Raw genomic sequence first — 57,671 nt, 5'->3', positions numbered from 1 at the left:
CGCAAAAGCGGGCATTTTTTAAGAATGTTACTTTACGGTAATTTTACACGTTTTTTTCAGGCTGCCGGCTTTTATCGTAATCGTCGCTTTTCCCTTTTTCTTTGCTTTTACAACACCTTTTCCATTTACGAATGCAACCTTTTTATCAGAGGATTTATATGTAAGTTTTGCCACATTCTTTGGCGTTGCCTTTGCTTTGATGCTCCATTTTTTGCCTTTTTTCAGGGTTTTCTTTTTCGGTACACCCGTAATCTTTTTTACCTGGACTTTGGCATCCCCGGTCACCCGGATTGTTCTGGACTCTTCGAAAACACCGCATTTTGCTGTAATTTTGGCTGTTCCTGCACTCACACCGGTAACTACACCTTTTTCATCTACAGCTGCCACTTTCGGATTGGAAGAACTCCACTCTACTGTGTCCTCAAAAGAGAGTTTGTGTGTGCGTGACTGATAGAACCCAGAGCCTCTGTAATTTGCATAAAATTTCGCCTGCACCGTTTTGGAAGAGGCCAGTTTCTCTTTAAAAGGCTCCATGTATGCCTTTACATCCTGGTTCTGAACCTGGATTTTCTGCACTTTATTCTTTACTGCTTTTGCCTGTCCTTCATCCAGTCCTGTTTCAAAACTGAACTCCCCGGATGTCGTATTTTTGAAATCTGCATCCGGGCAAATGAAGGTTGCAAGTCCAACATAAAGATTGTTCGGATTGATCATCGATGTATAATGGCCTGTCACTCCACCGGTCTGTTTTACCCAGTCCTGCTTTTCACCGTACCACTGATCGATTCCGGTAATCATATCATTGCTGTTATTCCATGCCAGAACTTCTCCCCAGCTCTTCACCCCATTTGGTGATGCCTGTGAAAAACACATCGTTCCATTTGGTCTTTGATGATCCATATACACAGATGCTTCTGCTGCCCGGACTCTTGCGATATATTCCAGATCAGAAGACCATTTGACCGGCACATAATCTGATATCGTAAGCTTTCGGTTCGGATCACGCGGATCCTGAACGCCCTGTTTGCACGCCTCTTTTCGGATTTCATTGATCCGCTCCAATGCCGCATCTGCACTTGCCAGATAGCTGCCTTTCAGTCCAACCAGAACACAGTTCTCCTCCACGGAATCCGTCTCTGCAAGCGTATGATCCTGAAGTGTTTCCACTGCCGGCATCTCCGAGATCTCCTGCTGCATCTCCGAAGCAAATGCAGGAACAGCTGCCGTTCCTGCCAGTACCGACACACTGAGTACTAATGCGATCCATTTCCTTTTCATCTCTTTCGTACCTCCTTGAGCTTTTTTGTTCAATATCTTTGTGAAACAGTGTACTGAAAACATTTGTTCTTTTTGCAATACCTGATATCTTTATTCGTTCCACAGAAAACAGAAAATTTTGTAAGAAGACCGGTAGGAACACTTTTCATATCCTTCCGGTCTTCTTATAATATCACATTCAACTATGTGATGATCTTATATCTTATTCTTCACCCAGATAATATTTTCCATAAGCATCTGCTGCTTTAATTGCTGCAAATACAGTTTCCGGTGTCACTTCAAAAGGCATATTGTGAAGTGTATCATTTTCCGCACAGGCGGTCTTTGCAACTTCCATCAGCTGCTCATCTGTCACATTGCCGGCACCAAGTTCTGCCAGGGTAACAGGCAGTCCGACTTCGATGCACCACAAAATGATATCTTCCAGTTCTTCTTCCGGAACGTTTTCCAGTACCAGCTGAGTAAGTGTTCCAAATGCAACTTTTTCTCCATGATACATATGGTGGCATTCTTCCAGTACTGTAAATCCATTGTGGATCGCATGTGCTCCCGCAAGTCCGGCACTTTCAAATCCGATACCGGAAAGGAGCGTGTTCGCTTCGATCACTTTTTCGACTGCCGGTGTACATACACCTGCTTCCAGTGCAATTTTGGCTTTTACGCCTTCTTCCATCAGCGTATCAAAGCAAAGTTTTGCAAGTGCCATCGCTGCTTCCGTTGTCTTTCCGCCTGCACAGGAAGTTGCACCGCTGCGTTTGCATGCTCTCGCCTCGAAGTAAGTTGCAAGTGCATCTCCCATACCGGCTACTGTAAGGCGTACCGGTGATTTTGTGATAATATCGGTGTCCATCAGAACCAGATTCGGATTGGCCGGAAGGAACAGATATTTTTCAAAGATACCTTCTTCTGTATAAACAACGGACAGTGCACTGCACGGTGCATCAGTTGATGCGATCGTCGGGCAGATAAATACCGGTGTGCCTGCATAATATGCAACTGCTTTCGCTGTATCAAAGATCTTGCCTCCGCCGATACCGATCACAAGATCACATTGATTTTCTTTTACAATATTTACCAGACGGTCTATTTCACTGTTGCAACATTCTCCGTTAAAATAATCAAAAACCACTTCACATGTACTTTCTGCAAAGCTGTCTTCGATCATTTTTCCGATTCTCTTATAACCGCCTTTGCTGATCAGAACCAGTGCTTTTTTTCCGCAGTTGGACGCATAAGTTCCGATTTTTTTCATTTCCCCTGCACCCTGTAAATATTTAGACGGGCTGATTAAAATTTTTGCCATTTTTAACACTCCTTTTCTTTTTGTCCTCAAAAGTCGTTATCCGCATCTGGCTTTTGCGTTTGGATTCTTTTGTAATGGAATCTGTCTCTATTATAATAATTGCATTGTACATTTTCAAGCCCAAACTTACTTGGACGCATCGGCCAGATTGCCGTCCATATATCTGCTGAATTTTTATGCTTTTTTCCAAAAAAACAGAAAAATATTTTGGAATTCTTGTTTTTAAGGCTGGTATACGAATTTTTTTCTGTACATATATTCGTAAAAGTGTTAGATTTATAATTATACATTATCTTAAGAAAGGATTACTATCATGCTTCAGACAATCGAATCCATCAACAATGCCGTTAATAACTTCATCTGGGGGGTCCCGGCGATGATCTGCATTATCGGTGTTGGGCTTTATCTAAGCCTGCGGACCGGATTTATCCAGATTCGCAAATTCCCTTATGCACTGAAAACCACGCTCGGAAGAATTTTCAAAAAGAAGGAAGCTTCTGACGGCTCCATGACTCCTTTCCAGGCTGTCTGTACGGCCCTCGCCGGAACGGTCGGTACCGGAAATATCGCCGGTGTCGCCGGTGCGATCGCGATCGGCGGTCCGGGTGCCGTGTTCTGGATGTGGATCTCCGCAATCCTTGGAATGTGCACGAAATTCACTGAGGTCACACTTGCCGTTCATTTCCGCGAACGAAATAAAAAGGGTGATTATGTCGGCGGTCCGATGTACTACATCAAAAACGGACTGAGCAAGAAATGGCAGATCCTTGCAATTCTTTATTCCGCCTTCGGTGTACTGACCGTTTTCGGTACCGGAAATGCCACACAGGTAAATACAATCACTACTGCGATCGACACTGCTCTGATCAATTTCAACATCATTCCAGAATCTGCATCCAAAACGCTGAATCTGGTTCTTGGTATTGTGATCATGCTTCTTGTCGGTATGGTTCTGCTTGGCGGTATCAAACGAATCGGAAGTGTCTCCGAAAAACTGGTTCCGTTCATGGCACTGTTGTACATCGTTCTTGCGATCGGTGTGGTTGTACTGAATTTTGAGAGAGTTCCTGCTGTATTCCATGATATCGTTTATGGAGCTTTTAACCCGGCTGCCGTCACCGGCGGTGTGATCGGAAGTTTCTTCCTCAGCCTGAAAAAAGGTGTATCCCGCGGTATCTTTTCCAATGAAGCAGGTCTTGGTACCGGTTCTATCGCCCATGCCTGTGCTGATACCAGCAAACCGGTAAAACAGGGTATGTTCGGTATTTTCGAAGTATTTGCCGACACGATCGTTATCTGTACTCTGACTGCCCTTGTCATTTTGGTAAGCGGTGTTCCGATCAACTACGGAGCTGCCGCAGGTGCCGAGCTGACAATCTCCGGATTCACTTCTACCTACGGAAACTGGGTATCTGTTTTTACCGCAGTTGCCATGTGCTGTTTTGCTTTCTCCACGATCATCGGCTGGGGACTTTACGGTGCACGCTGTATTGAGTTCCTGTTTTCCGAGAAAGTAGTAAAACCGTTTATGATCGCCTATTCACTGGTAGCTATCATCGGAGCAACGTTCGATCTCGGACTTCTCTGGAGCATCGCCGAGACCTTCAACGGACTTATGGCAATCCCGAACCTGATCGGTATCTTCCTTCTTTCCGGAACTGCCATCGCTCTGACAAAAGAATATTTTGCGAAAAAATAATTTCATAAAAAAAGATCTCATGCAATCCTTATTCAAAAGAATTGTATGAGGTCTTTTTATATGGTTCTTCTTACATTCGCCTACAATCCTGCAAAAAACAGCTCGTAAAGGTCATCTTCCACTTCCAGCATCGGAGAATTCTCGCCGCCCCCGTTTGTGCTTCGCCGCATGGCTGCATAAGCCTCTTCCCCTGCCGTGATCAGATCCATATCATAAATCTCATATCCAAGTTCCCTGCATTTGCTGCAAAATGCCGCAAATGGCTGTGATGCTTTCTTCGTTGCCAGAAGCTCTGCTCTCAGCTTCGGATCATGTAAAGCTTTCGTTCCTCGTTTCAGTCATTCATCATCCATCACCCAGCCTTTGATGGTGTAGTCCTTGGTATCGCGTGTAACCTGACGAGAACCTTCGGTTTGAACAATCCGGAAATTCCGGATTGTTATTTCACCCTTGTTTCTATTCGTTGGTTTTCCCTCACAAGTTTTACTGCACTTTCTACGTGCACCGTCATCGGGAACATATCGACCGTTGCCAGGCGTTCTGCTTTGTATCCGTTCGCGGTCAGATACTTCAGATCTCTTGCCAGTGTCGCGGAATCGCAGCTGACGTAGACGACTCTTTCCGGCTGCATTTTGACGATGGTCTCAAGCAGGGCTTCATCGCAGCCTTTTCTTGGCGGATCGACTACGATCACATCGGCTTTGACGTTTTCGGTTTCGTATTTGTGAGGCAGGATTTCTTCTGCTTTGCCGACATAAAACTCTGCATTTTGGATGCCGTTTCTTCTGGCATTGTCTTTCGCATCTGCGATGGCAGGCGGCACGATTTCTACGCCGTAAACCTGTTTTGCTTTCTGTGCAAGGAACAGAGAGATGGTTCCAATGCCGCAGTAGAGATCCCATACGGTTTCTTTACCGGTCAGATCGGCGTATTCCAGTGCTTTTCCGTAAAGCTTTTCAGTCTGTACCGGGTTGACCTGATAGAAAGACAGCGGGGAAATGCGGTATTTGACATTTCCGATATAATCTTCGATATAATCCTGACCCCAGATCGGCTGGATTTCTTTTCCGAGGATCACATTTGTCTGCTCAGTGTTGACATTTGCCATGATTGCGGTCATGCCCTCGATCTTCTGAAGCCTGTCCACCAGTTTTTCAACCTGGGGAATCTTTCTGCCATTGATCACGAGGCAGACCATCAGTTCTTTTGTGGTAAATCCCTTGCGGATCAGTACGTGACGCACCAGCCCTTTTCCGGTCTTTTCATCATATGGCTCTACTTTACAGACTTCCATCCACGAAATGACTTCGTTTAAGATTGCTTCATTTTCTTCTGCTCCGAGCAGACAGTCGGTGTTTGCTATGATGCTGTGCGTGCGGCCTGCATAAAATCCGGCAATGATTTTTCCGTTTTTATCACGGCCGATCGGAAACTGTGCTTTGTTGCGGTAGTGAAATGGCTCTTCCATGCCGCAGATCGGCTCTACTTCCATCGCAGAAAGATCCAGACCGCCGAGGCGTCTTAAATTGTTGCAGACTTTGTTTTCTTTAAAGGTAAGCTGACGTTCATAATACATCTGCTGGATCTGACATCCGCCGCACTGTCTGGCAACCGGACACGGTGCCTGGATGCGGTCCGGTGACGGCACAAGAATTTCCATCAGCCTTGCATAGCCATAACGTTTTTTCATTTTCATGATTTTGACTTTCACCTGATCGCCCGGGATCGTGTCTTTGACAAAAAGTGCAAATCCATCTGCTTTTCCCACGCCGGAACCGTCTGAGCTGATATCCTCTATGGTAATTTCCAGCATATCGTCTTTTTTCATAAATTTAATTCCTCCATGAACAGAAACTTTTCCGGCTTCTTTAAGTGTTTCACATTGTCTGATCAGATACTTGTCTTGCGGATATTTGACTCAAACAGGCGGTTATAACCAAGCCAGTCATTGTTATCGTTATTGCTCTTTAATGCTTCTTTAAATGTCTCGAGTTTTGCATCGGTATTGTCTGCAAAATTCAGTGCCAGTGCTTCTGCCAGTGCCGGCTTTTTCGGGGAACCGTATTCCAGTTCTCCGTGATGTGCCAGAATGCAGTGTTTCAGTTCACTTGCCAGTTTTTTCGGAAAACCCGGAATGCGGCGGATACTTGCTCCGACCAGTTCCACGCCCATCACGATATGGCCGAGAAGCTGTCCGTCATCCGTGTAATCGTTTTCCGGGAATCTGGAGATTTCTTTCATTTTTCCCACATCGTGGAACAGTGCCGCACACAACAGAAGGTCTTTATTTAAAAACGGATACTGTTTTACATAGTAATAGCAGAGTTTTGTCACATTTAAGGTATGCTCCAGAAGTCCGCCCACAAATCCGTGATGCACGCTCTTTGCCGCAGAATGTCCTTTGAACGCTTTGATAAAAGCTTCATTTTCCACAAAATAGCTGTCTGTAAGCTGCTTCAGATACGGATTCTCGATTTTATGCACATACGTGAGCAGCTCTTCGTACATCTCATCAATGTTTCGCTCGCTGACCGGCAGATAATCTTCTTCGATATATTCGCCTTCTCTTGCTTTTCGTACTCTTTTGATGGAAACCTGTAATGCTCCCTGAAAACTTGTGACATCTCCAACCACATCGATATAGTCCAGCATATCGAAATCCTCAATTCCCTGAGAGTTCGGATCCCAGATTTTGGCATCGATCACTCCTGTTTTGTCCTGAAGGATCACATTCTCATATGATTTGCCGTTTTTTGTCATCGCAGACTGTCTGTATTTGCAAAGATAAATTCCTGAAAGTCTCTCGCCTTCGTGCAATGTTTCAATATATTTCATTGTTTTGACCTTTCTCTTATTAAATAAACATGAATGGTTCCGTGCAGGACAGATCACTTGCTGCCGGTACCATGATCTTATCTGTTTCGTTATCTGGCTCCCATGACCAGTTTCATTTCTACATCGGCATAACCGCCGATACTTTTTCTGCGGACCTTGATTTTTAAGGTATCACCTTCCTGATATTTCCGCAGAATGTCTTCGTACTCGGACATCGAGCCAACGCTTTCCCCGTTGATCTCTGTGATCACATCGGCTGCCTGTATCCCGGCATACATGGCCGGTGAATCTGTGTTCACTTTCTTGACATAAATACCGTAAGGAACGCTGAAATGCTCTGCCACATCGGCACTGACGCTCTTTCCGACCACACCGGTATAAGGAAGCGACCTGCCTGCTGCCAGCATTTCCAGCAGATAACTGATATCAGAAATGCCAAGTGCAATCAACGTATCTGCCGCACCAGTCTGTTTGAATTTCTGTGCCACAATGCCGACCATATTTCCATCCAGATTCAGCAGAAATCCATAGCTCATATCGCTGGCCGCCATGTCCGTTGCGATCACCTTATACTCTCCGTCCACATCTTCACACTCCGTAATCGAAGTGATCATGCCATAATTGATCGAATCTGTATATCCCATTGGACTTCCGACTGCGATCACCGGTTCTCCTTTTTCTACGCTGGAAATTCCTTTGATCGAAATTGCGGAAATGCTCTGGATCGTGGATTCCTTTATACTTTTGAGCGGAATCTCCAGAATCGCAAGCTCTGTCACCGTATCCTGCCGTCTGACAGCTGCATCTGCGACCTCTCCGTCCGGGAAGGTTACTGTGATCTGCTGTGCACTTTTGATAAAACGACTGGAAGTCAGGATGTAAAGCCAGTTGCTGTCCACGCGGAACACCAGTCCGGAAGTCTCCGTCACATTCTCATAGCTTTCACTGAACCAGTCCATTTTTGCCACATAGCTTTTAATCTTTACCAGAGAATTTTCTGCAGAATCTACCACATTTTTCATCTGATCATAGTGCATGCGGTATTCTTCGATTGCATCTGTTTCTTTGCTGTTCTTTTTCCTGCCTTTTGCCGTCTCCTTTTCGTCATCCGCTTTCTGCTCTGTCTGTCCGGTTTCTGTCTCCTGAGTATGTGTCTCTTCCTGAACCATCACGATCTGTGTCGGCTCATCCGGCTTTCCAAACTGATTGCTCGCCCACGGCTGTACGATCGCGAACATCACGCCCGCCGCCGCCCCGAAAATAAGTGCCAGGGCAATCGCCGCTGCCCCCTGCGTAAACCACTTACGTCGGTAGAACGGCTTTTTCTTGATCTGTTCATTGATAAAATGAAACTCTTTCTTCTCGTTCTCACCCATATACCTGATCCCTTCTGCTATTATAGGCTTTTCGCTCAAAATACCTTTTGACCATACCCACATTATAGGGTACAATAGAAAAATAGTAAAGTTATAATTATATGATGCCAGGGGCAAAAGCCTGAAACTACGATGTGCTTGCACAGGAGTGGTTTTATGGCTTAATGCCCCGCCCGACGTGAGCATAAAAGTGAAGCAGAAGCTTCACGATATGCGAATGGCGGGTGCTATGTGCCAGTGGCACATGTTTAGCACCGACCGAAGCGGAGCGTAGAAGAATTGTGGGAGTACGAAGTACGGAACAATTCGTATGGCATCTTTTGTTACACATCACTACAAGAGGTATGCTATATGAACCCAAAGGCTTTAAAAACTTTAGAATATAATAAAATCATTGACAAACTCACAGAATTTGCCGGTTCGGCACTTGCAAAAGAGATGTGCCGCAATCTGCAGCCATCCACGGATCTGTACGAGATTCAGGCTCTCCAGAAGGAGACAAGCGATGCCCTTTCCCGTATTTATCAGAAAGGTGCGGTATCGTTCCGCGGCGTCCGCGACATCCGCGGCTCCATCAAGCGTCTGGAGATTGGTGCGATCATCGGTATCAATGAACTGCTTTCGATCTGCAGTCTTCTTGATGTCTGCAGCAAGGTAAAGGCTTATTCCAGAAATGACCGTGATCCTGATTTTGAGGATTCTCTGGAAGCTATGTTTCAGGCACTGCAGCCTCTGACACCGGTTTCTTCCGAGATTCGCAGATGTATCGCCTCGGAGGAGGAATTAAATGACGATGCCAGTCCTGCACTGTTCAAGATCCGCCGCTCCATGCGTCAGATCAACGACAAGGTCCACGCTCAGCTCCAGACGATGGTAAATGGCTCCGCCCGCACCTACTTGCAAGATGCGGTTGTTACCATGCGAAACGGACGCTACTGTATCCCGGTCAAAGCAGAGCACCGCGGACAGATTCCGGGCATGATCCATGATCAGTCCTCCACCGGTTCTACCCTGTTTGTGGAGCCGATGGCTGTCATCAAACTGAACAACGACCTGCGTGAACTGGAATTAAAAGAAGAAAAAGAAATCGAGATGATCCTTGCCACCTTAAGTGCCAGATGTGGTGAAGAAACCGAAGCTCTGCGTGATGACCTGGATCTTCTGACAAAACTGGATTTTATTTTTGCCAGAGCACAGCTCTCCCGCTCAATGAACGGCACACAGCCGGATTTCAACGAGGAAGGCCGTATCCTCATCAAAAAAGGAAGACATCCGCTTCTCGATAAAAAGAAAGTCGTTCCGATCGACATTCAGCTCGGTAAGGATTTTGAACTGCTGATCATCACCGGTCCGAATACCGGCGGTAAAACCGTTTCCCTGAAAACAGTCGGACTTTTTACCCTGATGGGACAGGCCGGACTGCATATCCCGGCATTTGACCACTCAGAGCTTTCCGTATTTCACGAAGTTTTTGCGGATATCGGCGATGAGCAGAGCATTGAGCAGAGTCTCAGTACTTTTTCCGCCCATATGACAAATACGGTATCGATCTTAAAAGAAGCGGATGACCGTTCGCTCGTGTTGTTCGATGAGCTTGGTGCCGGAACCGATCCGACCGAAGGTGCAGCCCTTGCGATCGCGATCCTTTCCAACCTGCATCGCCGCGGTTCCCGCGTTATGGCAACCACGCACTACAGCGAATTAAAGGTGTTTGCACTTTCCACACCGGGCGTGGAAAACGGTTGCTGCGAGTTTGATGTGGAAACTCTGCGTCCGACTTACCGGCTGCTGATCGGTGTTCCGGGTAAAAGTAATGCTTTTGCGATTTCTCAGAAACTTGGTCTGTCACAGGACATTATCGAGGAAGCAAAAACACATTTGACCAAACAGGATGAAGATTTTGAAGATTTACTTGCTGATCTGGAGCAAAAACGTGTTACAATAGAACAGGAACGTGACCAGATCAATTCCTATAAAGAAGAGATCCGCGAATTAAAGCAGCGTCTTGAATCCAAACAGGAAAAACTGGACTTAAGCCGCGACAAAATTCTCCGTGAAGCAAATGAGCAGGCACGCAATATTTTGCAGGAAGCCAAAGATTATGCCGATACTACGATCCGCAATTTCCAGAAATATGGAAAGGCTGCCGGCGTGTCTGCCAAAGACATGGAAAAGGAACGCGGCAAACTACGTGAGAAAATGTCCACAGTTGACAAAAAGCTTTCTGCGAAGAATGCGGCTCCGAAAAAATCGCATAAACAGCTTACCGCCAAAGATCTGCACATCGGCGACAGCATAAAGGTACTGAGCCTGAACCTCAAAGGTACGGTCAGCACGCTGCCGGATGCAAAAGGCAACCTGTTTGTTCAGATGGGAATCCTGCGTTCTCAGGTAAACATCCGGGATCTGGAAAAACTGGATGATACCGTGATCACCGGAGGCAATTTCAGCAAGACCGGTTCCGGCAAGATCAAAATGTCCAAATCGGCATCTGTCAGCACAGAGATCAATCTACTCGGAAAGACCGTCGACGAGGCGATCATGGAGCTGGATAAATATCTTGACGATGCTTACATTGCCCACCTTCCTTCCGTCCGTATCGTACACGGAAAAGGTACCGGTGCACTTCGAAAAGGTGTTCACAATTATCTCCGCCGCCAGAAGCATGTCAAGAGCTATCGCCTTGGCGAATTCGGCGAGGGTGATGCCGGAGTTACGATCGTGGAGTTCAAATAAAACTGTTAAAATCAATAATGCCTTAAGAATTGTTCCGTACTTCGTACTCTCACAATTCTATCCGACATTCGCATATCGTGAAGCTTACGCTCCACTTTTATGCTCATATCGGTGCAGGTCATTAAGCCATAAAACCACTCCTGTGCAAGCACATCGTGGTTTCAGGCTTTTGACCTTAGCATTATTAAATATTATTTAAAAACATGAGGAGTATATATTATGGTAAACAGACAAAAGATTATGATTGTTGATGATGATGAGAACATTGCAGAGCTGATCTCTTTGTATCTCACCAAAGAGTGTTTTAACACGCGAATTGTTCACGACGGCGAAAGTGCCATGCGTGAATTTGATACTTACGGACCGAATCTGGTCCTACTGGATCTGATGCTTCCGGGCATGGACGGCTATCAGGTATGCCGCGAACTGCGTCAGCGTTCTTCCGTGCCGATCATCATTTTATCTGCAAAGGGTGAGGTGTTTGACAAGGTACTCGGTCTGGAACTTGGTGCAGATGATTACATGATCAAACCGTTTGATTCCAAGGAGCTGGTTGCCAGAGTCAAAGCGGTTCTCCGCCGTTTCCAGCCAGAGAAATCTTCCAGTTCACAGAATTCCGGCAAGATCGTGGAATACCCGGATCTGATCGTAAATCAGACCAACTATTCTGTTATCTATAAAGGATCTACCGTTGACATGCCGCCAAAAGAACTGGAACTGCTCTATTTTCTGGCTTCTTCACCAAACCAGGTTTTCACAAGAGAACAGCTGCTGGATCACATCTGGGGCTATGAATACATCGGCGATACCCGTACGGTTGACGTACATATCAAACGTCTCCGGGAAAAGATCAAAGGAAATGATTCCTGGGCACTGACCACCGTATGGGGTATCGGCTATAAATTTGAGGTTAAAAACATATGAAACGCAGACTTTACCCAAAACTCATTCTGGCATGGATCTGTTTCGCCGTACTGAGTTTTGTATCCGTAGCGGGCATCACTTCTTCGCTTGTGGAAAAGCATCTGATCAAAAACAGGACAGAAGGCATGTACCGCGAAGCAAATGTGATCGCTGCCGGAAGGCTCGCACAGAATTATACCGAGCGGGCTTCTTTGCAGGACACCTACACGAATCTGCTGGCCGTCGCCTCTTACCAGTCCATGCGACTCTGGCTGATGGACAGTAATGGCAAGATCCTGATCGATACGGCTGTCGGCTATGATCAGTCAAAGATCACGCAGCTGGATTCTTTTGATCCGGTATCCCTGTCCGGCAATTATTATCAAACCGGTCGCTTTTTTGACTATTTTGATGAAGATATGCTCAGTGTGGTCGCACCGATCACATCCAACTACATCACGAAAGGCTACATTGCAGTCCATTATGAAAAGAACAAACTGGAAACGGAGAAAAATTCCATTCTCAACTGTTCCTACATCACACTGGCTATGATCCTGGCTCTTTCTCTGATCGTATTGATTACATTTACATTTGTAGTATATTTTCCGATCCGCCGCATCATACACGGAGCAGATGAATATGCCGCCGGCAACCTGAACTACAAGATCCCGGTCGAATCCAACGATGAAATCGGTTACCTTGCCGCTTCTATGAATTACATGGCAGGCGAGCTGAACAACTCCGGCGAAAGCCAGCGAAAATTTATTTCCAACATTTCGCATGATTTCCGTTCTCCGCTTACTTCCATCAAAGGGTACGTAGAAGCCATGCTGGACGGCACGATCCCACCGGAAATGCAGGAGCGATACCTCAATGTCGTTCTCTCAGAAACAAACCGTCTGACCAAGCTCACAAAAGGACTGCTGACTCTCAACAACTTCGATGATAAGGGAACGTACCTGGAACTTGCAGATTTCGACATCAATGCGATCATCCGCCAGACTGTGGAAACCTTCCGCAGCCTGTGCTGGGACAAACACATTTCTTTCCAGCTTACGTTCGAAGAAGAGTCACTGTACGTCAATGCCGATGTCGGAAAAATCCAGCAGGTTCTCTATAATCTGATCGACAACGCCGTAAAATTCAGTCATCCAGATTCTCTGATCTACATCTCTTCTCTGGAAAAACACGGAAAAGTCTTTGTATCCGTAAAAGACACCGGCGAAGGCATCGCAAAGGACAGCTTAAATAAAATATGGGAGCGTTTTTATAAGAGCGATCCATCCAGAGGAAAAGATAAAAAAGGCACCGGACTTGGCCTTTCGATCGTCAAAGAGATCATCCAGGCCCACGGTGAAAATATCAACGTTGTCAGCACGCAGGGCGTAGGAACCGAGTTTACATTTACACTGCCATGCAGCAAGAACAAAAAATGACGGAGATTTTGTAAATGTGCAAATGAACGTTGCAAAAATAGTTTTGTAAAAAATAGTACGCCATTGGCTGTCTTATTTTACGCACTATGTTTTTCAATGCATTTCGTTTGCACATTAAGAAAACCTCCGCAGCTTCTCATCCCTTCCAGTGCAGCCGGTGCAGGTCGCCTTCCAGCTGCATATGGTCGAAGTGGTTCTGGCGAAGTGCCTCGTAAAGCACGATCGCCACAGAATTGCCAAGATTCAGGGAGCGGATATCATTGATCATCGGGATACGGATCGCCGTCTCCTGATTCTCTACCAGAATTTCTTCCGGGATCCCGGCACTTTCTTTTCCGAACATAATGTAACAATCCGGCTCATAGGCCACTTCCGTGTAGGTTTTCTTTGCCTTGGTCGTCGCCATATAGATCTTTGCTCCCGGATTCTTCTCCAGAAAGTCCGCATAATCAATGTAAGTAGTCACATCGAGATCTTTCCAGTAATCCATCCCGGCTCTCTTTAATGCCTTTTCGTTTAAGCGGAAGCCAAGCGGCTCGATCAGATGCAGTCTTGTCCCGGTTGCCACACAGGTTCTGCCTATATTTCCGGTGTTTGCCGGAATCTCCGGCTCAAAGAGCACGATATTCAGCTTTGCCATTATCTGCTGCCCTCTTCTTTCAGTCTCTTCACGAAATCTGCCATACGGTCCAGTGCTTTCTTAAGATCTTCCAGTGAATAAGCATAGGAAATTCGCAGGTACCCTTCGCCACACTCACCAAATGCACTTCCCGGAACGACAGCGACCTTCTCCTCTTTCAGCAGTCTGGATGCAAACTCATCGGAAGTCATGCCAAACTCTTTGATGCATGGGAATGCATAGAAAGCTCCAAGCGGCTCAAAGCACGGCAGTCCCATCTCTGCAAATGCATGCAGCAGATAACGTCTTCTGCCATTGTAGGATTCACGCATTTTAATCACATCATCATCGCCGTTTCTCAGTGCTTCTACGGCTGCATACTGGCTGTTGGTCGGAGCACACATGATCGCAAACTGATGTACCTTTGTCATCTGTTTGATGATCTCCCTTGGTCCGCACGCATAGCCAAGTCTCCATCCTGTCATTGCGTAAGCCTTAGAAAATCCGTTCATGGTGATCGTGCGTTCTTTCATGCCCGGCAGACTTGCGATCGATACATGATCTCCTGCGTAGGTCAGCTCAGAATAAATCTCATCAGAAAGCACGTAAATATCGTGGCGGATGATCACTTCTGCGATCGCTTCGAGATCTTCTCTTGTCATAACCGCACCGGTCGGATTGTTCGGGAACGGCAGTACCAGAAGTTTTGTCTTATCGGTGATCGCATCCTCCAGCTCCTGTGCCGTTAAACGGAACTCATTCTCTGCTTTCAGGTTGATGACAACCGGAACACCGTCCGCTAAAACAGCACACGGCAGATAAGATACAAAACTTGGCTGTGGGATCAGCACTTCATCGCCCGGATTTAACAGTACACGCATCGCAAGGTCGATCGCCTCACTTCCGCCTACGGTGATCAGCGCCTCGTCGATCGTATAGTCAACTTTGCATCTGCGGCTTAAATATCTGCAGATCTCCTCACGCAGCTCTTTTAAACCTGCATTGGATGTGTAGAAAGTCCTTCCTCTCTCCAGACTGTAGATACCCTCATCACGGATATGCCACGGCGTATCAAAATCCGGTTCGCCCACACCAAGCGAAATGACATCGTCCATCTCGCTTACAATATCAAAAAATTTTCTGATTCCGGAAGGCTGAAGCCCCAGAACTTTATCGGAAATTACATTTTTCATGGTGTCACCAGCATCCTTTCATCTTTGCTTTTCTTTGTAAAAATCGTTCCGTGATCTTTATATTTTTTCAGGATGAAATGAGTGGCTGTACTTAAAACAGAATCCAGTGTGGAAAGTTTGTCAGAAACAAAACCTGATACTTGTTTCAGAGTCTTTCCTTCCAGAATGACCATCAGATCATAGGCACCGGAGATCAGATATACGCTTCTTACCTCCGGATAATTATAAATACGCTCTGCGATGGAATCAAATCCCTGTCCACGCATCGGAGTGACACGCACTTCGATCAGAGCGGTTACTTTCTCATCGGAAACCTTTTCCCAGTCGATCAGTGTGTGATAACCGCAGATGACCTTTTCCTCTTCCATCTTTGCGATCTCATTCATGATCGTTACTTCATCGCTGCCAAGTAAAATAGCCAGTTCTTTCGGATCAATACGGCTGTTTTTTTCTAAAAATGTCAATATCTGTTCTCTCATTTTTAAGCCTCCTTCTAATCGAACACCTTTTCCAGTTCCTCCTTCTGAGGACGGTCCAGGTATCTCTTTTTTCCCTGATTATAAATGATACGGTCATTGCCATCGTTCGTTCTTCCGATCACGGCTGCGTGAATCCCTTCACGTTCCAGCACGGAAACCAGCCCAAATCCGTCTTCCACTGCCACAAGAAGTGCCCCGGTGGAATCGGTATAGTAGGGATTCAGGTCAAAAAACTCGCAAATCTCCACAGTCTCCTGGCGGATCGATATTTTCCGAAGATCAATTTCCATACCTGCATTTATCTGCTCCAGCATATTCCAGAGCCCGCCTAATACCCCGCCTTTTCCAAGCGGGTAAATGGCGGCAGCACCATACCCTCCTGAGATCTGGTACTCTCGCTCTGTGGACAGATAACGGGTAAACCCTGCCGCATCACGTATCATCACGGACGGAAAACGGCTGGACAGCTCTTCTGCCCTGCACGAAGCAAGGGCGGAAGTGCCTTTTAATGCTATCCATTTTGTCAAAACAAGATCCATAGTTTATATCCTTCTATCAACTTTTTACTCAATAACAGCTCCGTTTGTCGGGTCATCCGGCAGTGCCACATCCGGTGTGGAACTTCCATCTCCACCCTGCGTATTGTCTGCTGCGGAATCGCTCTGTGCCTGTGATTCGCTCTGCTGCTGATCCGCTGCCTGTGATTCACTTTGTGTCTGATCCTGTGCCTGTGACTCACTCTGTGCCTGATCCGCTGTCGCTGTACTTGTCTGTCCGTAATTTCCGCTTATGATCGCCTGAACCTGATTCAGGTCATTGTTTGCGATCGCAGACTGGATCGCCGCTGCCACAGTCGGGTTATCCGTATTTACTCCGACATCATAGCAGACCGGCGTTGCCTGATACGTACTGGAGTTCACCTGTTCTTTTGTCGTCTCACCATTTTCGGTAACATATTTCCACAGAACTGCGGTAAGCCCCTGCAGTGCTCCCTGTGTCTGGCTTAAGTAGCCGACCGGCTGATCCGTGGCATAGAGTGCTACACCATCCGCAGTCGTTGTTCCGGTTGTCTCGCTGACATATTCTACCGTACGATTTGGATCTCTTGTCTCATGGCCATAGATCGTGAACGTCAGCTCACCGCCGTAAGCATAGCCGGAAATATAAATCGGATAGTCCGTATTATTCGCAAAACGAAGATCCATCAGCCCCTCTGCGATCGCCGCATCTTTGGAAGGATCCACATAAGTAACGATCATGGTATGATTGTGGCGTTCCAGCACTTCCAGTTCTGCATTTAAAACTGCATTGTAAAGTGTTGTGGAAACCTGGCAGATACCGCCGCCGTAACTGTCTACGACTTTTCCGCTCTCATAGGAAGGAGCCAGCTCGTAGCCGTTCTCTTCAGTAAACGGAACGACTGCATCCGTTACGGAGAACTCTTCTCCCGGCATCAGGATATGTCCGTTTAACTTCTCTGCACCTGTCTCTACATTTTTGTTTCTGCCTGTGGTCGATCCGTAGTATGTAGTGGCTGTTCCGAGTACATCGGTGATGCTCGCCAGATCCTCCGTTGTACACTCCGGCTCTTTGATATCGGCCGCCAGCTCGATCGTAGTATTTTTGCCGTCCCAGTCAGTTTTGAGATATTTCAAAATCTTTTTGACCGATTTCTCCACATTCAGCTCAATTCCATTCTCGCCCTGAACGACTTCAAAAGCACCATTTTCCGTAGAAAGCTGTGCATCGGTCGGTTCCCGGTTGAAGACATCTTCTTTTTCCTCCAGAACTTTCTGGATGCTGCTTCTGTCTACAGAATAATCTATGTCATATTTTCTGGATTCATTCTCCAGATCCTTTTTGTCTTTGTAACGTTTGATGATGTTGCCGGATTTGCCAAGCTCCGCCGCCTCCTGCACAACCTCTTCATTTGCCCAGGAAAGTCCGAGATCTTTTGCACTTACCACGGTCTCCTGATCATCTACTTTTAAGGTAATGTTCGCCGCTTTCGCTTCGCTCATACCATCTTCCACTGCTTTTTTCGCTTCTTCCTGCGTCATCCCGGAGACATCCACGTCTCCGATATATACGCCCTGGCTGATCGTCTGATCAGAATCTTCGGCAGCCATAACCCCTTTCGGCAAAAAAGCAACTGCACCTGTAACAGCCAGTGCTGCCATCAGTCCTAAAACTCCGATTTTTTTCATAATAATCATTTACCTCCATATCACCTGTGTGATACTTTAAAACATTCCAATAACAGCTGCCAGCGTAGGAAGTACCATCGCGATCACGATCAGTACCACGAGAATCCCGGAAAGAATCCGTTTTGTTTTTTTGTCACGAAAATGCATCATATCAATCACCCCTTATCATTTTCCCATACTGTAATATGATTCTGTCTGTAAGCCTGGAAGCCTGACTTCTCGTCAGCAGATCCAGGGCAACATTCGTTTCTATTTTATGATATTTCATCAAATCATTCAAGTAGACTTTTTGTATTTTCGTCGCCGGTGCATCTTTTCTTACCTTATAAGTAAGTTTTTTCGGCTCAAAGTAAGTTTCGTTTTCCTCAGAAAATGCTTCTGCCAGTTTCTGATACAGCCGGCTCGCCGCATCCGCATCGTCGCACGCACGGTGCCATCTCTCCTCCCGGATATGATAATGATCACACAGATCACCTAACTTCCGGCTTGGCAGTTCCGGCAGAAATTTGCGTGCGATCGCAAGGGTATCGATCGCCATATCCGGGAAGGTTTTCCCCATGTTTGCCGCGTTTTGCTGAAGAAATCCAAAATCAAAGCCTATGTTATGCCCAAGGATCACGGATTGTCCACAGAATTCCAGAAATTCCGGCAATACCGTGTGGATTTCCCTGCCCTGCTGTGCCATTTCGGTCGTGATCCCGGTCAGCTCTGTGACATGCTCCGGAACCGGAAATCCTGGATTTACCATGGCAGTGTAGGTTTCCGTCACTTCCATATCCCGGACTTTCACCGCACCGATCTCCAGGATCGCATCTTTTCTCGGGCTCAGTCCCGTCATTTCCAGGTCAAGTGCCACATAATCTCTTATCATACCCTTTCCTCTTCCTTCCGTTCCAGAATCCGATACGTTTTTGCATCTTTTGTGAGCGGATCTCGCCTTTTATAATCAAACAGCGTCCATTTTCCCTTCGAATCGACCTCAACGTGCGTCATATTCAGGATCTGTTTCCAGCTGTAGCCTTCGTAGTCTTTCAGATAACGCTTTTCCTCCGCTTCTTTTCTGAAAAATTCCTGGATCTCGCTCTTATATCCTGAAAGATCCGCAGCCCAGGACGGACGGCTCTTGCTCTTTTCCCTCAAGTAAAGATCCATCAGAAGATCATCCTCATATTTCGGTGCATGTTCTTTCTTCACATAGGAAAGAATAAAATCGTGCAAAATATCAAAGCGTCCCATGCGTGAATGTTTCAGGCCGTTCAGAGCGTTTTCTTCATAATATTCTGCCAGTGCCTCGTACATGGCAAACGGTGTGTCAAACTCCGCCTCCAGTGCCAGCATTGTACAGCGGAACTGACAGCTGTTATAGTAAACCTCAACCATCTCTTCTATGCCTTTTAAATAGATGACTTCATCGTAAGTCAGCCAGTTTGTCGATAAAACCTCGTACATAGGGCGTGTATGGTAAACGATCCCGTATTCTCCTGCCTTCTCATGCATTTTTGAGCCTTTTAAGACTTTCAGAAAGCCAAGCTGGAACTGCTGCGGCCGCAGACGGTAGACATCGTTGAAGGATTTTTTGAAGCTCTCCAGATTCTCATACGGCAGCCCGGCAATCAGATCCAGATGCTGATGGATATTTTCGGCACTTGCCACCCGCTGCACTTTCTGTGTAACCATATCAAAATCCATTACACGGTCGATCTCATGGATGGTCTGTATGTTTGTGGACTGCACACCAATCTCGAGCTGGGCAAGTCCCGGCCGGAATGTGGCAAGCAGATCCATTTCTTCTTCATTTAAAATATCTGCCGCAATTTCAAAATGGAAGTTTGTGATGCCATTGTCATGCTCTTTGATGTAACGCCAGATTGCCATGCTGTGTCTGTGATTGCAGTTAAATGTCCGGTCCACAAACTTGACCTGCGGCACTTTATGATCCAGGAAAAACTGCAATTCTTTCTCTACCAGCTCCATGCTTCGAAGCCGCACCCGCTTATCGATCGAAGAAAGGCAATAACTGCACGAAAACGGGCAGCCTCTGCTCGTCTCATAATAGAGAATACGATTCTCAAACGGCATCATATTTTCATATTCTTCATATATAAAAGGAACTTCATCCAGACTGATCGGTGCCTGCGGCAGTCCCTGACTGATCTCCCCTTTCGGGTCCCGCCATACAATACCATGGCACTCGTCCAGTTTGTTCACCGCCTCTTTTCCATATATCTGGTAAAGTCCGGCAAGTTCACAAAAAGTCCGCTCACCCTCGCCTTTCATAATGCCGCGAAATTCCGGATGCTTCGCCAGAAATTTCTCTGCATCATAGGAAACCTCCGGTCCGCCTCCCCAGATTTCCAGATCCGGCAGAACCTTGTACAGATCTGCTGCAATATCCTGAACAAATTCCAAATTCCAGATATAGCAGGAAAATGCCACCACATCCGGCTTTCTCTGATAAATATCCATCAGAATATCGTCTCGTCGGTGATTGATCGTATATTCCGTAAGTTCCACCTCAATTCCTCTCTTTGCCGCATAACTTTTCAGGCAGTACACCGCAAGATTGGAATGTATATATTTCGCATTGATTGCGACCAGCAATATTTTCATGCCATCCTCCTGATACAGGCAACTCCCTGCACTTCAAGCCGAACGCCGGACATTACCTGATTTGATTAAACTTCCTGTTCATCCGCTCTCTTCCCCCGGATGTTTTTCAACTAAGTATCACGCAAAGAAATACATCTGTCAAGCGGATTCCGTTTTGCCGTGTCTTCCGGCATCCATGTACCCGGATGCTCATCCTCAAAATCCCCCTTTTGCATTGAATCGTCGCAAAAATTTAAACTTTTTATTTTTTTTGAATTTTTTTAAAATTTCCTGTTGACAAATGCATATTTCTATTGTATTATATGACCTGTGAGTTGCGGAACACAACTTACAAACACAAAGAAATGCGCGAGTGGCTCAGTTGGTGGAGCGCGACCTTGCCAAGGTCGAGGCCGCGGGTTCGAGTCCCGTCTCGCGCTTTTATTTTTTATTTTTTCGCTTTATCGCTTTAATTCATTAAATTACTCATAATACCTGTCATACCTAATCTGAAATCCGCCAGCTTTCCCAAAACCGTATTTTCCGTCTTATCCCGCATTCTTCCCTGACAGTAGAAAAACCCGGGAACCTTTTATCTTAATCAAAAGAAAGGCTTCCGGATTTTTTATCTTATCAACTGTTTTTATTTTCTTATTCCCCGTGTCGGAGCACAATCCCGGACAGTGGCGGCAATGTCAGCTCAATTTTTCCGCCATGCACTTCTGTAAAGTACTGCTCGGTCGTATAGCCCTGTGCATGCGTCAGCATCAGGCGTTCCATTTTACAGTTATGCTGCGGCACATTTACCTGCCATACAGACAGGGTGATCGTCTGCTCATTCAGATCATTGTTAAATGCCACAACCATCTGCTCGTCCTGCGAGAATCTTCCATAAGAAAGTACGTTATGTCTCTGCTCCAGGAATTTCAGGGAGCCATGTGTCAGCACAGGACATGCTTTGTGGATACGGATCATTTCTTTGTGGAATGTGATCAGGTCGTGATTTTCCTCGCCCCACGGATAGGTCCTGCGGTTGTCCGGATCGGTAAATCCACAGACTCCGGCCTCATCGCCGTAATAGATCGTCGGTGCTCCCGGCCAGGTCATCTGCATCACAACGGCCTCACGCATGACCGCCACGTTGATATCCTGGGAGGCTGCCTCATATCCCAAGTTCGCCACACGCCCTACTTTGTGGTTCGTTCTGGTCAGGAAACGGGAATGGTCATGGTTGGAAAGCTCGTTCATCGCCACCTGAAGCGATGGTGCCAGAAAGCTTGCCATATGATGACGCATTGCTCCGGTAAATGCTGCTTCATTGCCGAGCAGGTCGCCGCGGAACTCATCGCTGTGCTTTTCCATTCCGGTAAAGAACCAGGTCAGTGGCTCCATAAAGGCATCATAATTCATAACGGTATCCCATTCATCACCGCGAAGCCAGGACTTGGCATCGCCGTAATGTTCTGCCAGAATGATCGCATTCGGATTGGCCTCTTTTACGACTTTGCGGAATTCTTTCCAGAACTGATGGTTATATTCATTAGAAAATCCAAGGTCAGCAGCCACATCCAATCTCCAGCCATCGACATTGAACGGCGGGGAAACCCATTTCTTTCCGATCTCCAAAATATAATCGTGCAGCTTCGGTGACTGCTCATAGCAAAGCTTCGGCAGGGTATCATGTCCCCACCAGCCATCGTAATTCGGGTTGTACGGCCATGCCTGGTCGTTATTGAATTTGAAAAAGCTGCGATAAGGACTGTCTGCGGAAACATAAGCTCCCGGTTCATACCCTTCCTGATTCTCATAAATCTGCTCACGGTCCATCCATTTATTAAAGGAACCGCAGTGGTTGAACACACCGTCCAGTATCACTTTCATGCCCCTGCGGTGAATTTCTTCGACCAGCTGAACAAAAAAAGTGTTGCTGGACTCCAGGTTTGCTTTGTCGGTTACTCGTTTGATGTATTTAGAAGCATGGGCATTGATCGTATCCCCGTCCTTCAGAGTCTCGCCACCGTCGCTTACGATCTTTCCATAGTGCGGATCAATGTAATCATAATCCTGGATATCGTATTTATGGTTGGACGGTGAGACAAAGATCGGGTTGAAATAAATAACATCCACGCCAAGATCCTGCAGATAATCCAGCTTGTTCATCACACCTTGAAGGTCACCGCCGTAAAATTCACGCACGCCCATAAAGGATGGATTCTTCCGCCAGTCAGTCACCTTCCGGGAGTAGTCGCCGATGTAATAGTACTCGCAGTCTTCGACGGTATTGTTCGTGTCTCCGCTTGAAAAACGATCCACAAAGATCTGGTACATAACAGCACCTTTTGCCCATTCCGGCGTGTGGAAACCCGGTGCGATTGTAAAATCATAGACATCGAGGCGATCCCTGGATACACCGATCTTGTTGTATAAACATCGGATCTTGCCAGCATGTATCTCAAAAAAATAGCGGACAGATTCTTCCGGCATGACCAGACGGATTTTGAAATAATCAAAATCTCCTTCTGATTTTTCGTATTCCATAGCAAGATGCCTGTCATTGCTTACCAGATATACTTTATCAACATTATCTTTCCAGGTTCGGAAACGTATCGTAACAATGTCGCCCGGATCAGGTTCCATCGGTGTTACATAATTTGCCGTCTCATCGCTGAAAAGTGCATTCGGTTTAAACACAGGACGCATCTGCAGCACATACTGACGAAGCTTATCCTGATATTCTATATTTGCTAAGTTCATATTTTCCTCCTAAGAAGACCAGGAGCGTCTTCACACACCCGTATCACGTTCTTACGGCTCTTTTGCGGTCATTTTAAAGGAAACGCCTGCAAGACGTTCATAACCTGCATTCAAACTGTAGAATTATTACTATCTTACACCATATTTTTCAAATTCACAACGAAATAATCCAGAAAAGGGAAAAAGACAGTTCATATGAACTGTCTTTCTTTGGAGAAGGTATTTCTTCTTATGGGGTGTAGCAAAAACTATATAATGTATTGGGGGTTTTACGAGTAATAATATACCACAGGTACAAATTTAAGTGTGCATAATCTTCACAAAATCTAAAATTATTTTTTATGCATTTTCACCAAAAAGGCTTTCAAACTCTTCCCTGCCAATTTTTTCTTTCTCGATCAGAAGCTGTGCACAGCGATGTAAAACATCCATATGCTCCTGAAGAAGTTCTTTTGCTTTTGCATAAGACTCATCAATGATGTTTTTTACTTCACCGTCGATCAGTGCAGCTGTCTGGTCTGCGTAACCCTTTGTATGTGCCAGGTCGCGTCCGATAAAGACTTCATCGTCATCGCTTCCATAATGGATCAGACCGACTTTGTCCGACATACCGTACTGTGTGACCATGGCTCTTGCCATCTGCGTTGCCTGTTTAATATCCTGGGATGCTCCGGTCGTCACATCGCCAAAGATCAGTTCTTCTGCAACGCGTCCGCCAAAGTCCACAATGATATTCTGCAGCATTTTCTTTTTGCTGTTGAACATCTCATCTTCACCCGGAAGCGGCATCGTATAACCGGCTGCCCCCATTCCGGTCGGGATCACAGAGATCGTATGGACCGGTCCCATATCCGGCAGCACATGGAACAGGATCGCATGACCTGCCTCGTGGTAAGCGGTGATCTTCTTTTCTTTCTCGCTTATGATCCGACTCTTTTTCTCCTCGCCGATGCCGACTTTGATGAAGGCACGGCGGATATCTTCCTGCATGATATAGGCACGTTTTGCCTTTGCCGCATAAATTGCCGCCTCATTCATCAGGTTTTCCAGATCTGCCCCGGTAAATCCTGCGGATGTTCTGGCAATCTCTTTGAGATCTACGTCCTCTCCAAGCGGCTTGTTTTTGATATGGACTGCCAGGATCTCTTCTCTTCCGCGTACATCCGGCCGTCCGACGCCGATCTTGCGGTCGAAACGTCCCGGTCTTAAAATCGCCGGATCGAGGATGTCCACACGGTTTGTCGCCGCCATCACGATGATGCCTTCGTTGTATCCGAAACCATCCATCTCAACGAGCATCTGGTTCAGCGTCTGCTCACGTTCATCGTGACCGCCGCCTACGCCGGCTCCTCGTCTTCTGGCAACTGCATCGATCTCATCGATAAAGATGATACACGGTGCATGAAGTTTCGCCTCGGTAAACATATCACGCACACGTGATGCACCGACACCGACAAACATTTCCACGAAATCGGAACCGGAAATGCTGAAGAACGGAACACCCGCTTCTCCTGCCACGGCTTTCGCCAGCAGGGTCTTACCGGTTCCCGGAGGACCGACAAGCAGCACTCCTTTCGGGATACGTGCTCCGACCTGGAGATATTTTTTCGGTTCTTTCAGGAAATCGACAATCTCCTGCAGATCTTCTTTTTCTTCCTGAAGACCGGCAACATCTTTAAACGTAACTTTGCTGTTGTCCGGCATGGTCAGGGTTGCACGGCTTTTGCCAAAATTCATCATCCGGGCATTGCCTCCCGTCGCCTGACGGCTTCCCATCGTAAAAAATACCATAAAGATCACGCAGATCAGAAGCATCGGCAGTACCGTTGTCATAAAAACGCTCTCTTTTTCAACTGTAACCTTATAGGAAATATTTTTCTGATCAAGAAGATCTTCTGCTTTTGTCACATCCGAAACATCGAGCGTTCTGTACTCCCCATCTTTCAGATGAACCGTAAGCTCTCCTGTCACTCCCTGAAAATTCTGTCTGACCTCTACGCCGCTGACCTTATTCTGTGCGACATATTTCTGGAACTGTGAATAGGTGACTCCTGTATTCTCTACGAGGTTGCCCCGGATATAATTGATCCCCAGAACTACAATGATCGCAATAATAACATAGAAGATACTCCCTTTTAGAACATTCTTCAATTCGGGTTCCCCTTTCTACTGCTCTACCACTCCGATGAACGGAAGGTTGCGGTATTTCTGGGCATAATCCAGACCATATCCTACAACAAATTCATCCGGAATGTTGAAACCAACATAATCTACCTTTACATCTGTCACTCTGCGTTCCGGTTTGTCCAGAAGCGTGCACAGACGGATGCTTGCCGGGTTTCTTTTCTTCAGGATCTCGATCAGATAACTTAAGGTACGTCCGGAATCAATGATATCTTCTACGATCAGGACATCTTTTCCTTCCAGCGGCTCATCCAGGTCTTTGATGATCTTTACGATACCACTTGATTTTGTCTCCGAACCGTAGCTGCTCACGGACATAAAATCGAGAGATACCGGAACGGTGATTCTCTTTGCCAGTTCACAGGTAAAAAATACGCCGCCTTTGAGCACGCAGATCATATGAACGGACTTGCCGGCATAATCTTTGCTGACCTGCTCACCGATTTTTTTGATTTTTTCATTTACTTCTTCTTCTGTCAACAGTACACGAATCTTATCTTCCATTTTAGTTCTCCTTATCTATTTGTATTTGCAGAATCCTTTTTGTACGTTCTGTTACCTTGTATGCCTCACTGATCCGGTATCCGACCACCCAAAGAATATGGGAGCCGTCCGCAATGAGCGGTATCTCATCCCGTCTCTCTCGCAGGATCTTCTCATCGATCATATACCTTTTCAGAGGCTTTGTCCCGCCTTCTGCATGCACACTGAGAGTATCGCCCGCCTGACGCGTACGAATCTCCAGTCTATGGTTTATGGTATCATAATCAAACCATTTTGTACACTTCTTTTGCGGAATTATTTGCTTTTCATAAGAAAAAACATCGGCTGTAATACGAAGATCTCTCCACCCTGTCACACCCGGGATCTGCAAATTTTCTCCCCTGCACTTTGCAGCTTCATTTCCCTTTTTTCTTATTGATCTGTTTTTCTCAAAAACAAGAAATTCATTTTTATTTACGGCACGTATGCCGCCCGGAAGATTTAATGATTTTCCATTCTGACCGGCTGCAAGCTCCAGAAGTGCCCCGATATGCCGGCGGCTGACATCTTTCTGACCGGCGATCATTTTTTCCAGACAGAACCTTATCAGATATTCCTGCATCAGATGCTCCTGACGGCAGAATCCTTCTCGCTCAAGAAATACTTCTGGCTCCGCTTTTTCCTCATAATGTACGTAACGCTCTGCAAGTTTCTGCACCTGGCTCTGGATATAATCCTCTGCCTCCTGAAGCCGCAGCCCTGCCTGTGCGATATGGCTCGCTGCCTGTCCGTTCACGCCCTGTGCAAGCAGCGGCAGGATCTCCAAGCGGATCCTGTTTCTCGTGTACTCAGTCTGACGGTTCGTCTCATCCGTCCGCCATGTGATCTGACGCCCCCGAAGTGCCGCCTCGATCTCGCTTCTTCTGGTATTTAAAAGCGGGCGGATAATGTTTTCACGCACCGGACGGATCCCGCCAAGTCCTCGAAGACCGCTTCCCCTTGCGAGATTCATCAGGATCGTCTCTGCCTGGTCATCCAGATTATGGGCAACGGCAATCTTGCAGTTTGACCTGCCGCTCTTTTTTGCCGCCTGCTCAAAGGCCTGATAGCGGGCTTTCCGCCCTGCCTCCTCGACCGTCAGGCTGCTTTCCTGTGCCATCTTTTTAATATCACAGGAAACCAGGTGAAACGGTACACCATATTCCTTGCAGAGGTTTTCCACATAGTTCGCATCTGCAAGGCTGTCCTGTCCACGGATTCCATGTTCGATGTGCACAACTTCCATGGAAAACGGGATCTCTTTCTGATATGCAAGCAGTTCAAAGAAAAGGCAGACAGAATCTGCTCCCCCCGAAACTCCGGCAATGACAAAATCTCCCGGCATGATCATCTTCTGTTCTCTGATAAAATTTTGTACCTGTCTCATATGTTCTCTCTATCTTCTTCTCATACCGCCCACCAGAACGGTCATATCATCTCTTGCCTGCTGCCTGTCCGACTGTAATACATAGTTCAGCAGGGATCTGGCAAGTTCTTTTGCATTTTCCGTTTCACTTTGCAGAAGATAATCTTTGATCATCTCCTCCGCATCCATCTGCGGCAGGGCATCCATCACGCCATCGGACACCATGACGATATAATCGCCCTCTTCGAGCCGCTTTCTGGTGCACTCATAATCCACATCCTGAAGGATCCCCATCGGCATACTGGTCGACGTGATCGTCTCCACCCAGTGCTTCCGTTTCAGAAAGGTCGTTGAAGCACCGATTTTTAAGAATTCACAGTCTCCGGTGTAAAGATCTGCCATGCACAGATCCACCGTCGCCGAACTCTGCCCTTCTGTCTGCAAGAGCATCGAACTGTGGATCAGGCGAATCGCCGTCTCTTTGTCAAAACCGCTGCCAAGAAACTGCTCCAGCAGATCGATCACTGTCTCGCTTTCTTTGTATGCCGCAAGCCCGGAACCCATCCCGTCTGAAATGCTGAGGATCATCTGACCGTTTGTCCCGGAAAACAGGGAAAAATTGTCACCGGAGATCACTTCTCCATCCCTGGCGATCCTCGCCACACCGCCGGTCATGTAATACTGTGGTTCCGTGGAAAATAAAATGGTACTGTACTCATAATTTACTACGGTTTTCCCCTGTTCATCCGGCATCAGCCTCGTCCCGAACGCTGCCGACAGAAGTCCTGCCACTTCTTTTGTGCGGATGCATCTGCCCTTCTTTGCCGTGCGGAGTGTCACATAGAGCTGTATATTTCTTGGCTGCCGGATACACCAGATATCCTTGAGGATCATCCCGTGCATCCGCAGGCGGATGTCTGCCTGCTGGCGGATACTCCCGTCTATGCGTCTGACATCGCAGATATGCCCCGCCGCCTTCCGTATGATGCACGCCGTCTCATGGAGCTGGTCCGCCGCCGCGCTTCTGCTCTCCATCAGGCGATTGTGCCACAGCATATCCATTCTCGCTTTTTCAATCTGATCTGCCACCGCTTCGAAAAAGAAGTCTCCGTGCAGACATTGTTTCTGAAGTGCCTCTTTTCTGCCATTGTTCAGCTCTTTCCCCTGGATAATGCTCTCTGCGATCCGGTTGAATCTGCAGATCCCCGTTTCACTTCCATAGTCCCAGCACTGTGCTGCGGCCGAACAGCTGCGGCAAACGCTCGTCTGCACCCGAAAGAGCACCTCATCCATATCCTGCCCGGAAAGTTCCTCCTTTTTGGTAACCATGCCTTGAAACATCCCGGAAAGCTGTTCGAAAGAATCTGCACAACGCAGCAGCTCGCTTCTCCCAAGCTCGCCCGCCGGCAATGTGATCTCATCCCGGTTCAGCCACTCCATACTGACCACACGGATGATCTCCCACAAAAGCCAGAAGCTGCTGACCATCAGTGTAATAATGATAAAATCCCCCATACTGCCTCCTCACACAGCCTTTTCCACGCTGCTTTAACGGATTCAGTATAGCGAATGGCTCCGGAAAATTTTGTCAAAGGCGGTACGCCTCCAAAAAAAGTTTTCGACAAAAAAGAAAGGAAGCTTATCACGCTGCCTTTCTCCTTTTTCTTTAGTTCTCTTCTGGTTTAAAAATAATCTCATCTTCATAGACCAGACCAAGCTTGTCCTTGGCAACCTGCTCCGCATACTCATCTGTCTGCATATAAGCTTCCAGATCAGCAATGTCCTGCGTGCGGGCTTCTTCTGCATCGATCTTGTTCTGCAGCTGTGCCAGCTCTTCGACATATGCCGCATTTCTCTGATCCATTGTATGGCCTCTCAGCAAAAATACTGCAATCAGCACAACAATCACAGTAGAGATGCCAAGCTTTCCTCTTCTCTGTGCCGCATCTCTCCTTCTGCGTGTCTGTTTTCTTTTTTTCATATACCCTTCCCGACTTTCTGACTTACTTTTTGACTATGACCATTCTAACCTGTTTTATCTTCTTTTTCAATGCTTTCCTGACCATTTTTCTCAATTTTTTGACCGATTTTCCGGCAGGCATCAAAATCAGCCGGAAAAGACCGGCAATCATGCGGGAAAGAAAGCCGAAAAAAGTCGAAAATACGAGAAGGATCCTCCGACTGAGCAGCAAAATATATAAAAGCATCCCCAGAATCAGTGCCGCCAGCACATACCCCCGGATCTGCCCATAATTCCGATCACGGAACATCAAAAACACAAAAATCCAGGCGAACACCCAGTAAAAAAAGTCTTCTGCTGCGACAAGCCGGCCCCCGTGCGGAAATCCTCTGCGAAACGCACGCAGGATATCGTAACCCAGCATGATACCTGCTCCTTTTGCAAAGGCCAGCACAAAAAAGAGGGCCTCTGCTGCGATCACCGTGTGCATTACCGGAACAGCCGTCCAAGAAAGGAGGTATCTTTTCCGTTCTCGCCTTTCTGTTCAGAATAAACAAAGCTGTCAATCTTTCCCTCGATATCCACTTCGCCTTTTTCCAGTGTCAGCCGGTTCATATGAAGCTCCTGTCCGCGTATCATCAGCATCCCCTGTGTCGTCTGGAGTACGATCTCATTTAAATCAAAAGAAAGCACATCCGATACCCCGCTGATGGTGCCGCTGTGCCTTCCCTGGATCATTACCCTGTGTGCTGTTCCCTGAGCCTGTTTTTCGTCCATGCCATTCTCCATACACTCTTTGCAAAAGTATATGAATCTCTGCTTTTGTTTATGCCAGCGTAAAAAAGCTCACATCCGGAAGCTACAGGTATTTATAGAGTTCTGCCGCATTGTCCTTTTTGACTGTCTCCTGCACATCCAGGACTTCTACTTTTACGGCTTTTGTTCCAAACTGGATCTCGATCACATCGCCTGCCTTGACTGCCGCAGATGCTTTTGCCGTTCTTCCGTTGATCAGAACTCTTCCGGCATCACAGGCTTCATTCGCAACGGTACGTCTTTTGATCAGTCTGGAAACCTTTAAAAATTTATCCAGTCTCATAGTCATTTCTCCTTTTGCTGATAAGAAAAAAACTGCCGCAGAAATGTTCCGCGACAGCTGATGATTCCAAATACAGGAATTAGTTGTTGATCATATCTTTCAGTGCTTTGCCTGCTTTGAATTTCGGAGCTTTGGAAGCTGCGATCGTCATCGGTTCGCCGCTCTGAGGATTTCTTCCTTCTCTTGCTGCTCTTTCGGATACTTCAAAAGTACCAAAGCCTACCAGCTGTACTTTTTCACCTTTTTTCAGTTCATCTGCAACGATATCTGTGAAAGCTTTCAGTGCCTTTTCTGCATCTTTTTTGGATAATTCTGTCTGTTCAGCGATAGCTGCTACTAATTCTGTCTTATTCATGGACCTTTCCTCCTGTAATTGCTGTTTTGATTCCTGAGAACAAGGCTGCGGCATCCCGTCCGCTCATCGCTTCCGGAACACAACAGCCTTGTTGGCTATGTTTATTTATAATCGTTATCCCCATATTTGTCAAGGGATTTCTGTAAATGTTCTATGATCTGCTGTGTTGCCAGATAAACTGCTCTTTCCTGAGCTTTTTTCTGATCTTCTGCCATACCTGCCTTCTCGATCTGCTTGATTTCCTTCCAGCTGTCAGCATGTCCGCCTAAAAGCTTATAGCTCTCCTCTCCGAAAACATGCGGATGACGGCGGATCATTTTTTCGCTGATGCTCTGCACGACATCATTGATCGTAAAAAGACCTTCTTCTGCTGCGATCTGGCTCTGTATCACAACCTGAAAGAGCATATCTCCAAGCTCCTCGCAGAGATTGGACGCATCTTTTGTCTGCTCATAAAGATCGATCGCCGCCACTGCCTCAGCTGTCTCTGATAGCATATAGGGCTTCAGGCTTTGATGCGTCTGGGAAAGATCCCACGGGCAGCCGCCCTCTTTCTTTCGCAGCATTTCCGTGATCTGACAGAAATCATCAAAATCATATGTTTTTGCCATTTTACAGCATTTCCTGGATCATAGCTACAACCTGTTTACCAAGAGCTGCGGATTTTGCATCTGCATCTTCCAGGGATGTGCCCTTTACGCCATAATAGAATTTTACTTTTGGCTCAGTTCCGGACGGTCTTACGCACAGCCATGCATCATCACTCAGATCATAATACAGAACATTTGAGGACGGAAGACCGGTCTTTGTCATTTCGCCGCTTTCCATGTTTTTGATGGTATCTTTCTTGTAATCTCTTGCAGAAAGCACTTTGTAGCCTGCGATCTCGGACGGTGTCTCATTTCTGAGGGTCTCCATGATCTCCTGGATCTTCTGAAGTCCTTCGATACCTTTCAGTGTGATCGCCTGGATGTCATCTTTGTAGTAGCCGTATTTCTCGTACATATCGATCATGGCATCCCACAGTGTCTTACCCTGTGTCTTATAGTAAGCTGCTGCTTCACACAGAGCCATCGTTGCAACGATCGCATCTTTGTCTCTTGCATGTGTTCCGATCAGGCAGCCATAGCTCTCCTCGAATCCGAAGAGGTAGGTTCCTTTTCCACTCTGTTCAAAACCAAGGATCTGCTGTCCGATGTATTTGAATCCGGTCAGGACTTCGATGAAACGCAGTCCGTAGGATCTGGCGATCGTTCCTGCCATGTTTGTAGTAACGATCGTGCTGACTACTGCTCCGTCTTCCGGAAGGCTGCCGTTTGCTGCCTTTCTCTGGCTCAGCTCGTATTCTTCAAGCAGGCATCCGGACATATTTCCGGTCAGAGTATGGTATACACCATCTTTGTCTTTGACATGCACACCGAGACGGTCTGCGTCCGGATCGGTTGCCAGAACCAGGTCTGCATCGACTTCTTTTGCAAGTTTCAGTCCCAGTTCGAAAGCTTCTTCTGCTTCCGGGTTCGGATAACTTACCGTCGGGAAATCGCCGTCCGGCAGTTCCTGCTCTTTTACTACATATACATGCTCAAAGCCAAGCTCTTTTAAGACGCGTCTTGCCGGGATATTGCCGGTACCGTGCAGCGGTGTGTAAACGATCTTGAGATCTTTGCTGACTTCCCGGATGGAATCCCAGTGGATCACCTGGCTCTTCAGTGCTTCAATATACAGATCATCGATGTTCGCACCGATCACTTCATAAAGTCCCGCTGCTACTGCTGCATCTTTGTCCATTGTTTTTACGTTTGCATAGTCGGTAACTGCTTTTACTTCAGCCATGATACCGGTGTCGTGAGGCGGTGTGATCTGTGCTCCGTCCTCCCAGTAAACTTTATAGCCATTGTATTCCGGCGGATTATGACTTGCTGTGACATTGATACCTGCCGTACATTTCAGTGTACGCACAGCAAAGGACAGCTCCGGAGTCGGTCTCAGTGACTCAAACACATAAGCCTTGATGCCGTTTGCAGCCAGGCACAGTGCTGCTTCATCTGCAAATTCCGGTGACATATGTCTGGAATCGTAAGCGATCGCTACGCCTTTTTCCTGTGCTCCTACTGACTTGATATAGTTTGCAAGTCCCTGTGTAGCCTTACGCACAGTGTAAACGTTCATACGGTTTGTACCTGCCCCGATGATACCTCTTAAACCGGCAGTACCAAACTCCAGATCCGCATAAAAGCGTTCTTTGATTTCTTTTTCGTCTCCCTCAATTGCTCGCAGTTCTTCCTTTGTAGCTTCGTCAAAGTATGGATTTGCGAGCCACTCTTCATAGACCTTTTTATAATCCATTGTGCTACCTCCATTAAAATATTCAATAGGTGGCTATATTATATAATAAAAAGGTCTAAAAAGAAACCTCTAATGCAGAAACTTTACAAATTCTCGCCGTTTTTTTTCCTGCATATCAAGAATTTCCAGCTTCTGAAGGCTTTTTTCCGGTATCCAGGTTTTGCGGCTGTTGAAATAATGGTTGGCAAGCTTCCAGAATTTTTCCGGATAGGCGAGTCTTATACAAAAATTTTCAAATTCTGCATCACCAAGCGGACGCACTTCCTGATATGCATGGATCATCTCCATGCCAAGCTTCTGATTCCAGCCCTGCTTTTCCATGATCTTGCGGAAAAACTGATAAAAATCGGAGATCTGTACATCAAAACAGCATCTCGCAAAATTGACTGCCACCGCTCCTTCCCGGTCAAAAAACAGGTTATGTTGACTGTAATCCCCATGGCAGACCCGTCGCTCCCGTATGCACTGCCGGTGCAGAGCATATGAATTGCTGGCACATACCCGTCTGGTTACTTCTTCTGCCTGAGCCATAAATTCCGGATACAGTTCCAGGAAACGGCTCTCAAAAGCGGTCTTTTTCTTTCGTGTCCGCATGAAATTCCGCACCTTTTTCAGCTCTTTTGTGTGCCGCTCAATCTCCTCGTCAAGCGGCTCTGCTATATACTCTAAATTTTTTCTGATTTTTTTCTCTTCTGCCGTATCTGTCTCATCCGTCTGTGCCGCCGCCATCTGAAATTCCTGTATTTCCGGCAGACGCAGGACATTGTGCAGCCTTGCAAGATAATGCACCGCCCCTACAATATCTTCCCGGCTTTTCGTATCACACTCCCGCCCGGAAAACCATTTTTTGACCACGTACCCGTTGCCGTAGCGGTCAGAAGTGACCAGATTTCCTTCGGTATTTTCCAGGAGCAGATCGCAGCGTATCCCTCTTTCTGTCAGGAAAAAAAGCACTCTGTTCTGAAAAAACAGCCGCTCCTGCGAACCGGAAAATTCAGTCACCTGAACAAGCCCTCTGTCCGTATCACAAAGAAAGGAGCCACGCCCCCGCCTTGTGCTTTGCACATGCAGGTCGTACTGCTCCAAAATCACCAGATCTTTTTCATTCACTTTTGATCCCCCCACAATTCCTCTCAATAAAATCAGCTATTAAGATCAAAAATGCCACACGAATTGTTCCTTACTTCGTACTCTCACAATTCTGGCACCTAAAGCTACTCTATCTTATGAAATGCAGGGGGCAAATATACGGGAAGTTATCCTTCGGTATTTCGCAGTTCTCTGCTTTTTCCGATCAGCCATTCCCGCTCATTTCGCTGCGGCTCCTCTAATACCAGCTCCAGCAGCTTTGCAAGGATCTCGCCCATTTCTTTGCCCGGCTTCATGCCGTCTTCAATCAGATCTTTTCCGCTGATCTTCAGATCTTTGATGCAAAGGCACTGCTGTTTCTCTAAAATGGTGTGATACAGGGCTGTCAGCTCTTTTAAATAAGCTTTCTTCTCCGGCTGCCACTTCGGGGACTGAGCCAGGGTATCTGCCATTTTCAGTTTCAGAACCTCTGCAAAAGCGTCTGCCCCGACTTTGCTCACTGCTCTTCGCACCGATTTTTCAGTCAGTTCCGGCCGCAGATCGTGGTATCGCACATAAACTTTGACTTTATTTAAAGTATCGTTGTCGAATTTAAGCCGGTGCATGATATCATTTGCAAGCTCGGCACTGATCTTTGCATGCCCGTGAAAATGGTCGATCCCGTCTGCGTCCGTGGTATGTGTCTGCGGCTTGCCGAAATCGTGAAACAATACCGCCAGACGCAGCGTTTTGTCTGCCTCTATGTTCCTTAAGGCTTCCAGCGTATGTTCTCCGACGTTATAGCAGTGATGCGGGTTATTCTGCGGTGTCTCCATCGTGCGGTCAAACTCCGGCAGAACAACTGCCGTGATGCCGTACTCCCAGGCATACCTCAGATAATCCGGATGCGGGGAAACCAGCAGTTTGACCAGCTCCGTCTGGATACGCTCGGCACTGATCTTTGAAAGCGTCCCCGCCAGCTTTTTCGCCGCTTCTGCCGTGTCCGGATCGACCGTAAATCCGAGTTGTGCCGAAAAACGGACAGCACGCATGATACGCAGTGCATCTTCCCCGAAACGTTCTTCGGCATTGCCGACGCAGCGGATCACTTTCTGCTCGATGTCCGCTCTTCCGCCGAACACGTCCACAAGACCCTCGCTGTCATTATACGCCATGGCGTTGATCGTAAAATCACGGCGACGCAGGTCTTCTTCCAGATTTGCCGTAAAAGTCACTTCTTTTGGATGTCTTGCATCCTCATATTCTCCATCCACACGATAGGTCGTCACTTCATAACCTTCTTTTCCCATCAGAACGGTTACCGTTCCGTGCTGGATCCCGGTATCGACCGTGCGTGGGAACAGTTTTTTGACCTGCTGCGGTGTCGCAGAAGTCGTGATATCCCAGTCATTTGGTATCCGTCCGAGAATCGAATCACGCACGCAGCCGCCGACCGCATAGCCTTCATATCCATGTTGTTCCAGTGTTTCGATGATCTGTTTCACATCATCCGGAAGTGTGATCTTCATTCTCTTATTTCCCCTTTCTGTTATTCTGTCTGTAATTTTTCCAGGTGCTTTCACAGTCTGGACGTAAAATCCACGGAACTGTTTTCTGCAATTCCACCTGTCTCTGTCTCAGAGCAGAATTACCGGAATGTAAAAAACAAAATCACCAGGATACCAAGTACGATACGGTACCAGCCGAAAATCTTGAAATCGTGCTTTCTTATGTAATTCATCAGAAATTTGATCACCAGAACCGATACAACAAATGACACTGCCATACCGACCAGCAGGATCATCATTTCTGCCCCTGAGAAAGCCAAACCAAATTTCAAGATCTTTAAAAGGCTGGCTCCTGCCATGACCGGAACGGCCAGGAAAAAGGTAAACTCTGCTGCGGTTGTTCTGGAAAGTCCGATCAGGATACCGCCAAGAATGGTCGCACCGGATCTGGAAGTTCCCGGAAAAATGGCCGCAATCAGCTGGAAAAGTCCGACCAGCATCGCATCCCGGTATGTGATCTGGGCAATACTGGTGATGCGTGCTTTTTTTGTCTGATTTTTATTTTCGATCACAATAAATAAAATACCAAACACGATTAGTGCCGTTGCTACCGTCTGGTAATTGTAAAAAAGCTCGTTGATCTGGTCGTCAAACAAAATACCGACCACCGCCGCCGGAATGCAGGCTGCGATTACTTTGAACCACATAGAAAATACGTCTTTGCGGATCGTGTCTTCGCCCTTTTTAAAGGAGAACGGAAACAGCTGATTCCAATAGAGCATTACGACCGCAAGGATCGCTCCAAGCTGGATCACTACCAGAAATACTTCCAGAAACTCTTTTGACACGTTCAGTTTGATCAGTTCATCGAGAATGATCATATGACCGGTGCTGCTGACCGGAAGCCATTCTGTGATTCCTTCCACGATTCCGAACAGGATCGCTTTTATGATTTCTGACATCTTCATCTTCCTTTCTTTCTGCTGTTTTGTGGCTTCCTGACAAAGGATTTCCTACCTTTTTTATCAGGATTCATGCCCGGAAACAGTATCAGTATAACCGATATACAGGTGCAAAACAATACACAATTCTCTTGACATTTGCGGTGGTTAAATCTATAATATCCGTTGAGGGATTTATTGGATGAAAGTAATTCACTAGTTATTAGAGATTATACTCACCCCTATATAATCTGTAATAACTGGTGGATTTTTTTAACTCAAAAGTCCACAATAAAATTTTATTATCTAATGGAGGTACCATCATGAACAAAGGTACAGTAAAATGGTTCAACGCTGAAAAAGGTTACGGATTTATCACAGGTGAAGACGGAAACGATGTATTTGTACATTTCTCCGCTATCCAGGGTGAAGGCTTCAAATCTCTTGACGAAGGTCAGGCAGTAACTTATGATTTAACAGAAGGTGCTCGCGGAATGCAGGCAGCTAACGTTGTTAAATGCTAATTGATCGGATGAACTGAAGATTCTCCAAAAAATACCGCTTCTCATTCATAAACAAATGAGAAGCGGTATTTTTCATTATGTTTTATGCCAGACATCAGGGAAGTCCTTTAAAATCCGGGCTTCCCTTTACTTCACAATCAGACAGTCTGTTTTACATCTGCCACATATTTCTTGATGTTTGACGCATTCACGTATTTCTTTGCTTTTGTGCCGTCTGTCACCACCAGTGTCGGTGCCTGCATGATGCCGTATTTTCTTACAAGATCCTGATTTTCCTCTGCATCGATGATCTGATAATCTTCTCCTTTGAGAATCTCTTTTGCGATCTTGCAGTTCGGACAGGTCTTTGTCGTGAACAGGTATTTCACGCTCTCCACCGGCTTGATCTCAACATCTTCTTTGCGTACAGTCACAAGGCTGGTCTTGACTTTTTTCATACAGGAATGCTCTACATCATAAAGTTTACGGTTTTTGTACTCCTGTGTCTTGCCGTCATTCCAGTTCTGAACCGGACGGTAGTAACCGGTGATCCTGCTGTAAACTTCGGATTTCTTACCGCAGATTGGGCAGGTGAAATGCTCGCCTGCAAGGTAGCCGTGTTCTTTACAGACAGAGTAGGTCGGTGATAGTGTGTAGTACGGCAGGCTGTAATTCTCTGCGATCTTGCGTACCAGTGCTGCGGCGGCTTTCCAGCCCGGCAGCTTCTCACCTAAGAATGCATGGAATACCGTTCCGGAGGTATAAAGAGTCTGAAGTCCGTCCTGAATATCCAGTGCATCGAAAATGTCCGCCGTATAGCCAACCGGAAGATGGGAGCTGTTTGTGTAGTACGGTGTATCACCCGGCTCGCCGGCTGTGATGATATCCGGATACTGCTCTTTGTCGTGTTTTGCCAGACGGTAGGTCGTGGACTCTGCCGGTGTTGCCTCCAGGTTGTAGAGATCTCCGTACTCTTCCTGGTACATCACCAGTCTGTCACGCATATGGTTCAGCACTTCTTTTGCAAAATCCTGCGTCTCCACATGAGTAAGGTCTTTGCGAAGCCATTTTGCATTGAGTCCGACTTCGTTCATACCGATCATACCGATCGTGGAAAAATGATTTGCAAAAGTTCCGAGGTAACGTTTTGTATAAGGATACAGTCCTTCGTCCAGCAGTTTGGAGATCACATCTCGTTTGATCTTCAGGGAACGGGCGGAAATATCCATCATACGATCCAGTCTCTTATAGAAATCCTCTTTTGTCTCGGACAGGTAAGCGATTCTCGGAAGGTTGATCGTCACAACGCCCACACTTCCGGTACTCTCTCCGGAACCGAAGAATCCGCCGCTCTTCTTACGCAGTTCACGCAGATCCAGACGCAGACGACAGCACATACTTCGTACATCGCTCGGCTCCATATCGCTGTTGATATAGTTTGAAAAATACGGTGTACCGTATTTGGATGTCATCTCAAATAACAGGCGGTTGTTCTGTGTATCGGACCAGTCGAAATCCTTTGTGATCGAGTAAGTCGGGATCGGATACTGGAAACCGCGTCCGTTTGCATCGCCCTCGATCATCGTCTCAATAAAAGCACGGTTGATCATATCCATCTCTTTTTTGCAGTCTTTATAGCAGAAGTCCTGCGGCTTGCCGCCCACGATCGCCGGAAGCTCGGCAAGGTCAGCCGGAACCGTCCAGTCCAGTGTGATGTTGGAGAATGGTGCCTGCGTACCCCAGCGGCTCGGTGTATTTACGCCGTATACAAAAGATTCGATGCATTTCTTGACTTCCAGATAGTCCAGATTGTCCACTTTGACAAATGGTGCCAGATACGTGTCAAAAGAAGAAAATGCCTGTGCTCCTGCCCATTCATTCTGCATGATGCCGAGGAAATTGACCATCTGATTGCAAAGTACGGACAGATGTTTGGCCGGTGCCGATGTGATCTTGCCCTCAATGCCGCCAAGTCCCTCTGTGATCAGCTGTTTTAAAGACCAGCCTGCACAGTATCCGGTCAGCATCGACAGATCATGGATATGGATATCGGCATTCCGGTGTGCATGAGCGACTTCATCATCGTAAATCTCAGACAGCCAGTAGTTTGCCGTAACCGCTCCCGAGTTGCTCAGGATCAGACCGCCTACGGAATAAGTAACCGTAGAATTTTCTTTTACACGCCAGTCTTCTACTTTCACATAACTGTCCACGATTTCTTTGTAGTCCAGGATCGTAGATTTCATATTGCGGATTTTTTCTCTCTGCTTACGGTACAGAATGTACGCCTTTGCCACATCTGCATAGCCGGCCTGAACCAGTACATTCTCCACGCTGTCCTGAATGCTCTCCACATCGATCTTGTCGTCTTTGATCTTTTTCTGGAAATCAGCAGTCACTCGCAAATTCAGCAGATCTACCATGTCTTTGTTATACTGCATCTGTGTCGCATCAAATGCTTTCTCAATAGCACACCCGATTTTCTGAAGGTCAAAGTCTGCGACTTCGCCGTCCCTTTTTACTACCTTAAACATATATATTATCTGCTCCTTCCGCATGATTATCGTCTTTCGCATCCGCCTCCCGGCAGATGCTGTCAGGAACTTATTCTAGCAGATTATCGTTTGCGAGTCAATGCAAAAAATACTATATCTTGGATTGTATTTTAAAAATACATACAAGATATAGTATTTTGTTTGTGTGATTTCTGACTTTTTAATATGCAACTTTGCCATAAATTTCCGTCGGAACAAAGGCTTTTACGTAGATTCCGTCGCCCCTGTACTCCTCTTCCAGAAGCTGTCCTTTTGCCCGTACAATCTGGATCAGACCGGCCTTTTCATACGGAAAAACACGCTCTAAAAGGATGCTTCTGGCACGCAATATCTTCTCCAGCTCGTCCTTCAGATCATCAAGCCCCTGCCCTGTTTTTGCGGAAATTTTTAAAGTTTTGTCCGCTTTCATGTCTTTTAAAATTTCCGGGTTTTCAATACGGTCCTGCTTGTTGAACAGCGTCAGGATCGGCTGATCCTTCACACCGAGATCTTTTAATGTCTCATAAACAACATGCATCTGTTTTTCCTTCTGCGGATTGGACGCATCCACCACATGGATGATGATGTCCGCATACTTTGCCTCTTCCAGCGTGCTCTTAAAGGCCTCGATCAGATGATGCGGCAGTTTGCGGATAAACCCGACCGTATCCGTCAGAAGAATATTCTGACCGCCCGGCAGTTCCAGAAGGCGTGTCGTCGGATCAAGGGTTGCAAAGAGCTTATCTTCCTCCAGAACACCGGCATCTGTCAGTGTGTTGAGCAACGTGGACTTGCCAGCATTGGTATAACCGACGATCGCCGCAACCACCATCTGGTCTTTTTTTCGTTTGCTCCTTATCAGCTCACGGTGCTTCTGCACCTGTGCAAGCTCTGCCTTGAGCTGTGAAATGCGGGCATGGATCAGTCGTCTGTCCATCTCCAGCTTTTTCTCACCCGGTCCTCTCGTACCGATACCGCCTCCGAGTCTGGAAAGCGAATTGCGAAGTCCGACCAGCCTTGCCGCACGGTAACGCAGCTGTGCAAGCTCAACCTGGATATTTCCCTCGCTTGTGTTGGCTCTCGCCGCAAAAATATCCAGAATGATCAGCGTACGGTCCATGACTTTGCAGTCCAGCTCTTTCTCCAGATTATTAAGCTGTGCCGGAGAAAGCTCGTCATCGCAGACAATGCCGGTCGCTCCCAGTTCCTCCATCAGAAGGGCGATCTCCTCGATCTTTCCTTTTCCGACATAGGTGCCCGGGTGGATCTTTTCACGATTCTGGATCACCCTTCCGACCACCAGTGCCCCGGCTGTCTCACAAAGCTCTGCAAGTTCATCCAGAGATTCTTCCACATCTTCCGAAAAACTCTCCTGAACGCCGACCAGGATCACCCTCTCTTCCAGTTCTTTCATGTCATATGGCTGCATAAATGATCCTCCTTCTGCATAATTATCTGGTCTTCAGGAAATTATTTTCCCGGATACCCGCCTCGTCCGCAGGATAATTTTTCACATATTCTGCTGCTTTTTCTTTTGCGGTCGCAAAATCCAGCTTCTTTTCATAGACAACAATCTCGTTAAAATACAGATCCTGTTTTCCTTTGTCGTTTGAAAGTGCCAGGCCTTTTGTGATGTTTTCCAGGGCACTGTCATAATTTTCATCCGTAATATCACACAGTACCATGCCATTGTATGCCTCCGGTGTCTCACCGTATTTGTCCATGTACTGCTGATAAAGCTGCCTTGCGTGTGCGGTGTCATCCTGCTTCATATAAGTTCTGCACAGAAGCATGGTCGAACGCTCATCCATGCTGTCTGCCATTTTATTCAGCTCTGTCTTTGCATCGTCATAATCGCCAAGAAAATAATAAATTCTCGCTTTCTGGTAGATATCTTCAGAATCGTCGCTGTTGATCGCCAGAGCCTGCTGAAGATAAGCATCCCCCTCTGCGGAAAGATTCTTGTCATCATAACATTCATAAATATTCAGAAGCAGATCGTAGTCCTGCGGAGATAATTTGACCGCAGTCGTAAAGTCCACACCTGCTTTATCCTTCTCATCCAGCTCCATATAGCACAGTCCCTGAAGATAATAAGCATCTGCACTGTCCCCGAAAGTCTGGATCGTATCGCAGACTTTGGCTGCCCCCTCGTAATCGCCGGACTGATACAGTGCCGTTGCCTTGTACATCAGAATATCTTTCCTCACATCTTTCTGCTTCTCTTTTGTCAGATCCACTGCACGGTCAAACGCCTCTACCGCCTTGTCGTATTCTCCAAGTGCCATATACGCCATGCCGCTGCCGCGGTAACTCTCCACGAGATGCTTCCCTTCCTGCTCTGCGGAAGAAAAGCTGGTCAGTGCTTCCTCATAATTGCCGCTGTTTATCTGTTCCATTCCCTGATCTATATAGTAAGTATCCTGCCCAAGCAGACTGCATCCGGTCATGGAAAGAGCTGCCGCTGTCAGAATGATCGCAAATCTTTTCTTCATAAGTATACTCCTCATCTATGTTTCTTTTCGTCAAAAAACCCTCTACAGTATAGCATTTGAAAAGCCGTACTGTAAAGGGTCGTTATAAAATGTCAGGGGCAAACTTTGTATCTGTAGTTTGGCTGTATGAAAATTTTTAAGATATTTTTTCTGTTCAAAAGCTTTTCTGGCTGTTTGAGAAACGGAAATAGTTTCCGGAATTGTCATCGGAACCGCCGTAATTATACGGATCCTGTCCCTGGTTCTGATCCTGACTTTCGTCACTGCCGGACTGCAGGCTGCTTCCGCTTGTGCTGCTGTCCGCTTTTCCGAGGGTGACGGTAATGTTTTTTTCCGTATAACCATTGCCATCCGGTACCTGTAAGGTTACTTCTACTTCTTCGCCTGCTTTATAGTATTCCAGACGACTTTTCAGTTCGCTGATATCGCTGACGGATTTGCCATCAAATGCAGTAATGATCGAGTTTGCTGTGATACCTGCCTGCTCTGCTGCCCCGCCTTCGGTTACCTGTGACACAAAGACACCGGACGGAATGCCATAAGCTTCTGCTGCCTCATCACTTACACCGGTACCGGAGATGCCAAGGCTTGCTTTCTCATCATCGGAGACTTTTGTTCTTGTCGTCTCATTCATCAGCTCTTCAATCGTATCATATGCATCGTTCATAGAAATTGCATAACCCATACCTTCTACTTCGGTGGAAGCCAGTTTGGCGGAGTTGATACCGATAACTTCGCCGTTCATGTTCAGCAGAGCACCGCCGCTGTTGCCAGGGTTGATGGCTGCATCGGTCTGGATCAGGCTGATACCGTCATAGCTTGCTTCACTGCTGTCTTCCGAATCCAGTGTACGGTTTGTAGCACTTACAATACCGGTTGTAACGGACTGTCCATATCCAAGTGCGTTACCGATGGCTACAACCTGTTCGCCAACTTCCAGTTTGGAAGAATCACCGATCGTTGCCACAGAAATCTTCGACATCGTATCGCTTGAGATGCTGGAAAGCGGAACGGCTACAACTGCAAGGTCTTTATCAGAATCGGTTCCTTTGATCGTTGCCTCATAAGTTTCATTATCTACAAAGGATACCGAAACCGTCTCTGCCCCATCAATTACATGATTATTGGTGGCAATCAGCAATTCGCTGTCATTCTTTCCGATGATGATACCAGAACCGGCACTTTCGACTTCCTGCTGCTGAATGGAATTACGTCCGCCGAACATTCCAAAATAATTTTCCACTTCCTGAACCGATTTGCTTGTGATGGAAACGATGGAAGGCATTGCGGATTTTACAATGTCAGTCACATCCATTGTCCCCTTTGAAGTTGTGCTTGACGTTGTTTTCAGAAGACTGCTCTTTGTTGATGTCGCTGCCTGTGTTTCCGTCTTTGCAGAAGTTCCGATCAGAGAACTTACTCCCTGATAAGATCCTGCCGCAACGCCTCCAAAGAGAACGGCACTTAATGCGATTGCTCCTACTTTCTTTGCAAATTTAACCATCTTTGCGTTTGGTTTTCTGTGGTTCGGTGTGTTGCTGTTGTTTTCATCAAATTCATAGTGATTGAATCCATCGTGATTCTCGTTGTTGTAATTGTTGTTATCGAAGTTATACATATTTGACATAATGACTACCTCCTGTATTTGCTCATCCAGTTTTCCTTTTCGGAAGCCTGATGTTTGTTGTTCTTGTTCTTTATGTCTAACAGTATATCTGCGATTTGTGTTTGAAATGTTGTAAATATGTGATGAGTCTGGGGTGATTTTGTGAAGAAAGTGTGCCCTGGTTTTCTGGTTTCAGAGTGGGGGAAATGTTTGTATTCTTTCTTAATGTGCAAATGAACAAATTCCCCGCAGGACACGTAAAAGTGTCTGCTTGAGAATTGTTCATTTTGCACATTGCCAGGGGATACAAAGCCACCCAATACCTGAAAGCAGAAAACGTTTCGTGGGCACGGCGGTGTCGCTGGTGAAACACATTGTTAAAACCAAAGCAGCCATGGCTCCAGAAAGGTTGCTTTTCTGGCAAAATGTATTGTTAAAATATTCAGGTGTCTCAGTATAAAAGAATTTTGTTATAAAAATAGCTACAGCTCCGGGATGTTGTTTTCCTGAAGCTGCAGCCATGCTGTTTTTTAGATTAGGTTTAGAGGTAATTTTTATAGAGACACTATGCTTTTATATTAGAAGGATGCGATCTGTTCTGCGGCGTACTGCAGGATCTCTGCTGCGTCATTTGTATCGGCCACACCGTCGCCGTTTACATCTGCACTTGCCTGTGCTTCTGCACTCAGTTCTATTGTTTCTGCTGCGTACTGAAGGAGGAATGCACTGTCGCTTGTTGTTACATTGCCGTCGCCGTCTACATCACCGATCAGGCGTGCCTGTGCAACTTTCAGGGTCAGTTCTTTGACTGCTGCGTTTACTTCTTCCTGAACAGCGTTGTCGTTGTTGTTTACGGTTTCTGCTTTTGCCAGGATTTCTTCCAGTCCGTCGATGGTAGCTGCTACATAAGCTGCTTTGTCTGCCAGGATCTCCTGTGCTTTTTTAATCATTGCCTGCAGTGCTGCTTTGTTGCCTTTCATCTGAAGGTTCATAACTGCATCGATGATCTGTGTATAAGCATTGCTCATCTCAGCGTCTGTCTTGTCCGGGTTTGCAAGTACATCTTCTGCATTTGTGATTGCTTCTTTCAGTGCTTCCAGAGAAGACTCTGTATAATTGCCGTCCAGCAGTTTCTTTGCTGCTTCTATCAGATTTTTCAGTGAGGAAACATCTGTTTTTTCTTCTAATGCAGCCAGCTCACTCAGGATCGCATTTGCTGCTTCATTTACTTCTTCCTGTGTTGCATCTTTGTTTTCCAGAACCTGTTTGCCTGCTTCTGCTGCTGCTTTCAGTGCTTTTGCATTGCCGTTGTAATCTTTTGCATTTGCAAGGATTTCTTCTGCTGCTTCTACTGCGACTTCAAGATGAAGTTTCTGTACTGCATATTCCAGATTTCCAAAGGCATTCATCAGGCTGTTGACTGCATCGCTCATTTCTTTCTGAGATGCATTTTCGTTCGCCTGTACTTCTTTTGCTGCTGCCAGTGCTTCTTCTACGGATTTCCAGCTTTCTTCGGTGTATTCTTCAGAATCCAGAGATTCTACCAGCTGGATAAGGCGATCCAGGCTTGCTTTTACAGTTTCGCTTGTTTCTGTTTTCTGTACCGGATCTTTGGTCATCTGTGTCCAGCCATCTGTCATCGGTGCATTCTGTGCTTCTGAGTATGCTTTTGCATATTTTGTATTTGCATAGTCGATATCAAGGTCTTCACAGAGCTGCTGCATATCCTGTGTATAGAGCATAACATTCAGGATATTCGCTGCGGATTTCTGCAGATCACCAAGTACGATACAGTTATTAAATCCATACCATGTTACGAAATTGCCTTCAGATGAGCGTGTGAATTTTGCTTCTCCTCTTGAGATAGCATCCAGTGTATCTTCTGACAGTACAGAGTAACTTTCAACCGGCACTTCATAAGTCACTTTTCCGCCTTTACTCGGTACAAAAGTTCCCCAGTTTTCAGTTCTGATAACGCCTCCCCAAGGTCTGCTTGTTTCTGTTACTTTAACATAACCATCCTCGGTAAATTCCGGTTTACGCACTTCCAGATAATTGGTGATTACGCTGGAAGCCTTTCCAGGGCTGATCATATCATTTCCTGCATGCATAGAAATATGAGGTGAGGACTGTCCGCCGCCCCAGTCGGTCATGATATATCCGGTGAATCCCCACTCACCACGTGCAATATCTGTACAGGTATCATAGGAATCTCCGCCCGGCCATCCGTTGTTTTCGTTGTAGCAAGTCATCAGACACATTGGTTTCCCAAGTTCCACGCCGATTTCAAAACCTTTCAGATAAATTTCGCGTGCAGTTCTTTCACTGATCACGTTGTTTTCTGCATTTCGGTTATCTTCCTGGCTGTTTGCCCAGAAATGTTTTACGGTAACACCAACACCGTGGTTGGACTGTGCACCGCTTACAACATTTGCTGCTGCGATACCGGTCAGATACGGATCTTCTGAATAATATTCAAAAGTACGTGCACCCATCGGGTTTTTCACGATGTTCATACCCGGTGCCAACCAGATCGTTGCACCATATTCTTTCTGTTCTTTTCCGACACCTTCGCCGTAAGCATACATCAGATCGGTATCCCATGTGCAGGCTACGTTGATTGCGGATGGGAATGCAGTCGGAAGCACATTGTATTTTTCTGCTCCTTCTTCATCCTGATCTGCGATCGTTACACCATCTTTGCTGTAGAAATAAGTACCGCCCACACGGTTATCCTCATCGATCCTTGGGCTGATAACACCGTCCTGGTCACAACGAATGCCGGCAGGTCCGTCACAATTTGCCAGTGCCGGTACATGTCTGGAAGCAAACAGCTCTGTTGTGCTTCTTCCTACGTTTCCAAGCATTGCATGTGTATAAGAAACAATATTTCCGTCTTCATCATAAATATAACCAACGGATTTTGTGCTCGATCCATTTACCAGTTTTGCCATTTCTTCTACGGAAAGGCTGGCTACAAACTGTTCCATGGAGATCGTACCTTCCAGTACATCGGTCAAAGTGACGGTATCTTTTGTCATACCTTCCGGAAGATCTGCTACTTCCTGTACTTTTTCAGAGTAAGTCGTTGTCTTGTATCCACCTTTTCCGGTATTGTTTTCCAGAACGCCGGCCACTTTTTTTGTCTGTAAAATAACTTCGTCATTTGCTGTATAATCTTTTGCATCATCTACAAACAGATACGTTGTTACGGTTTCATCATCATATTTGGAAGCGTTGTCTCCCTGATAAGTTACTTCATCAATGGCAATTCTTTCTGCATTTTTGATCTCTTCCGCCTCACCATCGTATGTGATCGGTGTTGCACCTTCTTTGGAAAGTTCATCAAGTTCTGCTCCGTCTTCCATTTCCAGCTGATTGGAGAGCTGCTCTGTAACAACATCCTCATCCAGCACACCTACGGCTGCAACATGTGTATTTCTGGAACTGTCTCCCACACGGACGATGTACTCGCCTTTTTCCATAACATAAGCTGCTTTGTCTTCACTGTAAGCACTCATATCTGCCGTGTCATAAGTCAGATGCAGGGTCTGTTTTTCTCCCGGTTTCAGCTCATCGGTTTTTCCGTACGCTGCCAGTTCCTGGTAAGCTTTCTCCATCTCACCGTCCGGTGCGGAGAAATAAACCTGTACTACTTCTTTTCCGGTAACATCACCGGTGTTTGTTACCGTAACATCTACACCTACCTGATCGGCATCGATGCTGACATCTTCTACATTGATATCAAAATCCGTATAAGAAAGTCCGTAACCAAACTCATAAGCTACATCTTTTCCAAACGTATCAAAGTAACGATAACCAACGTAAATACCATCGCTGTAATATTCGGTTGCTGTGTTTCCGTCCAGAGAACCAAATCCTGCATCGGAAGAAGCATAATCATAAATGTCTTTTGCCCAGGTAAGGTTCAGTTTACCGGATGGATTTACGGTACCGTTCAGCAAATTGACGCAGGCTGCTCCGGCACGCTGTCCTCCAAATCCGATATAAAGTACAGAATCGATATTGTCGATGTCATCGATCCAGGAAACATCAACAACCTGTGTATTCAGTACTACGATCACTTTTTCGAATTTTTTTGCGATCTTTTCGATGTTCTGACGTTCAATATCCGTGAGATAATAGTCACCTTTTTCCGGTTTACGGTCACGACCTTCTCCGCAGTTTCTTGCCAATACGTAAATTGCTGTATCGGTGTCCTGTTTTGCTTCTTCAACCCACTCATCGGTAAGTTCTACATCATTTGCCATTTTGCTTCCGGAAAATCCGGTTGCTACGACACCTCTTCCGACCGCTTCACGGTAAGCTTTCGGTGTGGTAATGTTATATCCGGCAGCTTCCATTGCTGTGTCGATCCAGTCACGTTCTCTCTGGTTTACAATACCGGAACCGGTTCCGCCTTTTACGGTACCGGTTGCACCATTTCCGAAAAGTGCCACATTTTTCAGTTTGTCTGAAGTGGCGATCGGGAGTGCACCATTGTTTTTCAGAAGTACCGCACTCTGTTCTGCGATCGTCTGCGAAACTTTGTTGTTCGCTATTTCATTATCCGTGTACCCTCCGTTTCCAAATGCTTCCAGCTGTGCATCCGTATAAGCTGCCATAACGCTGCTGCAAGGTGCCGCTGCCATCGTCGCTGAAAGAAGCAATGCCAAAACTTTTTTGTTCTTCATTCTTTCTTAGTCCTCCTTGTCCTTTTGTTTTGTAGGTTCCCGAAGTTCGAAGATCCGTCTTTGTATCGTGCCTTTATTATAAATAAAATTTACTTTTCTCTTCAATTGAGCATTTCTGCGTGCTTTTCCCGGTTTTTCTGTGGGTTTTTTTCTATTTTCAGAAGTTCTTCTTTTTCCGGTTCTGGTTTTGCTGTTTTTTTAGAAAAAGCCTTTCCGAAACGGGTTTACACGGGAAATTTGCAATGCTTCTTTTGTCTTTATTCTTGAATATACCCCTCACAAAAAGATATAATAAACTTACTACGAAGATGAAAATGCGGCATCTTTAAAACACGGATGATTTTATGGAGTGAGGTTATGATAAAAACGCTGATTATTGATGACAACAAAATTATAAGAGAATATTTTCAGACGATGATCGACTGGGAGGCACGCGGTTTCTCCCTCTGTGCCGTTGCCAATAACGGCATTATGGGCTGGCAGGAATTTTCCAGGCATCGCCCAGACGTCGTGATCACGGACGTTCAGATGCCTGGAATGTCCGGACTTGAGCTTTCACGCAAGATCCGCGAAGTCTCTCCCGATACGCTGATCATCTTTATTTCCAGTTATGATAATTTTAATTATGTAAAAGATGCCCTCGAGATTGGAGCTTTTGACTATATCTTAAAGCATGAAACCAAAGGGGAAAAATTTGATAAAAAACTGGAACGGATCCGTCTGGAGTTCGAATCACGGACACAACGAAGACAGCATTATTACGAAGGGCAGCTGCATCTTGCACTCGCTTCACACAGTGCCGGTGCATTATCGAAATTAGAAGAGATCCTTCCAAATCGATATTCCATGCTTCTTCTGGAACCGGCAAGTATTCTGCCTGCTTTTGGAAGGTATTTTCCATATCAAGAGGAAGAACCTTGTGAGGATGTGATCCTAAAACCGACAAATGCTTCTCCTTACATGATCTGCGGGGTACATACGGAAGATTCCGGTTATCTTCTTCTTTTAAAATCAGGTGTTGATCTGACCGACTTTGCAAAAGATCTCTGTCAGCAGATTTTCTATCAGCAGAAACTTTATATGTACGGCATCCCGATCTGTGAACGGGAAACGATTTCCAATTCTCTTTCCCTGTTCGAGAAATACCATACCTGCACCAGACGCAAATATTTTCGAAAATATGACTGTATCATTTTGCCATTCGAGTCTGAAAATACCGGAAATATCATCGAACATGGGGAAATTCTGGAGACGCTGAACCGCCTTGATATCCGAAAAACGAGCGAACTGATCGATCATCTTGCCTACATGATATGCAGTTCCTGCGATTACGATCTGCTTTGTGAGATTTCGGATCTGTTTCTTTCTTTTCTTGTGCAAAAAGAAAAGGATCTCTGTGATCAATCACTTGTCTTATACAAAGAAGATGATCAGAAACTCTGGAAAAATGCGGAAGAAATCTTTTTCTGGTTTAAGACAAAATTTCAGGAAGTTTTTACCTGTATGCATGAAAATCATTTTGACACTTATTCGAAACAGGTGCAGGAAGCGATCCGCTATATCCGCCGCAACTACTTGAATGACTGCCTGAATGTAAAAGAAATTGCCGATCATACCGGCATGAATATTGATCATCTCAACCGTCTTATGAAAGCTGAAACAGGTATGACGGTCGTTAAGTGGCTGACTACTGTCCGCATCGACAAAGCGAAGCAACTGATCCTGAAAAATAAAAAACTGACTGAAATCTATCCGGAAGTCGGCTATACCAATCTGTCTTATTTTTCAAACGTATTCAAAAAAGTATGCGGCATGACACCGCTTGAATATAGGAGGAAAACACTTGAAAAAGAAACCATTGATTAAATCTTTATTGTTGAAAAATATAGTGTATATTTTGCTGTGTTCTACTCTTTTTCTGCTGGCAGTGACTCCATTTGTGGAACAGACAGCTTTCCACATGCTGCAGCCACTTCTGGCAGAATATACAACCTTAAGCGTAAATAAAGCTGCAACCCGCATGAGTAATTTCCTGGCTCTCTCCAACACTGCTCTGCGGGTTCGGATACGGACCTCTGATTTTCAGGACGCCCTCTTCCGCTATATTCATTTTGATTCATCCGAAAAAGAATTTCAGAATGATATTCAGGCTGCCCTTAAGCCTCTGGAAACTTCTTTTTCCATGGATGAGAATCACGATTTTTCTTCTGTCAGCTATCCGGCTTTTTATATTGAAGAAAAAGGACTGTTCTGTGGCTCTTCCATTCAATACGCAGCAGAAACATTCGTCCAAGAAAACTGGTTTCAGAATTATCAGCAAAAACATTCCAGCGATTCTTCTTATTTTATTTTTTCGCCTTCAAAGTCAAATGCAGACAGTGAACGCTATTTCTGTTTCGTGTCTTCACGAACAACAAGTGACTCATCACAGACGAAATATTACTCTATCCTTTTTACAAAATTCTCGGACATCGAAAAACTCTGGGAAAATCTGCTGCACCTCGGAATAGAGGACTATGCTTTTCTTGGAATTGACAGGGAAATACTTTATCAGAATTTAAGCGACAGCGTCCTGGACTTTGACTATGTCCGTGAATCTATGCTTTCTGACAATCAGCATCTGGTCATCAGCAGCAGAGATACTGTCAAAAACGGCGTGATGTATTCTGTATTGGTTTCTTATAAGCAGGAAGGGCTCCGCTTTCTTGTTTTCGTAGACAACCATGTGTTTAACCGTCTGTTCCGGAATTACAATATGCTGCTGCGAATCATCATTCTGGCTCTGGCCGCTGTCTTCATTCTTCTGTTTATCATTCTGCTGAAGCAGATCTTCAAGCGGCTTTGGCGTTTATCGGAAAAGATGGTTGTCGTGCAACAGGGAAATTATCAGGTCGTTCTGGAGGATGACAGGGAGGATGAGATCAGTCAGCTGACCCACTCTTTCAATGTTATGACGGAGCAGATCCGAAAAAATATCGAACAGATCCGCACACAGGAAGAACAGGCGAAACTGCTTCAGTATAATCTGATGGTTTCAGCCATTAATCCTCATTTTATCTATAATACGCTAAATACTTCCACACATCTGGCGGAATTCGGACGTATTTCGGAAGTAGTCGAGGTCAACGATGCACTAATCAATTTCCTGCGTGACAATCTGAAGCTTAAGAGTTCTCAGTTCTATGACCGCCTGGAAAATGAGCTGGATGTCCTGCGGCAGTACATTATCATCCAGAATTATCTGTGTGACAACACGATCACGCTGCAGAATCATGTCTCAGAAAAGGATCTGGCACTGTCCATACCAAAGTTCCTGCTGCAGCCGCTCGTGGAAAATGCAATCCTGCACGGAATCGTAATGAATATTGATGAGATGGGAAACAGCATTCCGGGTATCATCGATATCACGGTAACACATTCGAAAGAAAACGGGCGGATTCAGATATCCGTGAAAGACAATGGCATCGGCATGTCGCAAGAAACGATCCAGAAATATTTTTCAAATCAGGCGATTGCCGAACTGAGTGAGAAAAAGCAGCATGAGCATATCGGAATTGCGATCGTCTATAACCGCCTGGCCTTTCTCTATGGGCAAGATTATCGTTTCTCGGTTGACAGTACACCAGGGATGGGAACGGAAATTCACATTGAAATTCCGCTCAAAAAATAAAACGGATACCAACCAATAAAATTCCCGGCAAAGTAGATTTACTCTGCCGGGAGTTTTTTAGAAACATTATGTTTTTGTGTAATACTGTCTTGATTACATCTGTGCTACTACAGTCTCACCTGCAACTGCGTCCATACCGGACATCAGTTTTACCGGTGGGCACTCATCTCCGTTGGTAACGATCAGCATTGTCACGTCACGCAGACCATGTGCTGCGATTGCAGATTTGCTGAAACCGATCAGATTGTCACCTGTTTTTACTTTATCACCAACGGTTACATATGGTTTGAAGCCTTCACCGTTCATGCCTACCGTATCTACGCCGATGTGAAGCAGTACTTCTACTCCATTGTCCAGTCTCATACCTACTGCATGGAAAGATCCGTCCATAACAACAGTGATCTCGCCGTCAGCCGGAGCAGTCAGAACTTCGTTTTCCGGGATGATCGCAATACCGTCACCCATGATCTTTGCTGAGAAAACACCATCGTTTACTTCCTCGATCGGAATCACTTTTCCGGTCAGGTATGCTTTCATAGTTTTGCCATTTGCAGCTTCTTCTGATTTTGCAGCTTTTTTCTTGAAAAATGATAACATAATTTCCCTCCTGTTGTTTCATTAATTTTCACACTACTAGGGTAAATCATATCATAGATTGCAGAGAAGTTGCAAGACTCAATCCATTATTTGTGATATTTTCTTACTAAGTCGATGTAATGTTTTACCTGTTCCACGCATCCGTCCACACCGACACGGCTGCTGTTTACCACCAGATCATAGTTTCTGGAATCTCCCCAGGCGATCGGGCAGTAACGGTTGTGATACTGTTTTCTTCTTTTATCTTTTTCTTTCATGAAGCCCAGAGCATCTTTTTCGTTCATATTATAATATTTCATGATACGCTCTGCCTTCTGTGGCTTGTCACCACGGATAAAAATGGATACCATGCTTTCGTACTCACGAAGGATTGTCTCGGAACAACGTCCGACTACCACAAAAGACTCTCCTGATTTTGCTTTTTCTTTCAGGAAATCAAACTGCAGGTTTGCAACGTTCTGCTCCGGTGAACTGTTCAGTCCGCGAACAGTACGATACAGAAAGCGGTTCCATTTCAGTTCATCATATGCTTCGAGATCTTCACTTTTTAAATTTTTCTTTGCTGCAATCTCTTTTAACAGGTCATGGTCATACAGTGCAATGCCATAATCATCAGCAAGTTTCTGTGCGACTTCATGACCGCCACTTCCGAACTCACGCCCTACTGAAATAATTAATTGTTTTTCCATTTTGCTCAGCCCCCCCCTTTTATAGGTATAATGTTAAAGCCAAATGATGTCATACGTGACCCTGGCATCATAAATATCTGACGTAGATCATCGCCAGAGATATTGCTACTACTATTATAGTAGCAGGAGCCATATATTTGCAATACTTTCCCCATTTAATAATATGACCTTCTCTTGCTGCGGTTGCGATACCTACAACGTTCGCCGATGCACCGATCGGTGTTGCACTTCCTCCGATATCGGTACCGATCGCCAGTGCCCATGCAAGAACAGTCAGGTTGACACCGGCTACATCGGATGCAAGATCCGTGATAACCGGGATCATGGTCGCTGCGAATGGAATGTTATCGATAAAGGCACTTGCCACTGCAGATACGATAATGATAATAGCAATCATAACTGCAATATTTCCTCCACTGACAGATCCGATAAAGCCGGCCAGAATTTTCAGGACTCCGGTTTCTTCCAGACCGCTTACAACAACAAACAGTCCGACGAAGAACAACAGCGTCTTATAATCTACTTTTTTTAAAAGTTCTACTGCATCTTTACCTGCCACGATCAGTGTTATGAGTGCAATAGCAACACCGATCGTCGATACAGTCAGCCCCGTCTGTGCATGTGATACCAGAAGCACGACAGCACACAGGAAAATAATACAGCTTGCGATAAATCCACGTTTGTCTGTGATTGCTTCCTTCGGATCTGGATAAGAAGCATGATCTTTTTTATTTGCCCCGCTCTTTTTCAGTTCTTTTCTAAATGCAAAGTAAAAATAGATAACGACAAATACCAGGGATACGACTGCCATCAGACCAGTATTGGTAATGAAGTCGGTGAAAGAATATCCCAGGGATGTACCGATGATAATGTTTGGCGGATCTCCGCACATCGTTGCCGATCCTCCGAGATTGGCACAGAAGATTTCCGATAAGATCATCGGAACCGGATCAAACTCCAGAAGCTGTGACAGTTCGATCGTAACTGCTGCCAGAAACAGGATAACGGTGATACTGTCGATGAACATAGCCAGTACGAAAGACAGCAGCATAAACGTCATAAAAATCGGAATAACCTGATATTTTACCATCTTTGCGATTTCCATGCAGAGCCAGCGGAAGAAACCGACTTTTGCCATACCTTCTACCATGATCATCATGCCGGCGATAAAAATGATCGTCTGCCAGTTGATACCGGAAGAAGCCTCGCTGGATTCACCTGCTGCATACCAGAATCCGGTTGTAAAGAAACTCTGTAAATTCAGGGTACGCATGATCGCCCCCATGCTGTGCATACCAAGCCCAAAGACCAGAAGCAGGGTCAGAAGACCGCACGCCAGCGTGATCCACTGCCTTTCCCAGATCTCCAGAATGATCAGCAGGAACATGGCAAGGAAAATGATGATTGCTAATACTTGTGCTAACATTTGTGTTCTCCTTTTTTCACATAATCGATATCCGCACCAAAAGCTTTGCAGATATCATCTTTCGTTTGTATCAGATACTAAAAGCCAGTCTCCTGTGCTTTTGCCCATCCTGACTGTGAATATAGGAAATCACGAGATCTCGCTTTCTGGAACAGTGCTCATGTCCTCACCTCCTGTAGTATGTCCGCTGTTTATCCGAAAATTTATCGTCAGTAAAGCGGACATTCACAATCCGCTTCTCTGCGTTCAAATTCCGTCATATTTTTCATAATATTTGACCGTTTTTGATGTTATTTTATTCCAGCAACAACTTTACAACTTTTTGAGGTGTTTGACAATAGATTTTTTTAAGAAAATGGTTTATTTTTTTCATATACATTTTCCATTATCAAAATCTGTTTTTTGTATATAATATATTACACGCTCTTAATCATCTCTTTAATTTCAAAAAGAATCGCCTATTATTCAATATGTAATGTTTTAGCAACATAACATTTGACATTCTCTCTCCCTGTGTTATAATCGTTACACATCTACATCCCATCAAAAGCTATATTAGACAGGATATTGAATCTCGTCACTGATACAGCTTTTTTGCTTATACAGGCAGAAATTACATCACATCTGATATACAGTAACAACATTTCAGGAGACATTTTATGATCACGATCACAGAAAAAACTTTGACGGGAATGACTTTCATCGACCTCTTTGCCGGCCTTGGCGGCTTCCGGCTCGCCCTGGAATCTCTTGGGGCAACATGCGTATATTCCAATGAGTGGGACAGACCGGTACAGAATGTCTATAGAGAAAATTTTGGTGACCTCCCGGAAGGGGACATCACCAAAGTGGATGAACATACGATTCCTGACCACGACATCCTCTGTGCCGGATTTCCGTGTCAGGCTTTCTCTATCAGCGGCAAGCAGCGTGGGTTTGAGGACAGCCGCGGAACTCTTTTTTTTGATGTTGCCCGGATTATACGGCAGAAACATCCAAAAATCGTATTTATGGAAAATGTAAAGAATTTTGCTTCGCATGATAACGGACATACACTTGAAGTCGTAAAAGGCACTCTTGAGGAACTTGGATACACCTTTTTTAAAGATGTCCTGAATGCAGTTGATTACGGAATTCCCCAAAACCGGGAACGTATCTATATGGTCTGTTTTCAAAATGATCTGAAGATAAAGGATTTCTCGTTTCCAAAGGCTTTTCCACTCAAAAAACATGTTGAGGATTTTCTTCTGGAAGATGAAAGCCTGGTAGAAAATTTGTACATCAGTCGACCGGATACTTATTTTAACGGCATTGCCGATACCAGTTACAGCAACAAACCGATAAGGCTCGGCATCGTCAACAAAGGTGGTCAGGGCGAACGTATCTACAGTACAAAAGGCATTGCCATCACCCTATCTGCCTATGGCGGCGGTATTTTTGCCAAGACAGGCGGATACCTGATCCATGGCAGAACACGCAAACTCCATCCCCGGGAATGTGCCAGAATCATGGGATTTCCGGATTCTTACAAGCTCTGCCCAAGTTCCAGCCAGGCATACAAACAATTCGGAAATTCTGTTGTGATCGATGTGCTGCAGCTGATCGGCATTGAGATCGGAAAGGTTCTGCCAGACTCCGAATCCTGACTTCTGATCATATCAATGCCGTAATAAATTCCTGATCCGTAAGACCCGAAGCATATTCATTTAACTTAACAGAAAAAATTACGTTTGCATTATAGGTATTGGAAAGCTTTCTGATCTCATACCGCTCACCCCGTTGGGAAAACATGTATTCATATTCATTTAAAATAAATCTTTGATCATGATATGGCAGATCTGAAGTTATAAACAGTTTGTTTCCTTCTGTCTGTACATTACGGATTTCATAATCCTGTCTTAAAAGAAAATCTTTTACAACAGAAATCCTTTTTTTCCCAACGTCACTTGAGCCACTTCTTTTCACACGATAAGTGGCACTGATCTCAAAACACTCCCGAAATTGCCTGATTGGGATAATTTTAAATCCATTGGTGATAAAAAATTGAACACCTTTTTTTCGATAATGTTCTACAATCCAGGCTGCAAAAATTTCCTGACCGCCCGGCATCACAATTTCTTTTCCTGCTGTCCCTGCATTTCTGTAGTCATCGAATTTCTGATTCATATATTCTATAATCATCTGTGCTGACGAATTAATACTGTCTGTATTCTGCTTGCTATACTGAAATGTCTGTGTCATAATGTCCGGTAATAAAACAAACTGACCGCACTGTGCCGGGGAATGTTTCGCCTCTATATAAAAGCAAAAACCTTGTCGTGTCTCCACCAAAATATCCGGAACGGCAGAATCTGCTCCGCCTTTGTGCGTAAATTTGGCATACATACCATATGTTTTGTTCAAAAATTCCACACAGTCCTGTTCAAACTTTTCCCATTTATTCATACTCTTCTATCATCGCCTCCTGATACGTGGCATACTTTTTTCTTTGCATCTGAAGAATCCTTCGATTCCGGGGTGGGGTTCTCCGTTTTCCTTCCATGCATGAAGCCCGTACGTTAAAACATCGTTGGAACCTGGATCCTGGCACGGATCTTTTTGCTGATCGTATTGGCAAGGATATCGTGAACTACCCATTGTCTAAAGCCAATGGGCTTCCTGCTTCGCAGACCTCGTAACCTACTATCTCCACAGGCGTTCA

Annotated in this window: 46 protein-coding genes and 1 tRNA gene; 9 read left to right on the top strand and 38 right to left on the bottom strand. The window is 45.7% G+C overall.

Features of this window, described 5'->3' with window-relative positions:
• Nucleotides 1-27: 27 nt before the first annotated feature.
• Together LKD42_RS05865 and LKD42_RS05860 are read right to left on the bottom strand one after the other, a co-directional pair.
• Entirely contained in the window at nt 28-1,278 is a 1,251-nt protein-coding gene (locus LKD42_RS05865; RefSeq protein ID WP_248835093.1) for an Ig-like domain-containing protein, read from the bottom strand.
• Between the two features lie 202 nt (nt 1,279-1,480).
• On the bottom strand, nt 1,481-2,581 hold the full coding sequence (locus tag LKD42_RS05860) for a glycerol dehydrogenase (protein WP_022118492.1): 1,101 nt from the start codon (nt 2,579-2,581) through the stop codon (nt 1,481-1,483).
• A 313-nt stretch (nt 2,582-2,894) separates the two neighbouring features.
• Here LKD42_RS05860 and LKD42_RS05855 point away from each other — a divergent pair, with 313 nt between their 5' ends.
• Entirely contained in the window at nt 2,895-4,280 is a 1,386-nt protein-coding gene (locus tag LKD42_RS05855; RefSeq protein WP_248835092.1) for an alanine/glycine:cation symporter family protein, read from the top strand.
• 80 nt (nt 4,281-4,360) lie between these two features.
• Here the strand turns inward: LKD42_RS05855 and LKD42_RS15570 are convergent, their stop codons facing one another.
• The 4 genes from LKD42_RS15570 to LKD42_RS05835 form a co-directional block, all read right to left on the bottom strand.
• Nucleotides 4,361-4,489 carry a hypothetical protein gene (locus tag LKD42_RS15570; protein WP_331464820.1) on the bottom strand — a complete coding sequence of 43 codons (129 nt, stop codon included), beginning with the start codon at nt 4,487-4,489 and terminating at the stop codon, nt 4,361-4,363.
• 230 nt (nt 4,490-4,719) lie between these two features.
• Nucleotides 4,720-6,108 (bottom strand): 23S rRNA (uracil(1939)-C(5))-methyltransferase RlmD, encoded by a 1,389-nt coding sequence (gene rlmD / locus LKD42_RS05845; RefSeq protein ID WP_248835091.1) that lies wholly within the window; start codon nt 6,106-6,108, stop codon nt 4,720-4,722.
• 62 nt (nt 6,109-6,170) lie between these two features.
• Nucleotides 6,171-7,115, bottom strand: a complete 945-nt coding sequence (locus LKD42_RS05840; protein ID WP_248835090.1) for a 3'-5' exoribonuclease YhaM family protein — start codon at nt 7,113-7,115, stop codon at nt 6,171-6,173.
• An 89-nt stretch (nt 7,116-7,204) separates the two neighbouring features.
• Nucleotides 7,205-8,491: a S1C family serine protease gene (locus tag LKD42_RS05835; protein WP_248835089.1), complete on the bottom strand. Its 1,287-nt coding sequence runs from the start codon at nt 8,489-8,491 to the stop codon at nt 7,205-7,207.
• Between the two features lie 351 nt (nt 8,492-8,842).
• On the opposite strand from LKD42_RS05835, the gene LKD42_RS05830 reads away from it, so the two are divergent.
• The 3 genes from LKD42_RS05830 (at nt 8,843) to LKD42_RS05820 (ending at nt 13,566) form a co-directional block, all read left to right on the top strand.
• Nucleotides 8,843-11,227 (top strand): endonuclease MutS2, encoded by a 2,385-nt coding sequence (locus LKD42_RS05830; RefSeq protein WP_022119186.1) that lies wholly within the window; start codon nt 8,843-8,845, stop codon nt 11,225-11,227.
• Nucleotides 11,228-11,446: 219 nt separating this feature from the next.
• Nucleotides 11,447-12,151 (top strand): response regulator transcription factor, encoded by a 705-nt coding sequence (locus LKD42_RS05825; RefSeq protein ID WP_022119185.1) that lies wholly within the window; start codon nt 11,447-11,449, stop codon nt 12,149-12,151.
• Nucleotides 12,148-13,566, top strand: a complete 1,419-nt coding sequence (locus tag LKD42_RS05820; RefSeq protein WP_248835088.1) for a sensor histidine kinase — start codon at nt 12,148-12,150, stop codon at nt 13,564-13,566. The genes LKD42_RS05825 and LKD42_RS05820 overlap by 4 nt, the downstream gene beginning before the upstream one ends.
• A gap of 136 nt (nt 13,567-13,702) precedes the next feature.
• Here LKD42_RS05820 and LKD42_RS05815 read toward each other — a convergent pair whose 3' ends face one another.
• The 7 genes from LKD42_RS05815 to LKD42_RS05785 all read right to left on the bottom strand — a co-directional run bounded on the left by LKD42_RS05815 (nt 13,703) and on the right by LKD42_RS05785 (nt 20,674).
• Nucleotides 13,703-14,206 (bottom strand): tRNA (cytidine(34)-2'-O)-methyltransferase, encoded by a 504-nt coding sequence (locus tag LKD42_RS05815; protein WP_022119183.1) that lies wholly within the window; start codon nt 14,204-14,206, stop codon nt 13,703-13,705.
• Entirely contained in the window at nt 14,206-15,378 is a 1,173-nt protein-coding gene (locus tag LKD42_RS05810; RefSeq protein WP_248835087.1) for a pyridoxal phosphate-dependent aminotransferase, read from the bottom strand. Before LKD42_RS05810 ends, LKD42_RS05815 begins: the two co-directional genes overlap by 1 nt.
• Nucleotides 15,375-15,857 carry an Lrp/AsnC family transcriptional regulator gene (locus LKD42_RS05805; RefSeq protein WP_248835086.1) on the bottom strand — a complete coding sequence of 161 codons (483 nt, stop codon included), beginning with the start codon at nt 15,855-15,857 and terminating at the stop codon, nt 15,375-15,377. The genes LKD42_RS05810 and LKD42_RS05805 overlap by 4 nt, the downstream gene beginning before the upstream one ends.
• A gap of 14 nt (nt 15,858-15,871) precedes the next feature.
• Nucleotides 15,872-16,396: an AIR synthase-related protein gene (locus LKD42_RS05800; protein ID WP_248835085.1), complete on the bottom strand. Its 525-nt coding sequence runs from the start codon at nt 16,394-16,396 to the stop codon at nt 15,872-15,874.
• Nucleotides 16,397-16,420: 24 nt separating this feature from the next.
• On the bottom strand, nt 16,421-18,064 hold the full coding sequence (locus LKD42_RS05795) for a VanW family protein (RefSeq protein WP_248835084.1): 1,644 nt from the start codon (nt 18,062-18,064) through the stop codon (nt 16,421-16,423).
• Nucleotides 18,065-18,215: 151 nt separating this feature from the next.
• Nucleotides 18,216-18,935 carry a 3'-5' exonuclease gene (locus tag LKD42_RS05790; protein ID WP_248835083.1) on the bottom strand — a complete coding sequence of 240 codons (720 nt, stop codon included), beginning with the start codon at nt 18,933-18,935 and terminating at the stop codon, nt 18,216-18,218.
• A complete protein-coding gene (locus tag LKD42_RS05785; protein WP_248835082.1) occupies nt 18,932-20,674 on the bottom strand; it encodes a B12-binding domain-containing radical SAM protein in 1,743 nt (580 codons plus the stop codon). The genes LKD42_RS05790 and LKD42_RS05785 overlap by 4 nt, the downstream gene beginning before the upstream one ends.
• Before the next feature lie 346 nt (nt 20,675-21,020).
• Here LKD42_RS05785 and LKD42_RS05780 point away from each other — a divergent pair.
• Nucleotides 21,021-21,093, top strand: a tRNA-Gly gene (locus LKD42_RS05780).
• A 211-nt stretch (nt 21,094-21,304) separates the two neighbouring features.
• Here LKD42_RS05780 and LKD42_RS05775 read toward each other — a convergent pair.
• The 15 genes from LKD42_RS05775 to LKD42_RS05705 all read right to left on the bottom strand — a co-directional run bounded on the left by LKD42_RS05775 (nt 21,305) and on the right by LKD42_RS05705 (nt 36,777).
• Nucleotides 21,305-23,407, bottom strand: a complete 2,103-nt coding sequence (locus tag LKD42_RS05775; protein WP_248835081.1) for a glycoside hydrolase family 13 protein — start codon at nt 23,405-23,407, stop codon at nt 21,305-21,307.
• 339 nt (nt 23,408-23,746) lie between these two features.
• Complete coding sequence (gene ftsH, locus LKD42_RS05770) at nt 23,747-25,558, bottom strand: ATP-dependent zinc metalloprotease FtsH (protein ID WP_248835080.1); 1,812 nt, start codon at nt 25,556-25,558, stop codon at nt 23,747-23,749.
• Between the two features lie 15 nt (nt 25,559-25,573).
• Nucleotides 25,574-26,095: a hypoxanthine phosphoribosyltransferase gene (hpt, locus tag LKD42_RS05765; protein ID WP_248835079.1), complete on the bottom strand. Its 522-nt coding sequence runs from the start codon at nt 26,093-26,095 to the stop codon at nt 25,574-25,576.
• Between the two features lies 1 nt (nt 26,096).
• Complete coding sequence (gene tilS, locus LKD42_RS05760; RefSeq protein WP_248835078.1) at nt 26,097-27,500, bottom strand: tRNA lysidine(34) synthetase TilS; 1,404 nt, start codon at nt 27,498-27,500, stop codon at nt 26,097-26,099.
• A gap of 9 nt (nt 27,501-27,509) precedes the next feature.
• Nucleotides 27,510-28,994: a SpoIIE family protein phosphatase gene (locus LKD42_RS05755; protein ID WP_248835077.1), complete on the bottom strand. Its 1,485-nt coding sequence runs from the start codon at nt 28,992-28,994 to the stop codon at nt 27,510-27,512.
• Nucleotides 28,995-29,145: 151 nt separating this feature from the next.
• The gene (locus tag LKD42_RS05750) at nt 29,146-29,460 is read right to left on the bottom strand and encodes an FtsB family cell division protein (protein ID WP_022118005.1); all 315 of its coding nucleotides are present in this window, start codon (nt 29,458-29,460) and stop codon (nt 29,146-29,148) included.
• Between the two features lie 22 nt (nt 29,461-29,482).
• Nucleotides 29,483-29,929 (bottom strand): spore cortex biosynthesis protein YabQ, encoded by a 447-nt coding sequence (yabQ, locus tag LKD42_RS05745; RefSeq protein WP_250842591.1) that lies wholly within the window; start codon nt 29,927-29,929, stop codon nt 29,483-29,485.
• On the bottom strand, nt 29,929-30,216 hold the full coding sequence (yabP, locus tag LKD42_RS05740) for a sporulation protein YabP (RefSeq protein ID WP_022118003.1): 288 nt from the start codon (nt 30,214-30,216) through the stop codon (nt 29,929-29,931). The genes yabQ and yabP overlap by 1 nt, the downstream gene beginning before the upstream one ends.
• Nucleotides 30,217-30,298: 82 nt before the next feature.
• Nucleotides 30,299-30,538: an RNA-binding S4 domain-containing protein gene (locus LKD42_RS05735; protein WP_022118002.1), complete on the bottom strand. Its 240-nt coding sequence runs from the start codon at nt 30,536-30,538 to the stop codon at nt 30,299-30,301.
• Between the two features lie 79 nt (nt 30,539-30,617).
• Complete coding sequence (locus LKD42_RS05730) at nt 30,618-30,947, bottom strand: HU family DNA-binding protein (RefSeq protein WP_173866135.1); 330 nt, start codon at nt 30,945-30,947, stop codon at nt 30,618-30,620.
• Nucleotides 30,948-30,994: 47 nt separating this feature from the next.
• A complete protein-coding gene (locus LKD42_RS05725) occupies nt 30,995-31,504 on the bottom strand; it encodes a MazG nucleotide pyrophosphohydrolase domain-containing protein (RefSeq protein WP_248835075.1) in 510 nt (169 codons plus the stop codon).
• Nucleotide 31,505: 1 nt separating this feature from the next.
• Entirely contained in the window at nt 31,506-33,239 is a 1,734-nt protein-coding gene (locus tag LKD42_RS05720; protein WP_248835074.1) for a phospho-sugar mutase, read from the bottom strand.
• A gap of 69 nt (nt 33,240-33,308) precedes the next feature.
• Nucleotides 33,309-34,349, bottom strand: coding sequence for a phosphotransferase (locus tag LKD42_RS05715; RefSeq protein ID WP_248835073.1), 1,041 nt, complete (start codon nt 34,347-34,349; stop codon nt 33,309-33,311).
• Between the two features lie 146 nt (nt 34,350-34,495).
• Nucleotides 34,496-35,836, bottom strand: coding sequence for a CCA tRNA nucleotidyltransferase (locus tag LKD42_RS05710; protein ID WP_248835072.1), 1,341 nt, complete (start codon nt 35,834-35,836; stop codon nt 34,496-34,498).
• Between the two features lie 119 nt (nt 35,837-35,955).
• Entirely contained in the window at nt 35,956-36,777 is an 822-nt protein-coding gene (locus LKD42_RS05705; protein ID WP_022117996.1) for an undecaprenyl-diphosphate phosphatase, read from the bottom strand.
• Nucleotides 36,778-37,079: 302 nt separating this feature from the next.
• On the opposite strand from LKD42_RS05705, the gene LKD42_RS05700 reads away from it, so the two are divergent.
• The gene (locus LKD42_RS05700) at nt 37,080-37,280 is read left to right on the top strand and encodes a cold-shock protein (RefSeq protein WP_022117995.1); all 201 of its coding nucleotides are present in this window, start codon (nt 37,080-37,082) and stop codon (nt 37,278-37,280) included.
• Between the two features lie 137 nt (nt 37,281-37,417).
• Here the strand turns inward: LKD42_RS05700 and LKD42_RS05695 are convergent, their stop codons facing one another.
• The 6 genes from LKD42_RS05695 to LKD42_RS05670 all read right to left on the bottom strand — a co-directional run bounded on the left by LKD42_RS05695 (nt 37,418) and on the right by LKD42_RS05670 (nt 48,588).
• A complete protein-coding gene (locus LKD42_RS05695) occupies nt 37,418-39,793 on the bottom strand; it encodes a ribonucleoside triphosphate reductase (protein WP_248835070.1) in 2,376 nt (791 codons plus the stop codon).
• 181 nt (nt 39,794-39,974) lie between these two features.
• Nucleotides 39,975-41,222, bottom strand: coding sequence for a GTPase HflX (gene hflX / locus LKD42_RS05690; RefSeq protein WP_248835069.1), 1,248 nt, complete (start codon nt 41,220-41,222; stop codon nt 39,975-39,977).
• 22 nt (nt 41,223-41,244) lie between these two features.
• Complete coding sequence (locus tag LKD42_RS05685; protein ID WP_248835068.1) at nt 41,245-42,288, bottom strand: tetratricopeptide repeat protein; 1,044 nt, start codon at nt 42,286-42,288, stop codon at nt 41,245-41,247.
• Between the two features lie 154 nt (nt 42,289-42,442).
• Complete coding sequence (locus tag LKD42_RS05680) at nt 42,443-43,915, bottom strand: S1C family serine protease (protein WP_248835067.1); 1,473 nt, start codon at nt 43,913-43,915, stop codon at nt 42,443-42,445.
• 261 nt (nt 43,916-44,176) lie between these two features.
• Nucleotides 44,177-44,416 carry a hypothetical protein gene (locus LKD42_RS05675; protein ID WP_248835066.1) on the bottom strand — a complete coding sequence of 80 codons (240 nt, stop codon included), beginning with the start codon at nt 44,414-44,416 and terminating at the stop codon, nt 44,177-44,179.
• 56 nt (nt 44,417-44,472) lie between these two features.
• On the bottom strand, nt 44,473-48,588 hold the full coding sequence (locus LKD42_RS05670) for a glycoside hydrolase family 3 C-terminal domain-containing protein (RefSeq protein ID WP_248835065.1): 4,116 nt from the start codon (nt 48,586-48,588) through the stop codon (nt 44,473-44,475).
• Between the two features lie 336 nt (nt 48,589-48,924).
• On the opposite strand from LKD42_RS05670, the gene LKD42_RS05665 reads away from it, so the two are divergent.
• Entirely contained in the window at nt 48,925-50,454 is a 1,530-nt protein-coding gene (locus tag LKD42_RS05665) for a response regulator transcription factor (protein ID WP_248835064.1), read from the top strand.
• Entirely contained in the window at nt 50,432-52,258 is a 1,827-nt protein-coding gene (locus LKD42_RS05660; protein ID WP_248835063.1) for a sensor histidine kinase, read from the top strand. Before LKD42_RS05665 ends, LKD42_RS05660 begins: the two co-directional genes overlap by 23 nt.
• 93 nt (nt 52,259-52,351) lie before the next feature.
• Here the strand turns inward: LKD42_RS05660 and LKD42_RS05655 are convergent, their stop codons facing one another.
• The 3 genes from LKD42_RS05655 to LKD42_RS05645 all read right to left on the bottom strand — a co-directional run bounded on the left by LKD42_RS05655 (nt 52,352) and on the right by LKD42_RS05645 (nt 54,970).
• Nucleotides 52,352-52,855, bottom strand: a complete 504-nt coding sequence (locus tag LKD42_RS05655) for a PTS sugar transporter subunit IIA (protein ID WP_248835062.1) — start codon at nt 52,853-52,855, stop codon at nt 52,352-52,354.
• Nucleotides 52,856-52,941: 86 nt separating this feature from the next.
• The gene (locus LKD42_RS05650) at nt 52,942-53,544 is read right to left on the bottom strand and encodes a cytidylate kinase-like family protein (protein ID WP_022117989.1); all 603 of its coding nucleotides are present in this window, start codon (nt 53,542-53,544) and stop codon (nt 52,942-52,944) included.
• Nucleotides 53,545-53,611: 67 nt separating this feature from the next.
• Nucleotides 53,612-54,970, bottom strand: coding sequence for an ArsB/NhaD family transporter (locus LKD42_RS05645; protein ID WP_248835061.1), 1,359 nt, complete (start codon nt 54,968-54,970; stop codon nt 53,612-53,614).
• A gap of 659 nt (nt 54,971-55,629) precedes the next feature.
• Here LKD42_RS05645 and LKD42_RS05640 point away from each other — a divergent pair.
• Nucleotides 55,630-56,616, top strand: coding sequence for a DNA cytosine methyltransferase (locus LKD42_RS05640; protein ID WP_248835060.1), 987 nt, complete (start codon nt 55,630-55,632; stop codon nt 56,614-56,616).
• Nucleotides 56,617-56,623: 7 nt separating this feature from the next.
• Here LKD42_RS05640 and LKD42_RS05635 read toward each other — a convergent pair whose 3' ends face one another.
• Nucleotides 56,624-57,415, bottom strand: coding sequence for a PDDEXK family nuclease (locus LKD42_RS05635; protein ID WP_248835059.1), 792 nt, complete (start codon nt 57,413-57,415; stop codon nt 56,624-56,626).
• Between the last annotated feature and the right edge of the window lie 256 nt (nt 57,416-57,671).

The organism is Hominisplanchenecus faecis, assembly GCF_020687205.1.
Taxonomy (GTDB): domain Bacteria; phylum Bacillota; class Clostridia; order Lachnospirales; family Lachnospiraceae; genus Hominisplanchenecus; species Hominisplanchenecus faecis.
Note: the sequence above shows the minus strand (reverse complement) of the source record. Positions and strands in the feature narration are given on the sequence as shown.

Coding starts and splice junctions, on each gene's coding strand:
- LKD42_RS05865 (WP_248835093.1), bottom strand. CDS start 1,278: ATGAAAAGGAAATGGATCGCATTAGTACTCAGTGTGTCGGTACTGGCA.
- LKD42_RS05860 (WP_022118492.1), bottom strand. CDS start 2,581: ATGGCAAAAATTTTAATCAGCCCGTCTAAATATTTACAGGGTGCAGGG.
- LKD42_RS05855 (WP_248835092.1), top strand. CDS start 2,895: ATGCTTCAGACAATCGAATCCATCAACAATGCCGTTAATAACTTCATC.
- LKD42_RS15570 (WP_331464820.1), bottom strand. CDS start 4,489: ATGGATCTGATCACGGCAGGGGAAGAGGCTTATGCAGCCATGCGGCGA.
- rlmD (WP_248835091.1), bottom strand. CDS start 6,108: ATGAAAAAAGACGATATGCTGGAAATTACCATAGAGGATATCAGCTCA.
- LKD42_RS05840 (WP_248835090.1), bottom strand. CDS start 7,115: ATGAAATATATTGAAACATTGCACGAAGGCGAGAGACTTTCAGGAATT.
- LKD42_RS05835 (WP_248835089.1), bottom strand. CDS start 8,491: ATGGGTGAGAACGAGAAGAAAGAGTTTCATTTTATCAATGAACAGATC.
- LKD42_RS05830 (WP_022119186.1), top strand. CDS start 8,843: ATGAACCCAAAGGCTTTAAAAACTTTAGAATATAATAAAATCATTGAC.
- LKD42_RS05825 (WP_022119185.1), top strand. CDS start 11,447: ATGGTAAACAGACAAAAGATTATGATTGTTGATGATGATGAGAACATT.
- LKD42_RS05820 (WP_248835088.1), top strand. CDS start 12,148: ATGAAACGCAGACTTTACCCAAAACTCATTCTGGCATGGATCTGTTTC.
- LKD42_RS05815 (WP_022119183.1), bottom strand. CDS start 14,206: ATGGCAAAGCTGAATATCGTGCTCTTTGAGCCGGAGATTCCGGCAAAC.
- LKD42_RS05810 (WP_248835087.1), bottom strand. CDS start 15,378: ATGAAAAATGTAATTTCCGATAAAGTTCTGGGGCTTCAGCCTTCCGGA.
- LKD42_RS05805 (WP_248835086.1), bottom strand. CDS start 15,857: ATGAGAGAACAGATATTGACATTTTTAGAAAAAAACAGCCGTATTGAT.
- LKD42_RS05800 (WP_248835085.1), bottom strand. CDS start 16,396: ATGGATCTTGTTTTGACAAAATGGATAGCATTAAAAGGCACTTCCGCC.
- LKD42_RS05795 (WP_248835084.1), bottom strand. CDS start 18,064: ATGAAAAAAATCGGAGTTTTAGGACTGATGGCAGCACTGGCTGTTACA.
- LKD42_RS05790 (WP_248835083.1), bottom strand. CDS start 18,935: ATGATAAGAGATTATGTGGCACTTGACCTGGAAATGACGGGACTGAGC.
- LKD42_RS05785 (WP_248835082.1), bottom strand. CDS start 20,674: ATGAAAATATTGCTGGTCGCAATCAATGCGAAATATATACATTCCAAT.
- LKD42_RS05775 (WP_248835081.1), bottom strand. CDS start 23,407: ATGAACTTAGCAAATATAGAATATCAGGATAAGCTTCGTCAGTATGTG.
- hpt (WP_248835079.1), bottom strand. CDS start 26,095: ATGGAAGATAAGATTCGTGTACTGTTGACAGAAGAAGAAGTAAATGAA.
- tilS (WP_248835078.1), bottom strand. CDS start 27,500: ATGAGACAGGTACAAAATTTTATCAGAGAACAGAAGATGATCATGCCG.
- LKD42_RS05755 (WP_248835077.1), bottom strand. CDS start 28,994: ATGGGGGATTTTATCATTATTACACTGATGGTCAGCAGCTTCTGGCTT.
- LKD42_RS05750 (WP_022118005.1), bottom strand. CDS start 29,460: ATGAAAAAAAGAAAACAGACACGCAGAAGGAGAGATGCGGCACAGAGA.
- yabQ (WP_250842591.1), bottom strand. CDS start 29,929: ATGCACACGGTGATCGCAGCAGAGGCCCTCTTTTTTGTGCTGGCCTTT.
- yabP (WP_022118003.1), bottom strand. CDS start 30,216: ATGGACGAAAAACAGGCTCAGGGAACAGCACACAGGGTAATGATCCAG.
- LKD42_RS05735 (WP_022118002.1), bottom strand. CDS start 30,538: ATGAGACTGGATAAATTTTTAAAGGTTTCCAGACTGATCAAAAGACGT.
- LKD42_RS05730 (WP_173866135.1), bottom strand. CDS start 30,947: ATGCCGCAGCCTTGTTCTCAGGAATCAAAACAGCAATTACAGGAGGAA.
- LKD42_RS05725 (WP_248835075.1), bottom strand. CDS start 31,504: ATGGCAAAAACATATGATTTTGATGATTTCTGTCAGATCACGGAAATG.
- LKD42_RS05720 (WP_248835074.1), bottom strand. CDS start 33,239: ATGGATTATAAAAAGGTCTATGAAGAGTGGCTCGCAAATCCATACTTT.
- LKD42_RS05710 (WP_248835072.1), bottom strand. CDS start 35,836: ATGAAGATCACACTTCCGGATGATGTGAAACAGATCATCGAAACACTG.
- LKD42_RS05705 (WP_022117996.1), bottom strand. CDS start 36,777: ATGTCAGAAATCATAAAAGCGATCCTGTTCGGAATCGTGGAAGGAATC.
- LKD42_RS05700 (WP_022117995.1), top strand. CDS start 37,080: ATGAACAAAGGTACAGTAAAATGGTTCAACGCTGAAAAAGGTTACGGA.
- LKD42_RS05695 (WP_248835070.1), bottom strand. CDS start 39,793: ATGTTTAAGGTAGTAAAAAGGGACGGCGAAGTCGCAGACTTTGACCTT.
- hflX (WP_248835069.1), bottom strand. CDS start 41,222: ATGCAGCCATATGACATGAAAGAACTGGAAGAGAGGGTGATCCTGGTC.
- LKD42_RS05685 (WP_248835068.1), bottom strand. CDS start 42,288: ATGAAGAAAAGATTTGCGATCATTCTGACAGCGGCAGCTCTTTCCATG.
- LKD42_RS05680 (WP_248835067.1), bottom strand. CDS start 43,915: ATGTCAAATATGTATAACTTCGATAACAACAATTACAACAACGAGAAT.
- LKD42_RS05675 (WP_248835066.1), bottom strand. CDS start 44,416: ATGGCTGCAGCTTCAGGAAAACAACATCCCGGAGCTGTAGCTATTTTT.
- LKD42_RS05670 (WP_248835065.1), bottom strand. CDS start 48,588: ATGAAGAACAAAAAAGTTTTGGCATTGCTTCTTTCAGCGACGATGGCA.
- LKD42_RS05665 (WP_248835064.1), top strand. CDS start 48,925: ATGATTTTATGGAGTGAGGTTATGATAAAAACGCTGATTATTGATGAC.
- LKD42_RS05655 (WP_248835062.1), bottom strand. CDS start 52,855: ATGTTATCATTTTTCAAGAAAAAAGCTGCAAAATCAGAAGAAGCTGCA.
- LKD42_RS05650 (WP_022117989.1), bottom strand. CDS start 53,544: ATGGAAAAACAATTAATTATTTCAGTAGGGCGTGAGTTCGGAAGTGGC.
- LKD42_RS05645 (WP_248835061.1), bottom strand. CDS start 54,970: ATGTTAGCACAAGTATTAGCAATCATCATTTTCCTTGCCATGTTCCTG.
- LKD42_RS05640 (WP_248835060.1), top strand. CDS start 55,630: ATGATCACGATCACAGAAAAAACTTTGACGGGAATGACTTTCATCGAC.
- LKD42_RS05635 (WP_248835059.1), bottom strand. CDS start 57,415: ATGAATAAATGGGAAAAGTTTGAACAGGACTGTGTGGAATTTTTGAAC.